Consider the following 57,671-nt stretch of genomic DNA (forward strand, 5'->3'; position numbering starts at 1 on the left):
ACAACTACTAATAATATAGCCTCTCAAAAAGTTTTAGAGAAAAATGGTTTTGAACGAGAAGATACCAGTGTGGAAGCGTTCGAAATGAATGGCCAAAAGGTACGTTTTGTCTATTATACTTTGACAATTCCGTCTTGTTAAATAGCAGGAGCATTTCACCCTTTAGCCCAAAAAAGAATCCATTCCATTTTAAGCAATTTACAAAATGCATTCTTTTGGCTTGTTGTAAACTTTAAATTCCTCCTCCCAAACCTTACTTCCGGTAAGTAAGATTTGGGAGGCTTTTTATGTTTTCTATTTAGACTTATTCAAGTATTCCTCACGCATCTCTAGCGGCACCATACTTCCACCTGTTGCCCAAATAAGATGTGTCGCCTGTTCCATTCTGTCCGCTAAGTTATGCTTTTCCAAATAACTTTGTCCGTTTTTCATTAACTGAATCGGTCCGAACATTCCTGCATGTGCAGAAGGCTCTAAAAATAGTCCTTCCGTTTCCATGGCTAAACCGAGTGACGTAAACAATTCTTCATCTTTCACTGTATAACAGCCGCTAATATACGTTTCCATCACTTTCCCTACGAATTTCGAAGCACGGCCAACCGCTAATCCGTCCGCTTCCGTGTTATTGTCAAGACCGATATCTTCCACGCTAATGGCATCATGTAAACCAGTCATCAATCCAATTGTCATACAAGGAGATGCGACTGGTTCAGCAAAGAAAATGTGGACGTGTTCCCCGTATATTTCCCGTAATCCATATGCTACCCCTCCTGGTCCACCACCGACACCACAAGGTAAATACACGAACAATGGATGGGCTTCATCGACTAGAATGTTCGTCTTTTCAAGTTGACCCTTCAGACGTTTGGCCGCGACTGCGTAACCTGCAAATAAGTCTTTAGAGTTCTCATCATCTATAAAATGGCACAGCGGATTTTGTGCAGCTTCTTTGCGACCTTGTTCAACAGCTACGCTATAATCAGCTTCATATTCAATCACGGTTGCACCTTTTTCTCGCAGCAACGTTTTTTTCCACTCTTTTGCGTCACTGGACATATGTACAACGACATTAAAACCGAGTTTTTTGCCCATAATGCCGATACTTAACCCTAAATTACCAGTAGAACCTACTGCAATCGTGTACTGTTGGAACAACGACCTTAGTTCATCCATTGCTAACACAGCATAATCATCCTCTTTTTTTAGTTTCCCATTCGCAATGGCTAGACGCTCCGCATGCTTTAATACTTCATAAATACCCCCACGAGCTTTAATAGAGCCTGATATAGGTAACGCATAATCGCATTTTAACAGGAATTGACCAGGGATTGATAGGTGGTATTGTTTTACAAGCGCTTCTTTCATAGCTGGTATCTCTTTAATAGTTGATTCAATAAGCCCCCTACTTTTCGCAAGCTCAGGGAATGCCACTATTAAATAAGAAGAAAAGCGAGTAAGCGTTTCTTCCGCATCATCCACTTCTTTCATCGAAAAGAGCTCCGTTTTGGCCATTTTTATCCATTTTGTGTTTTCCCAAAAGACAGTATCTTTATTAGCGATGTCTTTTAATAACGGATGTCGATTAAATAGTTCGTGTTCTCGTTCAATTTTCATTTGCTGATGCCTCCTTTTTCTTCGCTAAAATTGCTCGTTCACAAATTTGTCGAAATTTCAATTCGAACGAAATATTGTTTTCTTGCGTCCGTTTTTTAGGTCCCTTGGTTCGTCCACCTGCACGCCTAATTTTCTGTCCAACATGGCGCATATCGAGCAAACGTTCGATATTTTCATCTGACATTTCCCGTCCATTTTGGTCGATTGGATAGCCACCCCTCGCCAAAACCATGGCAGCTAAACCATAATCCTGTGTAATGACTATATCATGTCTTGAAAGCGCATTCACTAGCGTGAAATCAACCGAATCCGGACCCTTTGGCACCATAATTGTTATTACATTATCACGTTCAATACGGTGAGATGTATCGCAAAACAAGATAGTTTCAATCTCAAACTCAGATGATATAGATAGCGCTAAATCCACGACTGGACAGGCATCAGCGTCAATTAATAACTTCACAATAAGGCATCATTCCCTTCTCACAATTAGATGAATCCATCTTTTTATTATTATTTTAATATAATTAATTCCACACCTCACTTGCTCATTTTTTCACAAACTTAGCGTCCTTGCAAAAAGTATTTTATTGAATAGTGCGAAAAATAAATATACGATACATCTATCAAACATTTGGAGGTTTTCACTATGACAACAACATCTGTAAGCAACGACCAATTAGCGAAAGAATACGTAGATGGCGTATTCGAACAACTGAAACAACAAAATTGTCATCAAGCGGAGTTCTTACAAGCAGCTGAGGAGATTTTCATCTCATTAGTGCCTGTATTTGCACAACACCCTGAATATATTAAAGCAAATATCCTATCTCGTATCGTTGAGCCAGACCGTATCATCTCATTCCGTGTAGCATGGCAAGATGATAACAACCAAGTTCAAGTAAATCGTGGTTACCGTGTACAATATAGCAACGTAATGGGTCCATACAAAGGCGGTCTGCGCTTCCATCCTTCCGTTAATGAATCAATCATCAAATTTTTAGGTTTTGAACAAATCTTCAAAAATGCTTTAACTGGCCAACCAATCGGTGGTGGTAAAGGCGGTTCTAACTTCGATCCAAAAGGAAAATCAAACTCAGAAATCATGCGCTTCTGCCAAGCATTCATGACTGAATTATACCGTCATATCGGTCCAGATGTCGATGTTCCTGCTGGTGATATTGGTGTAGGTGCTCGTGAAGTGGGCTATTTATGGGGTCAATACAAACGTCTAACAAAAGCAAACGAATCTGGTGTATTAACTGGTAAAACACCTGGTTACGGCGGTTCTTTAGCTCGTAAAGAGGCTACTGGTTACGGTACAGTTTACTTTGTCAAAGAAATGCTACAAGATGCCAACGATTCATTCGAAGGCAAAACAGTTGTGGTTTCTGGTTCAGGTAACGTATCAACTTACGCAATCGAAAAAGCACAGCAATACGGTGCAAAGGTCGTAGCTTGCTCTGATTCTTCAGGTTATGTTTACGATCCAGACGGTTTAGACCTTGATGCAATTAAGGAAATCAAGGAAGTAAAAGGTGAGCGTATCTCAACCTACTTAAACTATCGTCCAAATGCTACATTTACAGAAGGATGCACAGGTATCTGGACAATTCCATGTGATATCGCATTACCTTGTGCAACACAAAACGAAATTGACGCTAACGCTGCTCGTACATTAATCTCAAATGGTGTAAAAGCTGTCGGTGAAGGTGCAAACATGCCATCTGACCTTGAAGCAATTAATGAATTCTTAAATGCTGGCGTATTATTCGGCCCTGCTAAAGCAGCAAATGCTGGCGGTGTTGCTGTTTCTGCGCTTGAAATGGCACAAGATTCAAGCCGTATTTTCTGGTCATTTGAAGAAGTAGATGCGAAACTACACCAAATTATGAAAGACATTTATGCGGATAGTAAAGCAGCTGCCGATAAATACGGCTACCCTGGCAACCTAGTTGTTGGCGCAAATATCGCTGGCTTCGTAAAAGTTGCAAACGGTATGCTAGCTGAAGGCGTATATTAATAATATTCTTGCACTAGTATACTTCTATTGAAAGAGTTTAAATTTTCTTAATTCCACATAAGGTGATGACGATTATTCGTTATCACCTTGTTTTTTTATAGATTCTAAGTAAAATAACGTAGAAATTTTTATTTAAAACGAACATTTTTTATATTAAATATTGAAAACATTCGTGTTATAATGATAATGTACTATGAAATATTGGAGGGTTTTTTGTGGAATTATTGTATACAGGTAAAACGAAAAATGTGTTCAAACTAGAAGATGGTCATTACTTATTAAAATTCAAAGATGATGTAACTGGTGAAAACGGCGTATTCGATCCAGGCGCAAACACTGTAGGTTTAACAATTGACGGTGCTGGCCTTGCAGGTCTTCGCTTAACTTCTTATTTCTACTCAAAACTAAACGAACAAGGTGTCCCTACTCACTACGTTGATGCAAACTTCGACGATGCAACAATGACTGTAAAACCTGCAACGGTTTTCGGTAAAGGGTTAGAAGTAATTTGCCGCTTCAAGGCTGTTGGTTCTTTCTTACGCCGCTATGGTGCTTACGTACAAGAAGGACAACAATTAGATTCCTTCGTAGAAGTAACAATCAAAGATGACGATCGCCTAGATCCTCCTATTTCTGAAGATGCTTTAGCTATGTTAAACCTGTTAACACACGAAGAATATGCCATCTTAAAGCAACGCACGATTGAAATTTCAAAATTCGTTGGCGCAGAGCTTGCAAAAAAAGGCTTAACACTTTACGATATTAAATTAGAATTTGGTCGCGACGCCAAAACAAATGAAATTTTATTAATTGATGAAATTTCTGGTGGCAATATGCGCGCATACAAAGGCGAACAATACATCGAGCCATTAGAACTTGAAAAAATTATGCTAGCTGAATAATAAGCTAAAGGGAGTCGCTTGTGTGCGGCTCTTTTTATTGTCTTCCGTTAGCTGTCGTGAAGACAAAGATGGATTAACGAGCTTTAAGTCCTCTTCTTTATTCTTTATGAAACTTTTCATGGCACTAGCCGTATATTAACTATACGCACGATGCAATTATTCTATTATTTTTGGAGGTAGTTTAATGGAAAACTATAACGAGACAACGCAAGAAAGGCAAAAAGTCAATCCGTTTTTGAATGCATGGATACATCCAAAGCAAACAGCTCGCTACATGATTGATGTAAAATCAGTTTGGTATGCGATTCTCATCATGTCCATTGGTTATATCGGCTTAACGCTGACAGAACTTATTGATAAGGATTCTATGTTAGATTTTTCACCTTGGCTTATCATACTATTTTGTATTATTTTATCACCTATTTCAGGAATCATCGGTACAGCTATTTCCGCTTTCATCACATGGTTAGTAGGTAAATTATTCAAAGGAACAGCTAGTTATTCAGATTTATTTAAAGGGCTAAGTTTAACAGCTATTCCATATACGGTACTGATTCCACTTTTTATAATTTGGCTATTTATATCACCTGAATCTTTAATGGATGCTAACTTTGCAGGATCGGTACCTTGGATTTTTTGGCTTTCAACATTCGCGACAGTGGTTGTGGCTATATGGTCCGTTGTCATCTCTGTAGGTGTTGTCGCAGAGGCACACCAATTTTCTAATTGGAAGGCTTTCTTCACCATTTTTATTCCATCTATTATAATATTTATCATCATCCTTGTCCTTTTCCTTGTCATTTTTATTGGGGCAATTGGTATCGGCATGATGTAAAAAAATCTCCCCTCTCTACAATGAGAGTGGGAGATTTTATTGTTTTTAGTAAATGCTTGTAAGCAATCTATAGTTTAAAATAGGCAATGAACTCTTTTAACTTCAGTGCTAATTCAGCTAGCTGTGCAGATTTCCCTGCCATCTCTTCCATCGACGTACTTGTTTGCTCGGTTGTAGCTGTCGTTTGTTCAATTGCCGCTGCTGAATGTTGTGTGACAGCGGCAATTTCCTGAATAGAGCTATTCATTTTACGTCCATCTTCAGCTACTATTGATAAATTCGTTGAAATCAGTTGAACGCTTTCGACAACATCCGTAATGGAATGACTGATGGTATTAAAAGTTTCACACGTTAGGTTAATTTGATCTGTTCCTTGTTTTACTTCTTTATAGCCATCTTCTAATGAGCTAGTTACGACCTCAAAGTCATGTTGGATATTCGTCACAATGTCTGTGATATCATTCACAGAAAAGGCCACTTGTTCAGCAAGTTTTTTTACTTCATCTGCAACAATCGCAAAGCCTTTGCCATGCTCACCTGCTCTTGCCGCCTCAATAGCTGCATTCAATGCCAATAAATTCGTTTGATCGGCTATATCTTTAATGACAATCACTAGTTGCGAAATTTCTTGAGATTGGGCGTCTAATTTTTTTACTTTTTCTACTGCATTTTGGACAATGTCATCGATTTTTGACATTTGTTTAGTTGAAGACATCATTAAATGACTACCATCATTAGTAAGATTCAATACCTCACTGGATGCCTGGTGAATATGCTCACCGTGTTTATTTGTTTCATGTAAATCAGCAGTGAAATCTTCCATTAAAGACGTTATTTCACTCGCATGATGGGCTTGGCCTTCTGCATTAGCCCCTAAATCCTGCATCGTCAATGCCACTTGTTCCGTACCCTTTTTTACTTCATGGGCAGCTTGTGTTAGCTCATCACTTGAACGGCTAATTAAATCTGAAGCTTGCAAAATTTCGTATATCATATCTGTTAATTTGTTGTGCATTTGATTCATCGCACTTGCTAATTTGCCAATTTCGTCCGCTGATTTGATTGCAATATTTTCTCCAGTTAAGTCACCTTCTGCCAAAAGAACCATCGCTTCAGCTACTTGGTTAATTGGCTTAGCCATACTATTTGCATATTTCCAAATAGCTAAAATCCCAAAAGCAATTGCCATTGCAATGACAATATATGTTAATTTTAATATCTGAGCTGCTGGCTGATCGAATTCTACAATATATGTACTTGCACCAATGACCCACCCCCAATTTGGATCGGTTTTTGCATATACACTCTTCTCTGCAGGTGTTTCGGTATTTGGTAAAGGCCATTCATAAGATACAAAACCGCCGCCCTCTTTCCCTACTTTAATGGCTTCTTGAATATACTTATCTCCCTTACTGTCAACTGCATCCCATACATTGTCCCCTTCATTAGTTGGATGGGCAAGTGTGTTCCCATCTTCATCGAGTATGAAAATATAACCGTTGTCACCTAGCTTAATATTTTCATTGAGTGGTCTTTTACCGTCAGCCGTTTTTTCACCAAGGATCGCTACTTTTACTCTCTCTTGTGCATCTGTTCTTGAAAACTTGCCTGTCGCAATATCTTTGTCTAATAATTCTATCATTCCGATAGTCATTTCTACGCTGTTTTTTAAATTTTCTTTGCCGACAGTCTCTAAACTTGCCTTACTTTGTTGATAGCTTAAATAGCCCAAAATCACTAATGGAATAATTAAAAGGAACAATGAGAAAATGATTAACTTTGTTTTGATGGAACGAAATTTTTTCAAATTTACTCACACCTTTTTAAAGTATATTTTTCCGGCTCATAAAACTTTTTATCCGTTTAACGAATAGTTAATTTTAAGTACTTTAAGACTATTAATATTCATCATTATTTTAAAAAATGAATATTAAGGCTATAAAATATAATAGATTATTATTACTTAATACTCATTTTAGTATACAATTAGACAAAAAACAACATTTTTCGAGCTTTTTCAAGACATGAACAACAAAGATGCACTTGCGATTTACTGCTGATCAAAAAAATAAGAGAGACCATCTGCTTTGATGGCCTCTCTTAGGTAACTCATTTTTTATACTGTAAGGACTGTCGTTTGCTGGAATAGCTCAGATACGCCCGATTCAACAGCTGCCCCACTAACAGCGCGTGAAACGATTGCTACAACTCTTTCATCTAATGATTTTGGCACGATATATTCTTCCTTCAATTCTTCATCGCTTACAAGTGAAGCAATGGCTTCCACTGCTGCAAGCTTCATCGCTTCATTAATATCTGTCGCCCGTACATCCAGTGCCCCACGGAAAATCCCTGGGAAAGCCAGCACATTATTGATTTGGTTTGGATAATCTGAACGTCCAGTCCCCATAATACGCACGCCCCACGCCTTTGCATTGTCATACGTAATTTCTGGATTTGGATTCGCTAGTGCAAAGACAACTGGATTATCATTCATAGAAGTAATGTGCGCTTCTGTCAGTAAATTTGCTACGGATACGCCGATAAAGACATCAGCACCAACTAGCGCATCCTCCAACGTACCGTGGGCTTTTTGTGGATTTGTTAAGTGGGCAACAGCTTCTTTTATCGGATTCATGCCTTCCGTACGCCCCTCATAAATAAGTCCCTTAGTATCGCACATATAAATATTTTTATAGCCCATCTGCACAAGAATTCTGAGGATCGCAATACCCGCTGCACCTGCACCGTTAATGACAACCTTCATTGTCTCCACATCTTTTTTCACGATCCGATTGGCGTTAATCATGCCTGCACCCACGACAATTGCTGTTCCATGTTGATCATCATGGAATACAGGAATATCACATTCCTGACGCAGACGGTCTTCAATTTCAAAGCATCGTGGTGCCGAAATATCTTCTAGATTCACAGCACCAAATGTTGGGGCAAGCGCCTTCACAATGCTGACGATTTCATCCGTACTTTTCGTATCTAAACAAATTGGAAAAGCATCAACATTGGCAAAACGCTTTAATAAAATAGCCTTTCCTTCCATTACAGGTAACGCCGCTTTCGGCCCAATATCCCCTAAGCCAAGTACTGCCGTACCATCTGACACAATCGCCACCATATTGCCCTTCATCGTATAGTCATATACTAACGATGGATTTTTTTCAATCTCCACACATGGAGCAGCTACACCTGGTGAGTAAGCTAGGCTGAGATCATATGAATCCTGCACCGGCACCTTTGAAATAACCTCTAATTTTCCACTATAATGCGCATGCATATCTAATGCCTTTTTCATAATATCCATTGGACCCCATCCTTTTCCCTTTGAGTTTTTATTATATTCCAGAATCATAATACTTTGTGAAAACATAGTCAACGAAAAATTCTGATAATTACAAAGTATTCTTTATTAATTCATATTAACTAGCGTAAAAAGCATTTTTTTGTTTTGTTATTATTTTCACAATCTATTATTTTTATATAACAACAACGCAACATAACCTTGTCGAAAATGTACTTGTAACGCTTTTTAACCTGTTCAACTTTTCACATAGTATTTTTCTTCAGTAAATGAGAAGAATTTCACAAACCAATGTAAGCGCATCCATTGTTACAACTGACTTCGTCACAATTTATCCATATTTTTTCACAATCATTTTTACTATTGTATAGAAACCTTTAGGAATGTAGCATTTCTGCAACAGCACCTGAGCGGTTTACCCGAGCGGTCCTTCACTACACTCGTGCGAACAACTGCTCCTCGCCCTCAAACCACGCAAAAAAAGAGCCCTTAGCGTAAGGACTCTTGCATAAAGTGTTTTGTGAAGGCTGTGATAATATGTTTTGAAGACCACTGTTCACCTGAAGCTTTGGTGATTGGGTAATTGCGGGGAAAGATCGCTTTTGTTATTTCATCGACTGAATGGCCTTGGTCATAATGCTTTCGTACCTCGCCCTCTAATTCCTCTAAGTACGCTATTTTTTCTTGTATTTTCGTGCGACCATCTACTAAAAAGCCGGCATGACAGCAATAAATCGTTTCAAAATCGTAGTGTAATAGTTTTTTTAACGATGCCAGGGTATGTACGATGTTTTCTTCATCTAGCACAACCTTCGTTTTCGTCTGGATATACAAATCCCCTGTAAACATGGCACCGGTTGCGCGATTGTAAAACGATAGATGGTCTGTTGTATGTCCAGGTGTCGAGATAATATCCCATGTAGTGGATTTCGTTTGCAGTGTGTCACCAAACGGCTGGGCCACAAAGGCTGGACGCTCCCCCCACAAAGCCTGTCGATACAATGGATAATCTCCATCCTCTGCACAAATGCCGACAGAATCACTATGAACATAAATCGGCACATCTTTTTGCTGCTGAATCCATGCGGCATTTCCTGAATGATCTTCATGTGCATGTGTCAGCGCTACCTGTTCCATTGTTAGCTCATTAAAAAATGATTGAAATTCCTGCGCCAGCGAGTTAGAACCCGTATCGATTAGTAAACCGTCCACAAAGAAACAATAAACACTCATACCGATTCCCTGAACGGCTACCTTGCCATGCGCACATTGCACACCCTGATTCTGTTCAATATCAATGCTTTTCTCTAGTTTATACACCTTTTCTCCCCCTTTTCCCTTTGTAAAAAGAGTGTAGCACAAAATGAATGACGAGTCATTTTCAGAAGTACGTAACTTTGTTGTAGGGGGTGGGGGGTGTTATCCGTCAGTTTCGCGGTTCTTTCCTTCACTTCCGCGATTCTATCCGCCACTTCCGCGGTTCTATCTGCCACTTCCGCGGTTCTATCTGCCACTTCCGCGGTTCTATCCGTCACTCCCGCGGTTCTATCTGCCACTTTCGCGATTCTTTCCTTCACTTCCACGATTCTATCCGCCACTTCCGCGGTTCTATCCGTCACTCCCGCGATTCTATCCGCCACTTCCGCGGTTCTATCCGTCACTCCCGCGGTTCTTTCCTTCACTTTCGCGATTCTTTCCGCCACTTCCGCGATTCTTTCCTTCACTTCTCTCAACCTCTGCCTACAGAAAAAAACGCCCACCGAGGTGAGCGTTTCGTTTAATCTGTTATTCGTTTGTGCCTTTTTCTACATCGTACGTTGTAATCCAGTCGCTAAAGCTGCCTGTATAGAGTTGAATATTTTCATAGCCTTCATCTGCCAACACGGCATACAATGGAGAGGCTGTGACACCACTGCCACAGTATACGACCACGTGCTCGTCACGTGCAACTTTCGCACGGAGCGCATCATTTGCTTGGAGTGTACCTTCTGATTTCAAGTGCTCCCAGTCAAAATTTTTGGCAGTGGGAATATGCCCTGCTACCAGATCCAGTGGCTCCACTTCCCCACGATAACGGGCTGCGGCACGTGCATCTAACAGTGTTGCTTGAACATCACCATCTACAATGGCTTTAACTGCTTCACGTGGCGCATATAGGTGATCTTGCCAATTAAATTCAATCGTAGTTGGTGGGTATTTTACAATATCCTTCGTGAACGTTATTTTCTTCTCAAGAGCAGCCACACCACCGTTGACAATCACAACGTTTGGGAAGCCCGCGTACGTTAGCATCCACCAAGCTCGCGGTGCGAAGGGGGATGCGCCCTGATCATAGACAACAATCTCATCCTCATAACGTAAACCTAGCCCTTGAAAAACAGACGCTAACTTTTCCTTACTTGGCATTGGATGACGGCCATTGCTACTCTCCATATCCGATAAATCATGCTCTAAGTCCACAAAAATAGCACCGGGTACATGCCCTTCTTCAAATAATAGTTTGCCCGCTTCTTTGTGCTGTAAATCAAAACGTGCATCCACAAAACGGACGCCATCAATCTGAATTTCCTCAACTGTTTTGAATACTTTTCCCATTTGAATCACCTCATGCGTATTGTAATTGTGCGTAAATTGATTTCCATGATGCTAGACGGCTTTCCTCTTGTAACGCAAGTCGCTCTGTCGCAATTTGCTCTAATGCCTGGTGGTAAATGTGCAGACGTAATCGCTCTGCTTCCTCACCGATAAAGGTAATGGCCCATGTCATCAGCGAGACCTTTTGACCATCTAAATAGTTTTGTGCATCTGGCTTTGTTAATGCTTCCAACGCTTCACTTAACTTCATTTTTTCATTCTTCTCAAAGAAAGCCTTTTGATTGCGGAAGTGAGACTTCACTCCTGTATATTTCGCTATTTCTGCAAAAGGTCCTTCAAAGTTAAGTAAATCGGGCTCAGATGTTTCAAAGGCTAAAAATGAGAAGCTACGATTCAATTCTTTCAGATCACGTACTTCATCTTTAAAGCGTAATTGCATCTTCTTGCTAATGAACTGCGCTAAACGGAAGTTCGTTACACGCATTTCCTGTGTAAAGTCAAAACGTAGACTTTGCAGTACTTCTTTTAATGCATGCTCTAATGCTTGCTGTGCTGGCATCGCCGCAAAGGTAGACGGATTGTAGCCTTCCTTAAAGAACTCTGGATAGCGATAGTAGACACGCTGTAAGACGTAATACAGTAATTCATCTAATTCCTGCTTGGTCTCACTTTCCATCATGCTTGTATTCAGCGCACTCAATTTCGATTTTATGTGCTGTTCAAGTGTTGTCAGCTCGGCTAATCGCTCATCCTTACGCTTTAAGTTATCTTCTGTTTGCGCAATTAAATCACCTAAACGTTGTTCTGTTTTGTCTACTTCCTCCGCCAGTGCTTGCACTGCCAATGCACTCAGCTCGTCATTTAAGAAGGTATGGAAGTTCTCCTCAAATGGCGGCATGCCTGATGCAAAATCAGCGCCCTCTACTTTTTCCTTCAAGGCCATTAAGCTGGATACGCCATAAAGACGTGGGAAACGAATGCCAAAACGTTGTAGTTCTGAACGTACATAGCCTTTTACATCTTCCTGCTCTTCATCTGTTGTCGCCAGATCAATGGCATTGACGATAAAGAACATCTTATCGAGCTCAAAGGCATCCTTCACACGCCCTAGCTGGATTAAAAACTCACGGTCTGCCTTGGCAAACGCATGATTATAGTACGTAATAAATAAAATAGCATCTGCATTACGAATATATTCAAACGCAACGCCTGTATGACGTGCATTAATGGAATCTGCTCCTGGTGTATCGACTAATGTCACGCCCATACGTGTCAGCGGGCTATCATAATAGAAATCGATATTATCAACAAAGCAAGATTTGTTTTCTTGCGCAACAAATTTTTCAAATTCTTCGCGCTCGACACGTAACACTTTGCCAAGCTCCGTTTTAAATGTTGGGTAGCCTTCCTTGTAGGCACGAATAAATGATTTATGAACGTTAAGTCGTTCATCTGATAGCTGCACTGCAAGGCCTTCATCTGCACGATTTAGGGCTTCATCTAGTGAAGAAACCGATAAGCCGATTGCAGCATAAGAGCTCTGAATATCCTCTAACATTTGTGCAGCTGTCTTTAACTGGACATCTGCCGTTTCATGGGGATGTTCTGGAGTGACAGGGCGAATTTTATTGATGGCTGCTGTTGTTGGATTTGGTGATACAGGTAATACCTTCGCTCCCATTAATGCATTCGAGAAGGACGATTTCCCTGCACTAAACGCACCGAATAATGCAATGGTAAAATCTTTTTTCTGTAATCGTTCCACTTTATTTTCTAAATAACTCGCCACTTCGGCAAAGCCCTGTACCTCTTTGACTGCATTTGCAGTATGCAGTGCACGTTTAATCACACCATCGATTGGTAAGCTAGTGGCACTAGTAGCTTGCTGTATTTCTTCCTCCTGAAGTGCTACTTCTTTTGGTTTTAACATCGATTCATCAAATAATCGAATTTCGGCTAATGCCTGTTCAAAAGCTTTGTCCCAGAAAGCCAGCTGGTTATTCGCTTCCTTACGAATTTCATTGCTTGCCTGATGCATGACACCCGCACTATATTGTTGGTAACTTTCGATTTCTAATACCGCATTGATAGCGTCTACTTTATCTTGCATGCCAGCCATTTTTAATTTCGCTGGTGCGGCTGTTTCTGTAGCGACCGCTTCTAACGTAGTAGCTTGCGTATCTTTCCACTTATCCGTTTCCTGAATATAATAGCGTTTTGTCGCCTCTGCTACGCGGTTAGCAAAGTTCAACACAGCATCCCCTGTCAAGATCGCACCGATTTGCACTTGCTGTTCAATGAGTGAAAATGGCAAATCAAACACATAAGCATCTATAGCCGCCGCACGCTCTTCACCTAAGGCGCCTACATCCTTTAACGCCTTTTTCATCAGTCCTTTTAAATGCCCAGTTATTTGTGCATGGACCACTTTTTGATAGCTACTAAATGCATCACCTTTACGACGGTTACGCTCTTCCTCAGTTTTTTTCTTGGCCGTAAATAAGCCACCTACCTTAAAACCTTCCTGCTTACTTTCTAGATAAAGACGTAATTTGTCACGTAAATCTGCCGGCATAATGGCTGCATTCGCAAGTAGCTCCTTGCGTTCTTCTTCAAACGTTTCGTTCCATGCCTCGATTGAGAATAATTCTACCTGGCGATTCAACTTATTATATTGCTCTAAAATATCCTGATGGCTTGCCCAATCATCTGCGCTTAAAATGTCTTCATCTAAATCTAATCGATCTTGTCTTTCTTCTATTAAATAATTGTCATGCTCGCTTTGCAATAAACGCAGCGTATTGGTTGCTGTTTGCACAAGCTGATCCTGCCAATCATTCATGCTATCCATCACGATTTTTTTGACAGCTTCAAAATCATTATTTGGATGTTCAGGCTCTCTCAAAGACGTGAAAAATACGCCCCTTGGCTCTACACCCCATGCAGAAAAGGAGTGATGGACCGTGGCCTTAAACTCCTCGAAGCTCAATTCATTTTCCTTATGCTTATCAATCATATTGACGATTAAATAGACATTCGGATTGTATTTCATTAATTGCTTGGTAAATTGAAAGTTCAACTCGGATTGAACGTGATTGTAGTCCATTGTATAAAATACAATATCAGCAATATGAAGAGCTGATTCTGTAGACATACGGTGTGCATCATCTGTCGAGTCAACACCAGGTGTATCCATAACGGTTACGCCAACTGGTAATGTCGAAGTGCTGTGGCCAATCTCAATTTGTGATACCAAATCACCATTCTTACTTAGCTCTTTTACCGTTTTAAAATCATACCCTGCCTCAAATTTTACAGGCTTTTCATTGTGCATATAAACAATTGCAAAATCCTCATCCGATTTATGGACTTTTACGATATTGGCACTCGTCGGAATCGGACTGGAAGCCAATAAATCTTCGCCAGATAATGCATTAATCATGCTCGATTTACCTGCTGAGAAATGGCCTGCAAAGCCAATGACATATTCTTTCTGTTGCAATTTCCGTGCAAAAAGCGATGTTTTCTCCATGCGCTCTGTATCACCATTATGCTGATATATTATGTATTGTAACGAAGCTTGCTTTAAAAGCCCCTCAAGTTGTTGTTCAAATTCTTTCATAAAAACTGTAACTCCTTTACCCTTTAGTTATTCATATTTAGTATTCTACCTTATTCGACATTCAAAGTATAACACTAATTTACTTTAAAAAGCATATATATCAAGGTTTCAGGCGCAATATTCGTATTTCCTTCCATACAAGATACTGCATAAAAAAGTAGGATTTGGTAGGAAAATCTTTAAAGTTTGGATGTACAACCAATCATACAAGAGATTCCATCATAGTGTAAGTTAATGAATATTTTTGTCCGATAGATTTGTTAGCGCACTCAAGACAGATGTTCCTCACCCTTACAGGAAAACGCTTCAAGAAAACCATACATTGTTGTGCTTATAAAGAAGAGGAAGGAAGTGATTAACCTATGGAAAAACAAAAAAGGCACATGAAAATATGGAGGGAAATAGAAGAACATCCATGTGAAGATAGAATGCCTTGCATGCAGCGGATAAAGGCGGCGAACTCTGCATGCATAAGCACCCCTCCCCCAGTGAATAACGCTGAAGGAAATATCATCCCCACAGTAAATCGATATTTTTATCTTCCAGTGGCAGATATTGATTTAACGAATGGCGTAACCATTCCTGCGAATTTATTTTACGGTGATGATGGCAACCAAGTGACTGAATTTATGATTTTCCGCCCAAATGGCTACGTTAATCTTTACATCAACGCTGTCATGCAAGAAGGTGGAATTTACACAGTAACGGCAAATTCCTTAACATTAAATCCTTATGCTACAACCATTTATGCAGGAACTCCGATTATCGTGGAGTCACTCGGATTCACAACTACATGACGTGCAACCACTATGAAAGGAGGTGAAAAAATGCCACTTTCCATTATTAATATTAATGTCAATGTGACTGGGTCTTCGACAAGGTTTTTTAATATATTAGCAACAACTTTAACAGTCGCTGACGGTACCACTATCCCTGCTACTGCCTTCCTAAATGATAGTGGAGTTGCTGCAACTACCTTTCCTATCGTAACGAATGGTTACTATAATTTTTATGTAAATGGTGTCTTACAAGAGGGGGATTCGTATACAATTTCTGCAAGCGAGTTAACCTTTAACACGGTTACAGGCCTTATTTCTGCTGGAACGCCATTAGTTGTAGAGGCTGTAGAGTTCGTGACGACAACTTAACATGCAAGAACATTAGGGTTTAGTTATGCGGATTGATAACAATCATATAAAGAAACCACTAAGCTTCTTGCACATTGTGAGCAGAATGAACGATTCACACAAATCAAACATGAGGAACTTTAACGTCCAGAAGGTAACCTTGGTTTCCTACAAATGGATAGATAACGGAAATTAATTGCTGCCTCTAGAATTATATTCGCAACAAAAGTGTGAGTGGAACGTAGCGATTGAAGTAGGAAAAGTTGGTCAGTGACCAAAGGACTGTCCCGATATAAAAGACAAAAGGTAAAGCATTCATCCAACCAGTTGTCGGTATTGTACCGGCGACCGGTTGTTTAGTTTCGCTTATATTCAAATATAGTTATAATACTTTTAATAAACTTTGATAGTTTGTTCTACGATTGCCGTTGTAGTATTTCTTTTGCTGAACGATACGATTAAATGGGGATATTATCAGCATGCGTACCTTTACGGGATATGCTCATGATTATGCCCTTTTTTTCGATATCTTTTGATTTCGATAAGATATGTACACTGAACCTTGATTACTGTGCAGTGTGCATCCCTCAGATAAACAAACACTGAGTGTATCTGCTTCGAGCTTTTGTAAAGGTACGCTTGTTTTAAAATTACGTTTTATAAATTTGCAACGGCATAGAAAGGTTTTCCGGTTTTTATTTTCGTTTATTTACTTTCACTCGACACAGCCATGCTGTGTTACTGTTATTTATAGAATAATATCTGTAACTAAAATCATAACCAACGATACTAGCCAAGCTAAAGTTGTTGGTACAGACCATACCATAATTTGCTCTTTCGTGTCTGTAATTCCAAGCGAACGATTTACAACCCAGAATAATGTATCGCTAAAGTATGAGAACACCATAGCACCTAATGCAGCAGCTTGTGCAGCTAATACCATGTTAACATCTGGAATAGCCATTAAAATTGGTGCTGAAATTGAAGCGGCTGTAATCATAGCAACAGTACCACTTCCTTGAATTAAGCGAACAAGTGAAGCGATAATGAATGGAATTAAGACAGCTGGCAGTGGAAGAGAGGCTACTGAAGTACCGATATAATCGCCTGCACCACTTTCACGTAATACGAAACCAAACGCTCCTCCCGCACCAGTAATTAATAATATAACCCCAGCACTATTCATACCTTCTTCTAAACGACCTAATACTTCTTTACGATTCCAGTGACTAGCTAATGTATAAATCGAAGCAATTACCGCTAAACCAACTGCAATAATTGGTTGACCTAAGAAGATTAAATAGTCAAAAATGCCACCAGTGATTTTAAAAGCTGATAACGTTGTATTTAAGAAAATTAAAACGATTGGTAATAGGATTGGAAAAATCGAACGGAACAATGATGGTAATTCTTTATTACGTTCATCGGATAATTTAACAAAATCTTGATACGTATATTCTTCGTCTTGTCGAATCCAATCCGTACCATCTTCGTTTGGAATTTGATTGATGCGCTTACCAAGCCATTTCCCATAGAAAATCCCGACAAGCATAATCGGTACAGCAAAAATTAATCCATAAATAATCATTTGTCCAACATCGACATTGAAAATCCCTGCAACCCCTAATGGACCAGGTGTAGGGGGAACCGCATGGTGCGTTGCCGCTGCACCAATTGCTAATGGAATGCCGATAGCTACTACAGATTTACCAGTGTTTCGTGCGACAGATTTAATTAATGGTGTTAAAATAATAAATGTAGAATCTACGAAGATTGGGATTGCCACGATGTAGCCCGCCAAAGCCATCGCCCATTCTTCTTTTTTTCTACCAACAAAACGAATCAATTCATAAGCTAATCGTTCTGCTGCTCCTGATACTTCTAATATACGTCCCATCATTACGCCAAAACCAATAACGATACCTATTGAACCTAGCGTACTACCAAATCCACTAACTATCGCATCTGAAACAGCTTTTGGTGCCATGCCGCCAATAATTCCAGTAATTGCTGCAGAAATAATTAATGCTAAAAAGACATGAATCTTTGTCTTCACAACAAGAAATACTAATAAGATTACTCCAATAATAAGCCCTAGTAAAATCGTTGTTTCTGTTGTCATTTTGTAACCCCTTTCATTTTTGTGTAAGAAAAAAGAGGAAAAGTATATTCCCTCATTTATCTCTAATCAAAGTGATTCTCTTGTAAATTTCGGTGCATATTCAGCAGCAAGTTTGATACATTCATACATACTTACTTCCGAAGCTATATTTTTCCAAGCAATATCAAATGCTGTTCCGTGATCTACAGATGTACGTAAAAACGGTAAGCCATTTGTAATTGAAATTGTACGGTGGAAGTCCGTCATTTTTGCAGCGATATGTCCTTGGTCGTGATATAAAGACAGAACAGCATCATAGCGACCATTTAGTGCTTGATAAAAAACAGAGTCTGCCGGAACAGGTCCAACGGCATCGATACCAGCAGCGACTGCTAATTCAATGCCTGGTTTGATTTCTTCTACTTCCTCCATCCCGAATAACCCCCCTTCACCAGCATGTGGGTTTAAGCCCGCTACTGCAAATTTACGACTTTCAACACCTAAACGTGCTAATGCTTTGTCACAACGCACTAAGTAATCGTATACACGTTCTTTTGTCATTTGTTTAATCGCATCCGCAACAGATAAATGGCGTGTTAAGAAGAAAATACGCATCCCCTTTACTTGAAACATTGTTAATGGATCTTTGGATTGTGCTAAGTCTTCAAGCATTTCTGTATGCCCGATATACTGCACTTTTCCAGCTTTTAATGATTCTTTATTAATCGGTGTCGTTGCTAAAGCTTTCACCTCACCATTCATTGCTAGTTCTACTGATTTTTTAATAAATTCAAAGGATGCCCTACCATTTTGAGCAGATACTTGACCTGGTTCAAATGCATCCAAATCGACGTTTGCTAAATCGATGATATCAATTGTACCGAATTTATATTTACCATCTAATGGTGTGACTACAACATTGACTGACAATTGTACGCCCGTTACGTCGATGGCTTTTTGAATAATTCCTGCATCACCGACTACTAACGGCTTGCACATTGTATAAATTTCCTCCTTCGCTAAAGATTTCACAGTAATTTCTGGCCCAATCCCGGCTGCATCGCCCATTGGAATAGCGATAATTTCTCTAATAGTGGTTGTCATATTGCTACTCGACCTTCTTCCTTTTTATTTATTAAATATTTAATGCACTCATCAATCGAATGCTTGTCACCAACTGTTCCGCCTTTTGTTACGACAGGGATCCCATCGAATGTACCCCCGATAAATCGCCCAAATGCTGCCCGTGGTAGCACTTCGTCATATAGTTGAATTGCTTCGGCACCACTAATTGCACAAATCGCAGCTGTAACGTCACCTCCGCTTGAAAACGAACCGCTAATACTAGATTTAGCATGTTGTACAACTTGATTTGTCACCATAGCTAAGCCCTCTGTTATACGTTTTGCTAATATTTCTTCTGGGACATTTTGTTCTTTTGCAAGCGTATATAAATCTAGCTTTTCTGTACGTGGTGAATATGTTGTAATCATTAATACATCTTCACTTAGTAACTTTTCAAACGCTTCCGCTGTAGCACGTGCAATTTCCTCGTCCCAGCTAGATGAAACGGAGGCCAGTTGTCGAGGATTTACGTAAACTGGTTTGGCATTGCGTTTATCAATTACGTATTGTAACTGGCAACCTGTTAATGAGGTAATACTCCCTACTGTTACGATAATTTTATTATTTTTAACAGATTGTGCCGTCTTGGCATAGCCATATGCCGCTGTTAGAGGACCAGGGTCGACTGGCATTAACTCGAAATTTTTAATAGACGCCATTGCCTCAGCAATTACATCAATATCTTCATTCGATATGGCATCTATAACGATAATTCGACTGCCTCCTTCGATATGTTGTGCTAGTTGTTCACGTAATGCTAGTTGTCCTTGTAACACACATGATAATGTTATATGGGTAACTCTATGATGGCTTTGCTTTTGTAAAATAGACGGTACATGTGAATCCGTAATTGGATTCATCGGATCTTTTGCGACATCCGTTTTTTCAACAGGAATCCCATCTACTAATAAATAACCACCTGTTACGGAACGACCAGAGTCGGGGTACGTCACAATAACAATAGCAATTCGATTTGCTTTAATATCTAATAATGCATCAATCTCACTACCCAAATTCCCACGCATAGTACTATCAATACGTTTAGCAATAACATCTGCTCCCCACATATCTAGCTGCTTTTGAACATGTAGTACGCGCTGCGCAGCCATTTGTGGTTGCACATAACGACTATCCGTATCGAAACATAATGCATTAAGCGAGCTGTTTTTAGGAATCTCCCCACCGAATACTACAGTTGCACTACGAAAAGCCTTTTTTGTTAAACACACACCTGTTGCATTTGCCCCTGTTAGATCATCTGCAATTACGCCGATTTTCATTAACTCACATCCTCTATGAATATTGAATATTCCTTGTAAAGCTCTTTGATATCATCTGGCAAAAGATGATCCGTAATAATTCCTGTTACGCTGTCTACTTTAGCAATTTTTGCAAACGCTTTCTTTTCGAACTTACTAGAATCGACTACCAGATAAACTGATTCAGAAGCGTCAATAACACGCTTTTTCAAAGAAGCCTTTTCAAAGGTTGTCGACATGATTCCTAAATTTACATGTACTGCATGCGCACCTATAAAAGCGATATCTAAATGAATATTGCGCAACATTTCATCAGCTGCTACACCGAACACAGCGCCTACATTTTTTTGAACAATGCCACCGAGTAATACTAATTCGTGCTCACTATCCATCAATTCAGCAGCAATTATAATATCGTTTGTTACAATCGTTAGGGGTTGCCTTGATTTTAACTGGCGTGCAATTTCTAAATTGGTTGTGCCAGAATCTAAAAAAACTTTCATGTCTTCTTTAACAAGTGATACTGCTTTTTCTGCAATTTCTATTTTTTGTGAACGTGCTTCAGATAGTTTTTGATTGTAACTTACTTCTGTCATAATAGTTTGACCATGTGTTGCACCGCCGTGTGTTCGTATAAGCTTTTTATGTTTTTCAAGTTCATCTAAATCCCGACGAATTGTCATGGCAGACACACCAAGCATCTCTACTAATTCTAAAATTTCTACCCTGCCTTTTTTCTGAATTTCATCTATAATTTTTTTCTTTCTTTTTAAAGGTGTCATATTATTTTCCCTTTCTGTACCCAAAAATCATTTGTTCACTTTGAACAAATTATGCACTTTTCTGATAATTAAGTCAATAACTTTTTGTTTACTTTGAACATCAAAATGTTAGATTTTATCATTCATTGACTTCATGATTGCTTTTAATTCCCTCTATGGGTGGGTTGTGTGACTATTTTTTTATTTACATTTCTTTTAACTAGAGTAAAAATTAATGCAGAGCTAGACGAAATTATCGATAATGCATTATTAGTTTGTAAAGCGAATAAGTAAAGACAGGTTAATGGCTGGAATCCACCACATTCAGATGTTTGATTTTTTTCGCTTTGCTAAACAAAAGGAGGAATGGAATTGGTAGAATTTACGATTTGTTTTCTTAAGAAGGGCGAACAAATATTATTGCTAAATAGGGATTTTCCTGAATGGATGGGGGCTTGGAATGGTGTGGGTGGAAAGATTGAAAAAAACGAAACGCCACTAGCTGGTGCTTTGCGAGAAATTAAGGAAGAAACGGGCATCGTACTGAAGGATATTACATGCAAAGGAAAAATAACATGGACTGATGGACTCACCAATTTTGGCTGTATGTATGCCTTTATTGCAGAGTTGCCAGAGTCCTATCATTATGTGACACCGATTAAAGTCGCAGAAGGCATTCTCGATTGGAAAGAACTATCATGGATTTTTCATCCTCAAAATGTAGGAATAGCGGATTTAAAATATTACTTACCGAAAATGCTGGATGAAACAAGCAACTATGAATACATATTTACATATAAAGAAAGTATATTGATTGACGTTACAACTACTCCATTAGAACAACTATTTACTGTATAGATATAACAATGCATCGGCCCATAAATCAGGAAAGGCGCTAAACAAGTGGTACGTGATTTAGCAGGCATTCCGATTGATATATCCAATCTCTCTGAGTGGGTTTGTGCCCGCCAAATTTTGAATGATATCACTTGCGTTGGTAAATTAAGTTGAATATTAAATTTCATTTGGGAAGAGAAGGAAATAGAAATTAGTGAGATGGTCGGCATCCGGAGTAGCGCTACAGAGATTTTACGAGCTAAGCATAAAAAGAGAAGGCATTTAAAGACTTAGTCCAAGATCACAAGTGACTGTCAGCCTTTAAATACCTTCAATTTACCTAAATATATCCAAATATAACCATATTGTAAATCTAAAGTTGACAGCTATGAACGCATAAGTCTACGCAGGCTTTAACTGTGTACCAATAAATAACAAAATAGAAGACCCTTAGCGTAGGTCCCGCCCATAATCAACGGATTAAATGACATGGTGCGTGCAGTAAAAGTCGACTGTTCTTTAACTTTTTCCTCACAAGGTCTTTTTAGCGCTCCAACCAGTTTGGATTACTTGCTACATGTATAAGTATAGCTGTCATTTCCTTTAATAATTTTTTAAGCCTACCGTTTTCTAATTTCCTGTTTGACCATTCAGCCCATGTATTTTTTTTGCATAGGCGAGTGCATGTGGGCCATCTCCGTGTATACACAGTGTTTGGGCGGAGATTTTGATTTTTTTTTGCTGCACAGACATTACCTCATTTGCCGTGAAAATACCTTTGACGTGTACAAGCATTTCCTCCTCTGTCTGAATGAGCGCATTTGGTTCAAGTCTACTCACTAATGTACCGTCATCATTATAATTGCGATCTGCAAAAGCCTCCTCGTAAACAAGTAATCCTTGTTCTTTTGCAATAGTGGCCATTTTACTGCCGGACAAGCAATATAAAATATATGCAGGGTTTACGTCAAATACCGCCTTCACAATTGCTTTTGCCTTTTCGATATCATTGGCACTTTGATTGTAGAGCGCCCCGTGCGGCTTGACATGATGTAGTGTTCCATTTTCTACAGTGACAAAAGCTTGTAATGCTCCTATTTGATAAACAACCATATTGTAAATTTCCTCTGCACTAAACTCCCTATTACGGCGACCAAATCCCTCGAGATCCGGATAGCCGGGGTGTGCGCCAATATGGACATTTTTTCGTATGGCATTTCTTACCGTACGATGCATAATTGTATGATTACCAGCATGATAGCCGCATGCGATATTAATGGACGTCACATAATCTAAAATCGCTTCATCATTGCCCCTTATAAAAGAATCGTTGCTTTCACCCATATCACAATTTATATCAAATGGCATACCTATCCCTCCATTAGTGCAAATTTCACGGTGTTAAACACACGCATTTGGGCAATTTTATGTAAATCATCTTCATGAACTGTTGCAATTATTGGATAGCCACCAACCGTTTGTGCATCTGCCATTAATACAATTGGTTCCCCATTTTGTGGCACTTGTATTGTCCCAAATTGTGTCGCCTCTGACAGGATATCTTTCTTTTCCTTCAGCTGCAGTACAGAACCTTTCAAATAATAGCCCATCCGATTTCCACCTGTAAATTGGAATGAACCCTGCAATAATTGTTGTTGACTCTCTTCTGTAAATAAATCAAAATGAGGTCCTTTAAAAACGCTTACTGTAATGGCGTTTTTAAAGGTTGGGCGAAATGGTGCATATAGGCCCCTTGTAAATGGCATTGACTCAGATGACTCAGTTCCTTGCCCATACAAAATGCTACCTCTCCTTACTATTTCGCCTATACTTCCTAAGGGAAAACACGAACTACTGGCAAGTATTTGCGCTGTTTGAAATCCGCCTTTAGGCGTTAGATAAACGATCGAGCCAGCACTGACATTTTTTATCGTTAATTTATCTCCCTGTGCTAATTGAAAAGACTTCCACATTTCAACAGGAGTATCATTCACGCAACATTCACTTTTTGCACCTGTTAATACATAAGTGCCCACATTTAAAGCCTCAAATTCAAACCCACCAATAAACAATTCACATGAAGTTTGGTTTTTGTCGTTATTTAAAATATACTGTGCTGCTTGGAATGACACTTTATCCATAGGTCCAGATAGAGGAATACCGTATGCCCGATAGCCGTATCTCCCTTGGTCTTGCAAGCTCCCATATACCCCTTGCTTTTTCACCATAAGAAGTGGCTTCAATTGCTACACTCCTTTGCTTTTTATTTCTATAAACTCCTGCTTTGTTATTTCATAAAACCGTACTTGATCCCCAAGAGAAAATAAAAAGCTCTTTTGCTCATGTACATCAAATAAAGTAAATGGCGTTTTGCCAATAATATTCCAACCACCAGGTGAATCGAGCGGATAAATCCCTGTCTGTGAACCACCTATGCCGACTGAGCTTGCAGATACTGATTTTCTTGGTTTCTTCAAACGTGGTACAAACAATTGTTCATGTAGATCACCCAAATAAGGAAATCCCGGTAAGAATCCAATTAAATACACAAGGTATGCCTTAGACATGTGCAGTGCTTTTACCTCTTCATACGATAAGCACGTAGAATCCATAACACGTTGCATATCTAAGGCAAATTCTTCATCATAGCAAATTGGAATTTGTAAATGACGACTTGCTACGTCTTCGTCTGTTGTGGACATTTGCATAACAAGCCATTGCTTTTGTAAAACTTTCATATCAATTTTCTGATTTATATACGCCGTAACTGTGTGATAGCTAGCAACCGTTTCAACTAGCTTGTGCTGTAGATTTTTTTTCAGAAACCGATCAAATTTTTGAACTATTTGAAAATTCTCTTGGGATATGTCCTCATTAAATGCAAAACGAACTGTGTATTGGCTAATCCACATTGTATGAGGAAAATCAATCATTTGCAGCACAAATTGTCTCCTTGATACAGATCTCGATACTAGTGATTAAATCTTGAATATTCCATCCTGGTATTTTGCCATGCTGAATGGCCAAATCAAATGAAGCAGGAATATGAATAAATCCAGCAAGAACGCCTTCATTTTGCTTTGCGTAACGAAGCCCTTCATACATAATATTATTACATAAATAGGTACCTGCTGTATTTGAAATTTCGGCAGGATATCCTTCATTGTGTAAACGGTTCACCATATTACGGATAGGCAAATTCGTTAGATAGGCATCGACTCCACCGTCATGAATGCTTTCGTCCACTGGTGTATAACCATTATTATCAGCCTCACCATCTTTAACATTAATCGCAATTCGTTCTGGTGTAATCTTAAAACGCCCTCCAGCTAATCCTAATGAAATGATGATTTGGGGCTCAATATCAGCTATATATTGTTTCAACTGCTGGGCAGATTGCTGAAAATCTACAGACAATATGCCTCCAGTAATCTCATAATCATCCATTACCGTTCCATCCAACGCTTCTACAATTTGCATTGTTGGATTCATTGTATAGTCAAGAAATGGCACAAACCCTGTTAATAATATTTTTGTCATTTTATTCACCTAGATTTCTATTGGACGTTGTTTGATCATCCGCCCATTTTGATTTTGTTTATTGACTGGTGTCGAGACAGCCGCCTCGATAATTGCCTGATTGAATAACATATGAGCCTGAATACATGAATTTAATTTCTCATCATACACAATTTCGTCTGTCACTTCTGATATTATATCAAGTGCCACCCATTGGGGGTAACGTAAAATACTTACAGATGAGTAAGTTAGTGTCGCTTCCATCTCTCGGTACTTATACATTGCCAAGTGCAAAAATATACGGGATTGGTCGTTATACCGATAGTGTTACGAAGGAGATTCAGGCCAAAAACCACAAAAAAAGAGTATGACTCAAAAGAAACTTTGTGTCATACTCACCTTTATTAAAATAATTATCTTATATCGCAATAGCTAAAATGTAAACTTTACTATTTTAAATGTGCAGTCGCCTGTTTCATGACGTATTTCCCCACACCAATATAAATAGCCACTGCTGCACCAATGAATACGAATGTCATTGTTGACCGCTCCTTTTCACCTGAAATCAGGACTAAAGAATTACTCCGAAGTAAGTTGTAATTTTAATTGATTGACTATGAAAATCATTCTCACTAATATAATATAAATTTCATCCAATTTCGTCAAGACATACTTTCATCTTACCCTTTCAACATGGTAAGATGTAGAAAAGTCGGAAAAAGGATGCGGTAATGATGAGTAATTCGAAGTACTTTCAAACTATTTTAAACGGGACAATCCATGCGTTAAAATCGATACTACCTATGGACATCCAGGTGAAATCGCCAAGTATTATTTCTGAACCCTTTCAACAGCAACAAATGGGCGTATTAATTGGGCTCATTGGAGATTTAAAGGGCCGTGTTATCATTGATTCCTCACCTGAAATATTTAGTGGCATTGGCAACACCATGTTTGGTATGCCGCTTGAAGGAGAAATGTTAGAATCCTTTACAGGTGAGTTTGGAAACATGATTGCAGGTAATTTATGTACGACTGTCGGACAACAAAATATTGAAATTGATATTACACCACCGACTGTCATGGTTGGGAACACGAAATTATATGGCTTTGAAAAAGCCTTTGTACTCCCTGTTACGATTCCAGACATTGGTGCACTAACAGTTCTATTAACAATTGAAGAAGATGAAGAATAAACTAGACTCTTGTGTCGCAAATGATATATCTTATGCCTTAGCATCAAGCGTTTATGAATAAGTTTCGGTATTCGCATAATTAAGAGGGCTGTCCTAAAGTGATAAATTCATCACTTAGGGACAGTCCTCTTTCTTTGTTTAAGGTTTTTGCTGAACGAACATTTCGTATGTATCGCCACAAAGCAATCGTTTAAGTGATGTACTAGGTCTCAATGCTCACTGCGTTGGTCGATCGTCTATAAAAGAAACTTTGATAGGAAATCTACTAAAATGCCTTTCTACCTATTCAGAAAATGACTACTTTTATTCCCCTTCTTCATACATTTCACATTTTTTTCACACTTTGCCCTCGAATGTGTGATTTTTTTCACATCAAAACGACACGAATTTCTATATGATGACATTAAGAAAGTCCACTATGAAAGCGTAGGAGGGAGCAACAATGGCCAATAAAAAGAAATCAGAAGATAATCTAAAAGGTTCACTCTATGCAGTGTTCGGAGTCGGCATCATTATTATTTTACTATGGGTGTACTGCTTCAATTTATTTATCGATCGTTTTTAATTTAACGCAGTAACCTACTTTTATCATTCTTGTTAAGTATGACAAAAGTAGTTGACGTGCGTTAATTCGGTGAAGATTTACCAATGTGTTTTTGCCCATAAGCATAGCTGCAGCGGGTTAAGCATTTTCAGCAAGTTGTAATTGATTTAAGAAAGAAGGGACAGAGATATATGCACTTACATAAGTATGAGAAATATTGGCTAGTGTTTGGAGTCACTACTTTAGTGGCATTCCTCGTTATTCTCGGCATTGGTGCATTCCATCAAGGCTCACATCCGAACAACGGTAAAAAAACACTGGATTACGAGAAAGCAAAAGAAATTGCGCCATTCGATAACCCTGGCGTCCATAAAGTGGAGGGGAAGGATTGGGATTATGAAGTTGTTGTTTTAGCTTCTGCATTCTATTACAATCCCCCTGAAATCGAAGTGCCGCTTGGAGCAAAAGTGAAATTCATCGGTACAAGTGAAGATGTCATACACGGCTTTGAGATTGCCGGCACAAATATTAACATGATGCTTGAGCCTGGTTATATTTCTGAATATGTTACAGAAGTAAATAAAGTAGGCGAGTTTTTAATCGTATGTAATGAGTACTGTGGTACAGGACATACGATGATGCACTCTATGCTAAAGGTGGTGGATCCAAATGAGTCTCACGAATAATTTGACAAAGGTGGATCGTCGTGATGCGAAGCTCGCGATGGCGCATATTTATGTCGCATTTATCGCATTATTATTAGGTGGTCTTGCAGGTTTATTACAAGTGTTTGTCCGTTCTGGTCAATTCACGTTACCAGCAGGTATTGGTTATTATCAAGTTTTAACAGTACATGGTATCTTACTCGGTCTTATTTTAACAACGTACTTTATTTTCGGTTTCCAAATTGCCAGTGTAAGCCGTACTTCTGGTACATTCTCAGCTTTTCAACGTCGTCTTGGTTGGATTGGTTTCTGGCTAATGACGATTGGTACAGCAGCTGCAGCAACAATGGTTTTACTAAATAAAGCAACCGTTCTATATACTTTCTATGCCCCACTCCAAGCACACTGGATTTTCTATTTAGGCTTAACTTTAGTCGTTGTAGGTTCTTGGGTTGGCGGTGCAGGTCAAATTTTACGCTATACGCAATGGCGTAAAGAAAACAAAGGAAGCGGTCAACCGAGCCCATTACTATCATTTATGGTTGTCATTAACAACCTTATGTGGTTCGTTGCAACGCTAGGTGTAGCGGTTTCTGTCCTATTCCAGTTACTGCCTTGGTCATTAGGTTTCATCGAACGGGTTGATGTTGCCTTATCTCGAACATTATTCTGGTATTTCGGGCATGCCCTCGTATACTTCTGGTTATTACCAGCTTATATGGTGTGGTATACGATGATTCCAAAAATAATTGGCGGGAAAATTTTCTCGGATTCTCTAGCTAGACTAGCATTTATTCTTTTCTTACTATTCTCTGTACCAGTTGGGATTCATCACCAATTAACAGAACCTGGTATTGATGCTACATGGAAATTCATTCAAGTTATTTTAACATTTGCCGTCATCGTACCGTCCCTCATGACAGCCTTCTCTATGTTCGCAATGTTTGAATTACGCGGTCGTGAATTAGGTGGTAAAGGTCTATTCGGTTGGTTCAAAAAGTTACCGTGGACTGATGTACGTTTCTTTGTACCATTTATCGGTATGGTATCGTTTATTCCTGGTGGTGCTGGCGGGATCGTCAATGCATCCTATCAAATGAACCAATTAATCCATAACACCATTTGGGTAACTGGACATTTCCATTTAACAATTGCTACGGCTGTCGTATTAACTTACTTCGGTGCTGCGTTCTGGTTAATTCCGCATTTAACAGGTCGTACGCTAACAAAATCTTTAAACAATCTTGGTAATTTCGCTGGGATTTTATGGGCAGTTGGTATGACCATTATGTCTTCTGCTATGCATATCGCAGGTCTTATCGGTGCACCCCGTCGCTCAGATTACTCTGAGTATGGTGGCGCTCAACAAGCATATGATTGGATTCCTTATCAAATTGCGCAAGCAGTTGGTGGTACCATTCTATTCATTGCCATTCTAGTAATCATGTATATCGTTGTAAAACTAGCTTGGTTCGCTCCAAAAGGTGAAGAAGAATTCCCAGTGAGTGAAGTACATGAACACAGTGGCCATACACCTGCCATTTTAGAAAACTTCAAACTATGGATCGTTATTTTAGTGGCATTAATTTTATTTGCATACACCGTTCCAATAATTGATATTATTTCGAATGCACCTCCTGGTTCAAAAGGCTATAAGCTTTGGTAACACATGCATCTTCATTTAAAAAAGCGATTTCTCTGTAATAGAGAAATCGCTTTTTCGTTTATAGCTGATACAGTTTCGTATACTTGTCTTGTAAATAGTTTGCTAGATAGTTGCCATTCAAGCCTTCCCCTGTCGCCGCTTGTAGTAGCTCGAAAGGCTTTTTCAGTGCGCCATATTGATGCACTTTAGCCGTTAGCCATTCACGAATTGGCAGGAGCTCGCCTCTTGCTAGCAGGTCATCAAAGTTTGGAATATCCTTGTCCATCGCATGCTTCCACTGTGCTGCATAAATCAGACCTAAGGCATAGGATGGGAAATAACCAAACATGCCACCTGACCAGTGCATATCTTGCAGTACCCCTTCAGCATCTGTCTGCGGTCGAATGCCTAAGTATTCCTCATACTTAGCATTCCAAACTTGTGGTAAATCTTTAGCTTGCAAGTCGCCATTGAACAAGTCACGCTCAATCTCATAACGGATCATAATATGCAGTGCATACGTTAACTCATCTGCTTCAATACGTATTAGTGACGGTTCCACCATATTAATAGCACGCAGGAAATCGTCTAATGCAACATGACCAAATTGTGCCGGTGAATACTTTTGCAGGCGCTCATAATTATGCTCCCAAAACTTTTCATTTCTACCGACAAAGTTTTCATAAAACAATGATTGGGATTCGTGTATGCCCATCGATGTGCCTTGCGCTAAAGGTAAACCATCAAGCTGCTCATCAATATTTTGTTCATACATGGCATGTCCACACTCATGAATTGTACCAAATATTGCCGAACGGAAATCAGCTTCATCATATTTCGTTGTAATACGGTTATCCCCATGATTTAAACCAATCATAAACGGATGGACACTTTCGTCTAAACGACCAGCATCAAAGTCATAGCCAAGTTGCGCTAAAATTTCTAGTGACAGTGCTCGTTGTTCCTCTTGAGGGAAATGCTTAAATAATACGCTGGTATCTGGTTTATTTGATGATGCAGTAATTTTTTGTACGAGCGATACAATCGTTGCGCGTAACTCCCCAAAAACACGGTCTAAAATTTCCGTTGTCATCTCTGGCTCATATTGGTCCAGTAATGTATTGTATGGAGAGCCATTTTTCATGCCCCAATAACCGATGAATTTCTTTTGCCAAGTAATGATTTCTTCTAGATATGGTAAAAATAGCGCAAAATTATTTTGTGCTTTCGCCTCTTCCCAAATCGCTTCCGCTTTCGATTGCAAAATCACGAATTCCTTGTACTCATGTGCAGGAATTTTTTTATTATTGTCGTAGTTTTTGCGCACTTCCTCGACTAAGCGCAGTGTGACATGATCGAGCTCTTCCTTTTGCGCTTCAAGATCCGTAAGCAGCTCCCCTAATTCTTCACTCGTTTGCATGTCAAATAGTGAGGCTGATAGCGTCCCAATCACTTCAGAGCGCTGGGTTAGTCCCTTCTTAGGTGCCCCCGTGCGCATATCCCAATAAATCACACCAAGCGCTTCTTCATAATGTTCCATTTTCTTCACATAGTCTATAAATCGTTGTACGGCCATGCCATCATCCTCCTTTTTCTCGCTACTATTTTATCATATTTTCGAAAATTTTGGATATTATGGACTTTTTAAGTATTTAGCCTCCGGTAAATATACTTGTTGTTGATTCCATGCCTGTATATATTCGCTTTTCCGGAATGTTTCCTCGGTTGATGGGGGGTTTTGCTTGAGGGGTGGGAGGCTCTTGATTGAGTGGGGCTTTCTGCTGATCCGGGCGATGGTGAAGCCTACCTGAGCGCTTCTTCACCTGACCCGGGCGTTTCTGAGGCCAACCTGAGCGCTTCTTCACCTGACCCGAGCGTTTCTGAGGCCAACCTGAGCGCTTCTTCACCTGACCCGAGCGTTTCTGAGACCTACCTGAGCGCTTCTTCACCTGACCCGAGCGTTTCTGAGACCAACCTGAGCGCTTCTTCACCTGACCCGAGCGTTTCTGAAGCCTACCTGAGCGCTTCTTCACCTGACCCGAGCGTTTCTGAGGCCAACCTGAGCGCTTCTTCCACACACCCAACTTCACCCCTACCAAGATGTTTCCCCCCACTCTAAACGTACTAAGACCTTGACCCATGGCGAATATATATTTACTCTAGTATTGCTGGCATAATCTGTTCCTTAATGAGCGTCCATCTATCAAGGGGATTCATGATGAATGTAGAGACAATGGCTATCACTAAGTCTTTTTCTGGAATGCAACAAATGACATTGCCGCCATCGCCTAGTGCTAAGTAAGCAGACACACCGTCCTCTTGTTTTAACCACCATAGGTAGCCGTAGTTATTGGGATTCATCGCAGTAGATTCGCTGATCCATGATGTCGGAATAATTTGCTGATTATCCCACTGACCGCCGTTCAAATAGAGCAATCCAAAACGGGCCATATCACGGGCCGTTAGTGTTAGTCCCCATCCACCAGTGGCATTGCCCTTTGGATCTTCCACCCAACCTTTCACATTTTGCCCAAATAAATCTTCAAAGCCAAATGATTTCATGTCATAATCAGGGATTGTTCTCATGCCAATAGGACTGTATAAATGCTCGTTGGCAAATGCTCTGGCATTTTTGCCTGTACTACGAGTAATGATGGTTGAAAGCAGATGCGCTCCTGAAGTGGAATATTTAAAAGTACCGATTTCACCCTGTTCACCCAACATGTCTAGGGTGTATTTTACCCAGTCTGCTTGTTGACACAATTTGTCTAATGGCTCATGCCAATCTGCAAATGGATAGGGAGCTGTCATCGTAAGAAGATGGCGTATGGTGATTTCTTGTTTCTGTTTGTCAGTAGCATCAGGAACATATTCGGGGAAAAAAGCTAGCACCTTCTGATTTACATCACTAATATAACCTGCATGGATGGCAATACCAATGAGCGCAGATAGGATACTTTTTGTTACAGAAGCCACATGATACGTGTCATCCGGACCATATCCATGAAAGTATCTTTCATAAGCAATACTGCCATTTCTCACCACAACAATCCCATTGATATTGCTGTACTCAGATTTTATCTTCGGTTCAAGCTCTGAAAGCTTGTTCGCGTCCATTTTCACATTTTCAGGATCTACGGCTTGCCAAGTTGCAGTTGGCCAGTAATTTTTTTGCATGAGACAGTCCTCCTAAAATTTTTGATAGATTCTTTATCTTGTTGCTTTTTTCTTTACAGGAAAGTACACTTCGGTAATCATATCCTCAGGAATAGCAGCGGCTTCACTAGGGTCGGTAATATATACTTCATATGGTGATTTCACCAACTCATAACCTTCATTTTCTATCCATGCCATTAGGTTTGCGTATACAGATGTCAATTCTGGATATCCCCCCTTTAAAACGGACTTCGCACAAAGGCATCCCGGCAAATCTCTCGTTGCTTTGACAGCCTCTTTTACTGGAATAGCAAACTCTGTATCATTGCCAGTAGGATTAAACTCCGTGCTGTGATAAAAAGTCATTGGCATACCTAACATAGTAAGGTTTTCGATTGCAATCTTTTCATATAGCGTGCTGAAATATTTTCCATAGCCCAAATCAAAGTCATCACTACTCAGGATTTGACGCATGTAAAGGATCGTCATTGGCTGCGTTTCAACTAGCTGTACGTCAAACTTGTCAAGGTAAGACATTATGGGTATGCCCTTCTCTATATGTTCAATATCCGTGCTCATTTGTTTGAGGGTATATGCTAACGTATTTAGTTCTCTCTCCATTTCTCTTTTTTTGCGATTAAAAGCACTACAAATTTTCTCTTCTGCTAGATCGGCTTCCAATTCCACCAGGACTTTAATTTCTTCCAGAGAAAAATGATAGGATTTCAAACGATTGATAAAGAGCATCTTTTTTAGTTGCTTGATAGAATAATACCGATAACCGTTTTCAGTATTTATGTCATCAGACGTAATCAAACCTATTTCGGCATAATATCGCAGCGTTTTAGTAGATACGCCGCATATCTTTGAAAATTCTCCAATTGATAGCAAAAAGCCACCTCCATTCCTTTTTTTATACACATCTTGTTCCATTCAGTTATACACCTTTCCCTAAGGGCAAAGTCAACTTCAAAATTTTGTTTAAAGTAGGACTGTATATAATTACCAAATATTGTATACACCATCATATTAAACGGCATTACATGGAGTGCAGTAGTCTTCACTTTCTATTAAAGGGTTTCAAGCATCATGAGACTCCCGTGGTTTTATGTAAAGTAGGCCTGTATATAATCCCCAAATACTGTGTCCTACATCCTAGTAAGCGGAATTACATGATGGATGTTTGCAGTAACGACAGGTGAAACCTTGAACGAAACGTAAGCAATATAGGCTAGTGTTCGACAGCGCACAACGATATATAGTTTTTACTGACCTCTACGGGGATTCGAAGTTTTTGCGTAAATGCAAAAAGCAGTTCCCTCTAACGTTTTCACGCTTGAAGAGAACTGCTGATTCTATATTAATTTTTTTGGGGTTTTCAAGCAAGATATTAAAATGGCTTTCAAGCGTAATTTCTATGGGTTTCGCAATTCAAAATTACAGCAAAGTCTTATATCAGGATATATATTTGGGGATAAATATATATCCAAGTGGCTGAGCAAGCGTGCTATTTATAGTGCTTTGCTCTGCGATTATATATTTTGGCAAATTTTCAATACTTGTTGGACCGCCTCTGCTGAATGATGCAGGGCTGCTTTTTCTTCATTTGTCAGCTGTAATTCGATGACCGATTCGATACCATTTCCGCCTAGAATTGTCGGTACACCTAAAAATAATTGGTGATAGCCGTACTCGCCTTCTAACAGGGCTATGGAAGGAATAATTTTTCGTTGGTCTTTCATGATGATTTCCACCATTTGGGCACAGGCCGCAGCTGGTGCATAGTAGGCACTTCCATTGCCTAACAAACCAACAATTTCGCCGCCACCTTTACGCGTGCGTTCCACTATTTGCTGTAATCTTTCTTGGGGAATCAGTTTTTCTAGTGGAATGCCACCTGCATAAGAATAGCGAATGAGCGGCACCATTTCATCTCCATGGCCGCCTAATACGAAACCTGAGACATCCTCTGGTGCAATGTGTAACTCTTGTGCTACGAATGTGTTAAATCGTGCTGTATCCAATACACCTGATTGTCCGATTACACGATTTTTCGCAAAACCAGTCTCCTTATAGCAAACATAAGTCATGGCGTCTACTGGGTTACTTAGTACGAGCACAATACTTTGTGGTGCATATCTTTTGATTTGAGCGGATACTTGTTTAATAATTTTCGCATTCGTTGTCACTAAATCATCTCGACTCATGCCAGGTTTACGTGGAATGCCTGCTGTAATAACGACGATTTTTGCATCCGCTATATCCTCATAATTACTTGTTCCTGCTATCGAGACATTGAACTTTTCAATCGGTCCTGTTTGTAGTAAATCAAGTGCCTTTCCCTTGGTAGGATTTTCTGCCTCCGGAATGTCTAACAGTACAACGTCACCTAACTCTTTTTGAGCTAAAAATAAGCTTAACGTTGCTCCTGTATGACCAGCACCAATCACTGCAATTTTACTTTTTTGAAAAGCCATTACGACTCACCTCGACCTTCACTAGCCGCTGTTTCTGTTGTTTTTTTGGCACGTGCAGGTAACGGCTTTTTCTTCGGGGTTTGTGGTCCATTAATCATGTGATAGACATCATCATCCGGTCTAGGAATCACATGTGCGCCTAGTAATTCACCGACACGCATCGCTGCCGCCTTACCAGCATCGACTGCAGCTTGTACTGAGCCAACATCTCCTTTGACAACGATTGTCACAATCCCACCATCGACAAATTCCTGTTTCACAATGGTCACATCGGAGGACTTAATCATTGCGTCGGCTGCTTCTAACGAGCCGATTAATCCCTTTGTTTCAATCATTCCAATTGCGCTACTCATTTCCCTCACCTCGCATAACTTCTGTAGAATCAATAATGCCGATAACGACTGCATCAATGGGCAACGGATTCTCTTTCATAATGTAACGTGATGACCCACCACTTGTTATGAGTACATCATCTCCAACACCAGCCCCTATTCGGTCTGCTGCCACAATTTCAGTGCGAATCGGCTGTTGATTTGAGTCGATAGGTTGAATGATTAATAATTTTAAACCATTTAACCCTTCTTCCTTCCTTGTCGCCCATACACTGCCAATGACTCTTCCCATTTGCATGCATTCACCCTCTTTACCCTAGGCTAGATTACTCGCTTTGCCCAGTGCTAATCGTTAATGTTTTGTTTAACTCGCGTATCTTGTCATAGGCTAATGCTGTGACGATTGTCTTCTTTGAGACAATAATTTCTTGCGCTTCTATTTCAAGTACTTCTCCTTGGGAAAGCAACTTCTTGTCAAAATGGTAGATGGATTTTTCCTCAGCTTGCTTCACCGCTGGCTGTACTTCCATAGGGATTATACGTGCTGTAGACGGTGCATTGACGATTTCAGCCTTGGCACCTTGTTGAATTAAACCCGCATTTGCTTCATCAGTATCAATATGCATTTCTAAGCGATAGCGCTCTGAAACACGAATGATAACATTCGATAAAATGATCGGTCTTATCCCCTCTACCTTGACCTGCACAGACTGCCCATCCACAACTTGAAGTCGACTACTATCCACTGGTGACATATGAATATGTGCTTGGGCAATAATCAGTCCCTCCGATAGCACCACGCTACCCTGTGGTCCAATCAGTGTAATCGGGCTTGAACCTTTAATATCTCCTGAGATTCGCAATGGTGGTTTAACGCCAATTTTCATGGCATCTGTCCAACTAATCTCCACTTGCGATAATGCACGAGCTGGGCCTAAAATGCGTACCCTTTCAAGAGAGCCTTTCGGACCTGCAATCACGACCGTTTCCTCTGCGGCAAACTGACCGGGTTGAGAAAGCTCAAATTTCGGCGTCAATTGATAGTTTTCACCAAATAACAGTTCCACTTCTGCTTGTGCTAGATGGACATGACGTGCTGACACACCAATAGGGATTTTTCCATCATATTGAAGGGAAGGTTGACTTTTTAACACTTGCTGTAATACTTCCTCAACAATTTTTTGCACTAAATTTTCTTGCATCCGACCTCCTCCTTACGTCCATGATTTAATAATTTTCCCTTGCGCCTGTTGCTCTATAAAACCGGCATTGGCTTCATCTGTATCAATATGCATCTCTAAACTAAAATCCTCTGACACACGGACAACGACGCCACGAAAAGTAACAGGTCGTTCACTAGCCACTTCAACAGCTACCAATTCATTGTTTTCTACTTGTAAAGCTAAAGCATCTGCTGGTGTCATATGAATATGAGCCTGTGCAATAATGGCACCTTGCTTTAACGTTACTTCCTTGTCTGCAAAAATGATGTTAATGCTAGCCGAGTTTTCAATGTCACCCGATTGTCGCAACGGGGCTGATAACCCTAATTTCACGGCATCTGTTCGACTTACTTCTACCTGTGTTGCTGCTCTGACTGGTCCTAATACACGTACGTTATGAATAACACCTTTTGGTCCCACAATGGACACGCGTTCTTTTGCCGCAAATTGGCCCGGCTGCGAAAGATCAAAATCCCATGTTAACGTGGCATCGGGACCAAAAAGTGCCTGTAAATCTTCTTCACTTACATGTATATGACGAGCTGAAACGGCCACAGGGAATGTCTTTACCTCTGTTATCAAGCTGGTCACCTCTATATCTAGTAAACTTTTACATTGTTGTTAAGCTTCTGATTTTGGCAAGATTAACTCTAATTCGTTGTGTGGACGTGGAATTACATGGACAGATAATAATTCTCCAACTCGTCCTGCTGCTGCAGCACCTGCATCAGTTGCTGCTTTCACTGCCCCAACATCACCGCGTACTAATACTGTGACAATACCGCCACCAACATGTACTTTTCCTACTAAGTTAACGCTTGCTGCCTTCACCATTGCATCTGCCGCTTCAATTGCCCCTACTAATCCTTTTGTTTCTACCATTCCTAATGCTGTACTCATTTGTCATTCCTCCAAGTAAATTATTTTTTTTGTAAGACAATTTGTTTTAATACTTCGTCCACGATTTGCTGAACCACTGTGGTATCCAAAGTTGGTTCTTGTGACTTGATTGTTTCTACTATTGGTGGTACTTCGAACTCTGGTTTTGGTACTTCTACATCCTTAATGCCGTATGCCATGCGCTTGATATTCATTAAATGTCTCGCTGTAATGTTATCGGACGTTATATTGCCTCCGAACGTCCCACATCCTAATGTGAAGGATGGTGCAAGTCCCGTAGTCCCTCCAACAGCACCGATGGACGATAGCGTATTGATGACAATTCGTGAAACAGGCAAATCAATGGCAAACTGCTCAGCTAAGGCTTCGTTTTCCGTATGGATTGCGCAAGAATGTCCACGTCCACCAATATTCAATAAATCAATCATGACCTGTTTCGCTTCTGTACTGCCCTCTACTGTGTACAAGGCAAATATCGGTGAGAGTTTTTCAAGTGAAAATGGAATATTCTTACCAATCATCGTTTCCAGACCGACAAGTACTTTTGTGTCATCTGGCACAGTAATGCCAACCGAATCTGCCAAGCATGCCGCAGATTTACCCACGATTTGTGGGTTCACTTTACCGGGAATCGGCGAAATCAATTTCTCCATTTTCAATTTTTCTGTATCACTCAAAATATAAGCATGGTTTTTCTTTAACTCCGCCAATACTTGCTGTGCAATCACTTTATCTACAATAATGGCCTGCTCTGTAGCACAAATCGTGCCATTATCAAATGACTTACTTTGAACAAGCTGACGTACGGCTTTTGCAATATTGGCAGATTTTTCGATATAGGCTGGCACATTACCTGGTCCTACCCCATAAGCTGGCTTGCCCGAGCTATAGGCTGCTTTCACCAATGCTCCGCCACCCGTCGCTAATATTAAATGAATATTAGGATGCTTTAACAATTGCTGTGTTGCTTCCATTGAAGACATCGTTAAGCATTGCAGTAATCCTTCTGGAGCACCTGCTTTTTCAGCAGCTACTCTACAAACATCCAAAGCTTCCTTCGTACAATTAACAGCATATGGGTGGGGACTTAACACAAGGCTATTTCTTGTTTTCAACGAAATAATCGTTTTAAAGATGGCTGTTGATGTCGGATTTGTTGTTGGAACAATGCCTGCAATGACGCCAAAAGGGCTAGCAATTTCCGTTACTTTTTTCAGGCGATCAACACCAATAACGCCTACCGTCTTTAAATCTTTAATATCTTCATAAACATCTCTTGAAGCAACTTCATTTTTCATTTTTTTATGATTGGGGATACCCATCCCGGTTTCTTGCACTGCCATTTTCGCCAATCGATCTGCCTCTTTAAAAGCTGCGTCCGCAACAGCCTTGACGATCGTATCTACTTGTTGCTGTGAAAATTGTAGATAAGCAGCCTGTGCACTATTGGCACGGGTCACGGCATCTCTCATTTCTTGAATTGCTAGTAAATCTTTATCTAATGTGGCCATTACGCCACCTCCTTTCTAAATCACCGGGTTTCTCGCCAAATTGTCAATTGCTTCCCTAAAAGCATCTGCTGCCGCTTGGCACGACGATTGACTACCACTTAATAAGCCGCCACCAAAATTAGTTTCAGAAGGGGGGCCAAAGAATACCTTGAGCTCCACATCTGCTGCCTTTAATGCTGCATCTAAACCAACAACAGCTTCCAGTGGTGGTGCGATTAAGTAAGCAATAGCTGTTCCTTCTTTTACATTGGCCTGTTCGGCAAGATACGTACCGCAGCTCGCTACAGTATGCGCAAAAAGTGCATGATTTTCATTGTGGAGAATCGCTTCAAAATACGTATCAAACTGTATTTTCTGCTGAATCGCTTCTAAACCACTACGTATTTCATCTGGTGAGCTTCCTGCGATGATGCCAATTACTTCGCCAGATAGCGGGCCCGATGCATGCGCGGCACCTGCATAAAAACTTTTTGCATAGACTACTTCGACATCTGCTTTTTTTGTTGCTTCGTCAAAGGCAACATAGCCAACATCATCAATTGTCAGTGTTACGATGCCAATGCTAGTGTGATTTGGTTTTAAGGCTAATTGCTGTGCTAACTCGTTATTCACTCTAGGAATAATTTGCATAGCTAATATTTCGGCCAATATTTTTTGAGGATTCATGTCGCTTTCCTCCTAACTTTCTTTTGCCACAAGGCCAACACCACTTGCCTTGTACTGCAATATTTTTTCAACAACCGTTCCTAAATAAGCACCTGCCTCTAATGGGGGAATACCACCTTTATGGATGTTCGAAATAACCATCCGATCAGCTTCTACTGTGCCAAATCTTGGTTTATAGCATAGATAGGCACTCATCGACTCAGCAGAGACAAGACCAGGACGCTCGCCAATTAAATAAACAACCACCTCTGCTTGTAAAAGCTCCCCAATTTCATCCATTAGTGCCACGCGCCCTTTATCGATATAAAAAGTAGTCCCTATGTCAATATTTAAATTGCTTAAGCTTTGCTGTAATGCTAAATAGACATCTTGAACATTTGCTTCAATTGCACTTGCACTTAATCCATTCGACATAATAATCTGGACTTGCGGGTTTTTTTGGCACTTACTTTGAATAAGGTCCTTTGATTCGTCCGATAAACGGCGACCTAAATCGGGTCTTGTAATGTATTCCTCTTTGTCAGTTACTCTTGTTGTCACTTGGAAGACATTTAACTGTTTCAATAAATCCTCTGTCACTTCTCCATAGACCGCATCCACAGCAGCTGCATGATCGAGTCGAAACTTAAGCCATGTTTTCGTTTTAGGTCTTGTCCCCGCTCGTCCGACACCTATCCTAGCTGGTGTATGTTTTCTTGCTGCCTGTACACTTTCTGAGACGTTCTCCTCTTCAAATTGAAAGGTTGTCAGAGGGTCCGTTGAGTAAGTCGGCTCATCAAAACTTGGCTCATACGACTGTTGTTGCTTATGTGATGCATTGTTATAAAGCTTAATCAATGTATCTTTAGGTGCTGCTGGTGCGATTGACGCTTCAGCAGGACGCGTGACAGCCGTCTCGTAAAATGGCATACCTGTTTCTTGTGCTTCTTCTATTGGAGTAGCGATGTCTTTAGGTGAATCAGCTGCCGTATTTTGTCCCATCTTTTCCATTACGAGTTGTGTAATCATTGATACTAACTGTTCATTCACATTAATCACCTACCTTTCAAACAAAGATAAATCGCCAGCCCTCGCTGAAAGACGGCCATTTTCATAGACCCCCATTTTTTCTAGCCATGCTAAATAGGCAGGGGTTGGCTTTTTGCCAAACGTTTGCAGCAATGTGGCTACATCGTGGAAGCTCATCGACTGGTAGTTCAGCATGACATCATCTCCCATTGCCGCGGCAATGATAAAGTTCACACCAGCCGCCGTTAGTAAAACGCTTAAATCCTCAATATCATTTTGGTCTGCTTTTATATGATTCGTATAACAAATATCGACACCCATAGGGATGCCATGCATTTTGCCCATGAAATGATCTTCCAGACCAGCACGGATGACTTGCTTATTATTGTATAAATATTCAGGGCCGATAAAGCCAACAACTGTGTTGACAATATACGGATTAAAATGACGGGCAAAGCCATAATTGCGGGATTCTAACGTGACTTGGTCAATGCCCATATGTGCTTCTGCTGAAAGTTCAGAACCCTGTCCCGTTTCAAAGTAAAATAAATTTGGCCCCGTTCCCGTTCCTTGCTTTTTCACAAGGTCCTCTGCTTCTCTTATCATGTCAGCAGAAATACCGAACGAGCGATTGGCTATTTCTGTCCCAGCAATACTTTGAAAAATCATATCTGCTGGTGCCCCCTGCTTAATGGCTTTCATCTGTGTTGTAATATGTGCCAATACACAGTTTTGGGTAGGAATCGACCAGTCTTCGATAAACTCTTTTGTCGCGTGCAATACTTTTTTCACACTTTCTACTGAATCATCTACGGGGTTAATACCGATGACAGCATCGCCAATACCATAGGACAAGCCTTCTTTTAATGAGGCAATGATGCCGTCGATATTATCTGTCGGATGGTTTGGCTGTAATCTGGAGGCCAGTGTTCCCTTTTGCCCGATGGTAGTATTACAGGTCGATAAAATCTCTACTTTATTAGCGGCATGCACAAGGTCTAAGTTAGACATGAGCTTCGTAACAGCTGCAATAATTTCCGAATTCATGCCCTTACTTAAACGCTTTAACTCCCGATCCCCTGTCTCATTTGACAAGATGTATTCTCGAAGTTGCTCAATGCTCCAGTTTTTAATTTCTCCATAGATTTGCTCATTGACGTCTTGTTCGATGATGCGCGTTACCTCATCATTTTCTGGAGGAATTAATGGATTTTCTCTTATGTCTTTTACTAATAGTTCACTTATTACGGCTTTCGCTGCAATTCGTTGTTGTACAGATTCGGCAGCTATTCCAGCTAAGCGGTCACCCGATTTTTCTTCATTGGCCTTGGCCATGACATCTTTTAATGAATCAAAATTATATTTTTCTCCACCAAACATCATCGATAGTTTCACATTCATCCTCCTTTACTTTGAGTGGAATGCAAGTGTTTTGACAACAACAGGGACAACACCAGATGGTAGTACCTCCCCTATGTCGATATAATCACCTGTTTCTACTTTGATTTGATCGATGCAAATAATTGGTACAGTTCGATGAAGAGCTTGTATTGTTTGCCCTATGACCTTTGCATAATCTGATTGCATAACGATAATAATTGGTATTTCTTTGGAACTTCTTGTTGCTAATTGCTGCAAGATGGCCTCGCATAATTGATGGACATCTTGAAAACTTAAATAAGGTAACTGACTAAAATATAAGGCAAAGGGTGCACGGTTCTCTTGAATTGAAAACAGTGTGTCTGCTCTTGCTACGGCTGCTTCTACCACTTGGTCAAACTTTTTCAACGGGGTATCCATATGGCAAGTAATAACAGGCACGTTTTTTAATGGCAAAATATCAGCATTCACTTGTATTGTTGCACCACTAATTTCAGTTGTTTGTGTCCCTGCTCCGGTCACCGTTGCCCGTGATGTTTCTTCTGGTTTTAGCCATAAAAATGATTGCAGCTGCTCATGTTGTAACAGCATTTTCGCTAGTTTTTCACCAATATCATCATACTGGCGTTCTGAACAATCATTTTCGTAGATACAAGCGGCGACCCCACCGGAAAACATAATGGCATCTATCGGTTTATCCCAGCTTGGCAAATGCCCTAACAGTAATGGATGCCGTTCATCTTGTAATTGCCCACGTAACGTCATTGCTAAAGTTTCCACCATCTCTTCAATACACTGTGTAACACGAACATCCCCTGCAACATCCCCAACGCTTAACGGATTTGCCCATTTTTCCATCAGTCTGTTAATCGGTGATGAAATCGACTGAACAACGCCGTGATGAAATTCAATTAGTCGTCCACCGATATGTAGCGTACATGTGCCAATCACTTCTCCAAATTGCATAACAGCTATATTTGCCGTACCTCCACCGATATCAATGTTGGCAATGACTTTGGCAGAATTCTTTGATTGCTGTACAGTACCCGCACCTTTTGCGGCAATTATCCCTTCTAAATCAGGACCAGCTGTAGCGACCAAAAAATTCCCTGCAGTATCTGCTATGGCATGTACAACCTCGCTGGCATTTTGCTTTGTTGCTGATTCACCAGTGATGATAATAGCTCCGGTTGCAATATCGGCTGGTGCAATATTTGCTTGTTTATATTGCTGAAAAATAAACTGCTCAATCTTTGCCATATCAATTACTTCTTTGTTGATAAAGGGTGTTTTAATAATGGGACTTTGATGTAAGATTGTTTTTTCAATAATTTCTATCCGTGGCACTTGCGTCAGCCCAGCAACATTTTTTAACAAAAAACTGCTAACAACCATCTTGGTTGTACTTGTTCCAATGTCAATGCCTGCACTATAAATTTTCTCTGTCTTCAACTCACTCCACCTTCCATCTACTACTGGCTATATATGAGATAAGGACTTTCACTATTGTTCACAAATTGGCGAATTTCTTCGTCGCAATTGAGCTGAATCAGCGGTGCAATATACTCAATACCTTGCTTTTGCCATGCGGAAGTTTTTACGATAGGTCCATGTGTCATGACTTTTTTTAATAATGCGGTGGCGCGTTCTACATCTGCAAGGGGGTCGTCAATTTTCGTAATCACGCCGATTTGTATTTTCGGAATGCCTAAGCTAAATTGCGGTGGGAAAACACTCCTTGATGATGTGGCATCTTGTAAATAGATGACATGTGTCACTTCAAGTGATGTCGCCATTATATTTCTGTAATACATTGGATTTTCAATATATTCTCCTGGTGTATCGACAATCCAATCATCATACACAAGTGCCTGTGTTTTATGGGCCAGTCGATCTTTCCCTAATAATGCATTCATGAGCGTGGATTTCCCTGCCTGAACGCCGCCTATGATCATTACTCGATTTTTCATATGGCACATCCTATGACTTTGTTATTTTTGCTGGCGTATACCCTAAGCTTTCCGATAAAAATCTGTTAATCTCTAGCATCGCCATCTCAACCTCGGACACGCTGCCCACAATAACCAGACTGCCAGTAAAACGATCTAAAAATCCGAGTCGTACATTTGCCGCCTTTGTCGCTAAATCACCAGCAATAATCACCGTTTCACTCGGTGTACAAGTCATAATGCCCAGCGCTCCCGCTTCTTGAATGCCCAACTTTTGAAACATATCGGGATCAGGATTGGCAATGAGATGACTCAAAGTTAGCTGTTTACCTGGCACGAACTCTTGAATAAAACGTTTCTTTTCCTCACTCATACATCATCACCTCTTCATCATTTCTTCTTCCTATTCGGACTTTCGATCTGTTAAGTATTCATCTTCTTTAATAATGCCCGCTTGTCGATCCTCTTGTTCTAGCCTTAGGGCTGTTGGAACCGATAGTTTATAAGCTAGATAAATGGCAATGATACCCGCTAATAGTTTCCCAGTAATGACGGGCAAAATAATCGTTGGCTGGAAATTCGCCGTAAACGATAAATGATCCCCTAGCAGGAAAGCCGCACAGACACCAAATGCAATATTAATCACCTTATCTTTCGGTGGCATATGTCGGATGAGTGTGAACATCGCCAAAATATTGGCAATGGTCGCTAAAATACCAGCACTTCCTACTGAAGATAAACCTAATTTTTTACCTGCAGCCTCTAGCGGAACAGAAGCATATTTTCGAATTAAGTACACCATCGGGAAGGCACCAGCTAACATAATGCCGATATACCCCGCTGTTTCTAATGCACGGAATTGATCGATTTCATCTGCCATGATTGGATCAAAGCCCCACGCCCCGAAAACCTTGGTAAAAATACCTGTAAAAATTTCTACAATGGAGAACACTAACACTAATTTAATGGCCGCATCCATCACACGTCCAAATACCATGAAACCAGTAATCATGCCATTTGGAATAAGCTTTAGACCAAGCGCAATTAACACAACAAAAATAAACAATGGCAATAAATTAATTAATATTTGTAAAACAGAAATGGCAAAAACATAGGTTGGCGCCTCTGTTGTACTAATCACTTCACGGACTTCTGTATTAAAGAGCACAATCATAATCGAAGAAATAAATGCACCTATCGGAATCGTTAAAACACCAGCCATAATGCCTAGAGCCATATATTTATGATCACGCTTGTCCAACATGGCAAGCCCCATTGGAATAGAGAACACAATGGTTGCACCTGACATAAATCCAACAACTAAGGCCATAACCCAACCTTCATAGGACTCTTTCAAGGCACTGGCTAACTGATACCCCCCCATATCGGAAGCTAAAATAGTTGTTGCCGCAATGGCAGGATCTGCCCCAATCAATTCAAAAATTGGGCTTATAAAATGACTAATAAACCAAGTTAAATAAGGAATTGCAGCCATGATTCCTGCAGCTGGCACGAAAATGTGACCAACCGTATGGATGCCATTCATAAACTCTTTACCGATTCCATACTCCGCATCCCGAATTGCGCCAATTGCACCTAAAACCGCACAAATCATGATAATATATACAATTACCGTTCCTATCATCGCCATCCAACTAACCACCCCTTTTGTTTTTTATCTATATAAAAAAGACGCATTAAAGAAGAAATCTCTTTAAGCGTCTTTGCTTTAACTATTTACTTGTAGGGTATTTATAATTCTCTCGGCAATGCGTACCATTTCCTGTTGCGTTTGCATACTCTCATTACGAATTTTCTTATAGGCCTCGTCCTCACTGATATTTTCTGCCTCCATCAGCAAGCCCTTTGCCCGTTCGATAATTTTTCGTTTTTCAATTTCGGTTTGAATATGCAGCAATTCGCCGTTTAAACGGTTGAATTTCTCAATTTGGTGAAAAGCAACCTCCAGCGCCGGAAGTACATTCTTCTCAGAAAATGGTTTCATGACATAGCCAAGGATATTGTCTTGTTTCATGTAGAGTAATAATTCTTTTTCACTGTAGGCTGATATAAAAAGTACCGGTATACCAAGTTGCTGTTCAATGATTTTACTGGCCTTTAATCCATCCAGCTTCGGCATTTTAATATCCATTAAGATTAGATGAGGCTTGTAGGTAAAGGCCAACTCTATCGCAGACTCGCCATTATTTGCCTGAGCCACCACCTCATAGCCATTATCTTCTAGCATAAATTTCAAGTCAATCGCAATAAGTGATTCATCTTCGACAATCATAACTTTCCTAGTCATTTAGGATAAATACCTCCTCACTTACAGGAAACTGAATTTGAGTATGTGTACCTCTTTCACTAGGGATAATTGAAAATGAGCCTGCTAAATCATATTCAACGAGCCTTGTGATAATCTCCATTCCAAACGATGCTTTCACTTCATGCATTCCAACGCCGTTGTCAGAAATATGAAGCGATATAGTGGATTCGTTGTGTGAAAATTGAATGTCGATCATCCCTTCTTCACGACCAATAAACGCATATTTTAGTGCATTCTGTAGTAACTCACAAATAATGAGCGCAAGCGATACTGCTTTTTTGGAATGGCAAAATAATGGAATATTTTCGTGATGAAAAGCTAATTGAATGGATGGTGTACTCGATGTGCCAACCATTTTATACCCAATCTTTTTAGACAATGCAATAACGTCAACTTTTTCTTCGGCATTATCTTCGTTCTCTAAAATTAGTTCATAGACAGATGAAATGCTATAGATTCGATTTAATGCCTCTTGAAAAGCTGTAACATTTGAAGCTGACAGTTCATTGCGCATTTGCAAACGCAATAAGCTCGTCACTGTTTGCAAATTATTTTTCACACGGTGGTGAATTTCTCGAATCGCAAATGTTTTCATCATCAATTCATTTTCTTTCAGTTTAAGCTCAGTAAGGTCTTGAATGATGAGTAGTGTGACTTTGTCGTTTTGATTGCGGATTGGAATTTTTTTGACGATAAAAGATTTACGATCAAAGGTAATTTCTAAAAAGAATACATCATCACCTTCAGCATAGACCTCTTGTAAAAAAGGTAAGATCTTATCTAACGCAATATGTTCAAAGGATTCTAATCCTGAAAGCTCGGATATAAATCGATAGCCTGCAGGATTTGTATAGATCACTTTGTTGTCATGATTTGTTAAAATAATCGATTCCACTAACAAATCGGAAACAACAGGAATAGGCTGCAAATTTGGTGCTACGATATGCTCTATTAATGCAAATGGCATATTTTGAAAATCGTCTGTTGGTTTTGTTAGCGTTTCCACCTGTTTTTCTTGAATCAACACGGCAATCACTTGCTGTTGCTCATTGAAGATGGGGACCACGTTTTGCTCAACTGTTAAACCTTCCTGCGTAATAGCGCGAGGAATAGATGACTTTTCTCTACTTTTAAAAGCAGAAAATACAGCAGGTTCAAAGCTTTCAAAAACAAACTTACCAATAACCGTTTTTTCATATAAACCATGTTGTTTCTTGGGGTAGGCCTCTGCCACGACAATTGCACTTGGTAAATTTTCCATCATGCAATCTATGAACATATAACAATCTGTCAATTCAGCATAATACGTTAGCGTAGCTTCAATCTCTATTAACTTCTCTATATCTGTTGCCGATAAGTTTGTATATTTTCTACACAATGATTGAATGTTCGACAGGTTTAGAACCCCCTATCACCAAAATAACCAACATTTAATTTGATTATTGTAAATTTTCTTGTCATTATTATAAACCTTTTGCAAAAATATTTTCAATAGAAAAATAATTTCTTTTACTAAAATAGATGCATTACTAAGGACTATATAGCTTAAAAGAGAAATATTCAACACTTTTTTAAATTTATCATATATTTTCGATACATTTTATTATTCTAATATAAAAAAAGTGATTCTGTGAACTTCACAAAATCACTTTTTTCGTTATTTTATTTCTGGCACTACAGCTAAAATATTTTCAAATGTTTCACGTTGTTTTGCTTCTTCTTCATTCAGCAAAATATGAATATCTCCATGGTCATTGGACGTACGAATTAAACGCCCCATTCCCTGCTGTAGTCGTAGTTGCATAAATGGTAATTCGACCTCTTCAAAGGCATTTTCTGCAAAGGTACGCTTGGCATCAAATAATGGGTCGTGTGGCGGGAATGGCAAGTCATAAATAATGACGCGTGTTAGTGCTTCCTCAGGTAGATCTAACCCTTCCCATAAATGATATGAGCATAATATTCTGACCGCACCTTCTTGGAAATCGCGGACAATCGCAGACAACTCACGATCCCCTTCAAAAGCTACATACATACGCTCCATAATCGGTAATTGCGCTTTAAAATCTAACATTGCTTGCTTAGACTTAAAGAGAATCAACGTTTTTTCGCCATCTTTTAAGAGCTTTTGCACGCGTGCTGTTTTCTCCTTTTGGGATAACTCATGCAGGTAAATTTTCATCACTTCTTCATAGTCAAAAGGTGAAGGAACTGAGAATGATTGGTAATTACGAATACCTAAACTATAGGCAATATATGAAAAATCTTTATTCACCGATAATGTTGCAGATGAAAATACGATTGGTAACTTCTTCGAGAATAGCTTTTCTTCTAAAACTTCAGTAATAAGACGTGGCATAATAACAAGTGTTTCTTCCCCGTCTGTTTCCTCAAGCCAGTCAACTGCATCCCCCTGCGCAGTAAAAATGCGTAGTGACGCTTCGTATTGCTCTAGATATTCTTCCGCCATATTTAGCTCATACTCTGGAATCATATACATTTCTGATTCAAAGACTAATTCCTCGAGTAAGACTTCTACATCGGCAATAAGCTGCTTGCCGTATGTTAACAGTGTCGCAGATTTATTGATACGTTTACGCTCTTCTTCAGATGCCACGATATCGTCACGAAGCTGGTCGAAAAATAGTTCGTGATCGTCTTGTAATTTCTCCATAGCATACAATGTACGCTCACGCACACCATCAACCATTAAACGTTCCAATAGCTGAACAATTGTCGTCGCCTGCACTTTGTATGTCATTGCTTTTTGGGCAGCATACTCCAATAAATGGCCTTCATCCAGCACCATCATGGAGACTTCAGGCAGTAATGCTAGCTGTCCTTCACGTTCACGCGATTCCTTTGTTGCCAAGTGCTCCATTAGGAAATCCTGTGAGCAAATGATGAGATCCGTTGATTTACGATAGTGCGCACGGTGAAGCGTTTGACCGCAACGATTTCGTTGGTCACAAACCGAGCATTGCATAATGGAATTATAATTTACCTTTTGCCAATCCTCGTCACTGACCGTTGAATAATTACTGCGATCCCCATATGGCTGTATAGCGATCATGGAGCCTTGCGCGTACACACCATCTGGAATAGAAAACGCAATATCGTCAATCCACTCGTCCGTTTCCACTTTTTCTGCTTCTTCAAAACGTTTTAAGCACAAATATTGGTCACGGGATTTTGCTAAGCGTACATCGATTTCTAATCCGAGTGTTTTTTGTAATTTATAAATATCGCCGCCCTCTTTAACAAGCTGGTCGATTAATGTTTCATCTGCACAGGCAATTAGTGCGGGTTTTCCTGTATAGCGTGCATAGGATACGGCTGGCAGTAAATAAGCAATTGTTTTTCCTGTCCCTACTCCTGCTTCTGCAAACAGCACGTTTTTCTCTTTTAGGGCCTGCTCAATTTGATAGGCCATGAAAATTTGCTCATCACGGCATTCAAAGCCCTTTTCTGGTAGTTCATCGTAAAGGACGTCTCCCATCCAGTCACCTAATGACTCGAAAAATGAGCGATCCTTCGTTAATACAAATGGTAAAGATTTACGCAATTGACGTTCCCCCTCTTACAATCTGCTCCTATTATACGCGACGAAACGGAAGATAAGAAAAAATCTCACCTTCCGTTACCTACATAGTCACTCTTTTTTTGACTTTTGTCCCCAGAATTGATATAAATTCGTTTCGATAAAGCCATTGAATAATTTACGTTTCTTCGTCGTTTGGCGACCATATAATTCTTCAAAGTTTTTCATTGAGGACAACATGTACACAGACCAAGTTGGGTAATTTTTCATGACCTGACCTAAATCGCGAATCACCTGTTCCACAACTTCAACATCACCAATACGCTCTCCATATGGTGGATTACCAATCATAACACCGTCTGTTAGCTGTGTCGTAAAATCACGTGCTTGCATTTGCTTGAACGTAATAATGTCGCCAAAGCCTGCTTCTAGTGCATTTTCTTGGGCAATGCTCACCATGCGATGGTCAATGTCCGAACCGATAATTTCAAGTGGTTGGTCATAATTCGCTAAGCTATCCGCCTCATCACGTGCCACATCCCAAATTTTTGCCTTCATCCATGACCACTCTTCTGAAATGAATTCACGGTTATAGCCTGGTGCAATATTTTGTCCAAACATTGCAGCTTCTAAAGTAATTGTCCCAGAGCCGCAGAATGGATCGACAAATGGACGATTTGGGTTCCATTTCGAAATTTGTACGAGAGCAGCTGCTAATGTTTCTTTCAGCGGTGCTTCCCCTTGTACTTGACGGTAGCCACGTTTATGTAAGCCAGCGCCAGATGTATCAAGTGTCAGTGTAGCCACATCTTTCAAAATTGAAACTTCAATTTTATAAGTCGCACCGGATTCATCTAAAAATCCAAGACGTTTATAGTGCTGTTTCATGCGTTCAACAATTGCTTTTTTTGTAATGGCTTGACAATCTGGCACACTAAATAATTTTGATTTTACAGATTTCCCTGAAACCGGAAAAGCCGCATCCACTGGTAAATATTTTTCCCAAGGTAAAGCCTTAACACTTTCAAACAATTGCTCAAAAGAGGTTGCGGGAAACTGACCGACAACGATTTTCACACGATCTGCTACGCGCAACCATAAGTTTGTTCGTGCAATGGCCGTTTCGTCGCCTTCGAAATAAACTTTGCCATTTTCTACTGTCGTTTCATATCCTAATGCCTGTACCTCTTGGGCAACAATGGCCTCTAAGCCCATTGCTGAAGTTGCTACTAATTTATAATTTGCCATACATTATTTCCTTCCCTGATGCTCAATTTCCCAAAACTCAATAAATTCAAGTAACTCATGGAATGGTAATGGTTTACTGTAATAATAGCCTTGAATTATATCACAGTTCATCTTACGTAGTATATCCACTTGTTGTGCTTGTTCTACACCTTCAGCGACAACTTTCATTTTTAAGCGATGCGACATTTGAATAATCGCATCCACGACTGCTTGTTTTTCATCGAGTGTGGATATGTGCTGAATAAAGCTACGATCAATTTTTAAACAATCGAGTGGGAATCGAACTAAATAACTTAAAGATGAATAGCCTGTACCAAAATCGTCAATTGAGATTTTAAAGCCTAGCTGTTTGAGACGAACTAACTTGCTGACCGTTTCAGTCGCACTGTTCATAACAGTACGCTCCGTCACCTCAATCTCAAAATTTGTGGCAGGCGTGTTATAACGTTCTAGAATTGCTTGCACGGACTCTAAAAAGTTCCGCTGTTTGAAATGGATGCTTGAAATATTAATCGCAATCGGAATTTTAAGACCAAATTGCTGCAATTTTACGACTGCCTCACAAGCTTTTTCTAAGATGATTTCACTGAGTGGAATGATTAAGCCCGTTTCCTCTGCATATGGAATAAATTCTGCCGGCGATACAAACCCGAGGCTTTCACTATTCCAACGCACGAGTGCTTCTAAGCCTTGGATTTGTTCATTTTCCATATCTATTTTCGGTTGGAAATATAGCTCGAATTCACGCTCGTCTATCGCTCTACGTAACTCTGAATCTAACAATAATACACGCTGTGAGTCTGTTTGCAACTCATCAAAATAAAAGGAATAGCCATTATGCCCATTCTTTTTTGAATACGTCATCGCTTTATCTGAGCAGTGCGTAAGCTGTTCGGTTGTTTCGCCATCAGCCGGATACATGCTAATACCAATGCTCGTTGAGATAAAAACATTTTGGCCGTTGATGTCCATCGGCTGTTCAATAATCTGAATAATTTGCTCAGCAAACTTTGCTGCTTCTCGAACATTTTTCACATTTGTTAATGTAATGATGAATTCATCGCCACCGTACCTTGCAATGATGTCTTTATTTTTCAGCAATGTTTGCAGACGTGTTGCCACTTCTACAAGGATTGTATCTCCTACTCCATGCCCTAATGTATCATTAATTTGTTTAAATCGATCCAGGTCAAGAAAGTAGACTGCATGCTGTACTGAATGAGAAATAGTAGAAGTCGATTCTAGCAGACTATCCATTCTCTCAATATAAGCAAAGCGATTTGATACATCCGTTAATGAGTCTGTTAACAACCGTTTTTCAAGCTCATTTTCTACTATTTTTCTTTCTGACAAATCTGTGAAAATGCCACAGTAATTTGAAATCTCTCCCTCATTATTAGTGACGCCTAAAATGGTTAACCATTCAGGATAGACATCTCCAGTTTTACGGCGATTCCATATTTCACCCTGCCAAATTCCTTCTTGTCGTATCTTTTCCCACATATTTAAATAAAAAGGCAATTCATGTACACCTGACTGTAATACTGCCGGTGTTTTCCCTATAACTTCATCTCGCTTATATCCTGTAACGAATTCAAATGCGGGATTTACCATCTCTATTTTTTTATGTTTATCCGTGATCATGATGCCTTCAGATACATTTTCGAAGATTTTCGTAATTAAGGCAGTAGGATATTTGGAAATCGAATTAAGCTTCTCCAGACTATTCCAATTGTTCACTTCGTTCATGTTTCCGCTCCATCCTATCTCTCTATACTACCCTCATTTTCATAAGTAAAGCGCAGTCACACCCACACACGCATTGTCAAAAAGTCATTTCCAAGCAACAATTTATCTACAGAGAACGTAGCAAGAGCTACGACGACTTCAGAGATTTTTTGTGCGATAGTGGAGCGACAAAGGCATAGCCAACATCTTGTTAGCTTGTCCTTGAACAGGTGGTGGAAATAACTAAACAGTGATTCATAAGTTTATACTTTCTTAATAAGTTCAAAAGAAAAGCTCTCCACCAAATTGGAGAGCGCTTGTTATTCGAGATAAACATCAAAAAATTCAGTAAGCCATGTTTTGTTCCCGAGTACTCAAACAGCTTGCGCCTCGTACAGCCGGGCAGTAATCATCTATCTACAGAGATAAACTCTGTCCCTCTATCCGTTCAATTCCTTCAAGAGAGTGCCCCTACCATAATTTGGGTTTCTCACTCGTGGGGTTTACCTCGTTCCACCTTGCATGTTTCCAAGCAAGCTTCGTCACTGTGGCACTTTCAGGAAGTTTCAACCATATCATAAAGACTTAGGTCTTCCTTCCGCCGTCAGCCTTAAGCTGCCTTACCTTATTTTTTCAGTAAGCACGAACACTACGGTCATCTCAGAACCGTGTGAGCATGGACTTTCCTCTACGACGTCTAGCGCCGCAGCGATTACTCGAATTTCATGATGATACGAAAGATTATACTAGAGTTTTATGATAAATACAATGTAATTGGCAAAATTTATTCGTATAACTTACTACCAAATACATGTTTTTCTAAATTCGAAAGACGTTTTAAAATATCAAAGTTTGTCGTACCTGCTGCTGATACTGCAGGTTGCGGTTGTCTCTTTGGTGTATTTTCGATTTCTTCTTTAAGCTGTCTATTCTCTTCTCTCAGTTGGGCCACTACTTTTTCAAACGTTTCATAATCTTGAATAATTTCATCAAGAAATGAATCGACTTCTTCTACATTGTAGCCTTTAAAGTTTTTCTTAAATTCTTTTTCAAGAATCATTTTTGAAGTTAATTTAATGTCCATTCACATCGCCCTTCCTCACACTACATACACGAATTCATTATAGCATATTTCATAACATTATAACGTCTGAATACCTCAATTGTAAGGCTAAACTTGTCGTTTCTTGCGCTTACCCGGGAAATTATTTCTTATTTCCTAATCTATGCAATCGTTTTTCCCAAGAAATTTCCCATTTTTGCTTTTGTTCAACTCGCCATTCCTCTGTCTTATTAATCAGTTGTATGCCTTCTAGTGTATAAATAAGGGCCTGTTTGTAATCTTTGAATTGATGCTCATAGATCATTGCTAGTTGCTCTAACGCCTGTAATTTTTTCCTCGGCTCAATAAAATGAAGTGCAGCCACAAAGGCAGCAATTGCTTCATTATAATGTTTATTTTTTTTATGCTGCATGGCTAAGTAAAATTGAGCATTTCCCGCTTCAAGTGCATCGAATTGTGTGGTTACTTTTTCTAAAACTTTCACGCTTTGCGAGCTCTCCTTTAAATCCGCATACCATTTCCCAATATTCGTGTAGGTCTTTGCAGATTCCTCGTTCGCCTCTTCAAATAATAAATTAGTAGAATGAACATAAAGGGTAATGAGCGAAAGTAAGTCCCATTCGTTATGCAGCAGTACCTTCATAAGGGCATCTGGCGCGCCACTTTTCACAGCATCTAAGTAAATAATCGGCGCTAAAAAGCCCGGGATGTCTCCGACGCGTAAAAATCCAAGCTTCTCTTCTTCTACAGATTTCAATTTCATACGTTCCATATCATTTTTCCATAAACGCTTCGAGCTATGCAGCAAATCAATTTGACGTTGCGTACGTAATTTAGGTAATTGTTTTTGATTGAGCGTCCAACGCGTTTCAAGCTGTGGCCAATCAAAGCTCTTGCCATTATAAGTAATCATGGTCGCCGTTTTTTGCCATAGCTTGGACTCAAATAGCAAGGCGACTTCATGTGCTGGGTCAGCAAGAACATATTGCGTTAAGACAAAATCTTCGTCGGTAACTTCTAGAAAGCCAAGCAGGAAAATTTGTGTGCCCACGCCTTTTAAGCCCGTCGTTTCTGTATCAAAAAATAACACCTTTTCGTCCATTGCTAATGCATAGGGATGATCGAATTCAGCTGTCTGCCATTTTGTTAATGCGTCAAAAAATGCCTGCAATTGATAATGGCCATGCTGGTAGGTAAATGGATAATGTACCTGGCGTTTAAATACAATGCCATAGTCATTATTTACACGTGTCAATCCAGCATTCTCCCACTGTTGCGTATAATTTGGAATGACCGGCTTTTGAAAAACTGGTTTTTCTTCTACTTTAACTGGTCTGTGCGCTTTTTTACCGAGCATTTTTTTCATTTGTAAGATTTTATTTTCGTAAGACATCGACTTCACTCATTTTCTGCCTATTAAATTATTGTAGTACGCTTCCCTTTGCCTGCTGCAAGCTATCCTTGCTCTGCCTCACAAGCGCAGTTCTCTATATGATACGTTCCGGTGCTGACAACGATAACCAAGAACAGCTTGTATATATTATCTGGAGGGTATTGATTTCAATGTTAGCGTGCGTGCCCGAACAATTGTTATTGAAGCTTATATAAAATACGTGTAACATGCATATCTTCAATTTCAAATAGGCTGTTTTCTTACCACCAGTATAACTCATCCTCGCTACGTATTTCGGACAAATATGATAAAAAATAAAATTTAGCAATTAAAGTAGTCATTTAATAAAAAGACAATTCACTACATGAAACAGCGATTAGATTAATAAAAGAAAAATTCGCGTTTCAAAAAAACGATCAAAATGCTAGTTCTTTTTATGCAATATATTAGATATTCAGAATTATGAATCATTGAATATTCACCCAGAATCATATCTAAGAAAAATAATAGAAAAACTTTCTATCACTTCTTAATAAATACTACTCAACTTATCTAGTTCATTTAAAAACCTCTGAAGAAATGATACAAGCTGTGGAAGAATATATTTATTTTTACAATTATCAACGTTTTCAAAAACGAATCAGCCATCTGACACCGATTGAACATCGACGCCAGATGGCTGCATAATCCTATTTTAAATTGACTACTTGACAGAGGTAAGACCATTTTTTATCTTAAGACTTATAATCATACATAGTTAAATTATTTATTTGGAAATGTGATGTCCAATTTGACTGTTTGTGTTCCAGTCATCCCAGTTACTTGATCTTTAACACTAGACCAGGCTCTTGGACTACCATCTTCCCACCAAACATATTCCACTTCAGATTATCATTGACTATTGGTTCTAAATACGTAGTTTTACCTGATTCATCATTTGTAATACTAACTTTAACTTGAGATCCATCTGTTATTTTAGAGTTTGATAAATTACCACTTGCATGACTTGTGCCCATTGACAAAAATCTGAATCGTCTAATTTCAAAAAGTTTTAAAATTATGAAAATTTATAAGTTTTTAACTAAAAAACAATTTGTATATAATATAACTAATTAATAATATTGAAATTAATGCTACTCCATCTTTCCAACCCATACCACTTAAATTTCCACCAATTCCTCTATTCATTCCATCGTTTAAAGAACCGGTGGGGTTATTTTTTAATTCACTTTGCCTTAAGCGTTCTCTTTTTTCTTCTGGTGTTTCCTTTGGATTCATGTGACAAACACCTCCAAAAAAATTGATATTTACTTATTCACATCATCGATTGATGATATATGCATTATTGGGCTGAATTCGGTATTCCATATGCAAATGGCACCTTTTTGCTTTTAATTCTCGTATTTTATTTATTCGCTTTAAACCATCGTACTATGCATTAGACATGATCGAACGCATCTCATTTTTAGTAAAAATAATAATCCATTATGGATATTGAATTTCTATTTTTTAGAACTCACTTTAAAAAACTTGTAGCTTTTTGTGCTATTCACTTTATTCGTTCTATTGTTAAACCTTATTGCCAGACGGGTTGCCATGTCACTCCGAATTGATCCGTGACCCATGCCACTTTTCGGAATTGCATCACAGCCTCCGGTCCCATCATTACAGAGCCTTCCTTTGAAAGCCCGCTAAAAACTGCATCAAATTCTGCTTCGCTTTGACAATGAATAAAAAACGACGTTGCCCAACTAAAGTCCGGTGCAGGGTGGGCAGATGACATATCCATAAACATAATTTGCTGACCCATCAAGGAAAGAGTAGCATTCAATACCTTGCCCTCATCGCCATGGGGCTGTCCCTTCTCATACCGCACAAGTGACGTGATTTTTGCACCGGGCACAACAGAGACATAGAAATTCATTGCATCCTCCGCATTGCCTGTGAAGGAGAGAAATGGGATTATTTTTTGATCATTCATTTAAAAAGCCTCCTTATTCTATAATGGATAACCATCCAATTAATACCAAATTTATCTAGTAAGGAATCAAGTAACTTTGCAAAAAAGAGGGTGCCTATTC

General features: G+C 39.6%; 55 protein-coding genes, 1 other RNA gene and 1 pseudogene (1 of these 57 only partly in view). 12 read left to right on the top strand and 45 right to left on the bottom strand.

Annotated elements, in window-relative coordinates; all coding sequences use genetic code 11:
• Positions 1 to 141: the final stretch of a GNAT family N-acetyltransferase gene (locus tag ACOMCU_RS13465; protein WP_421050479.1), read on the top strand. The gene continues 381 nt to the left of window position 1, outside the view; only the last 141 of its 522 coding nucleotides appear in the window; the start codon falls outside the window, past its left edge; the stop codon is at positions 139 to 141.
• 153 nt (positions 142 to 294) lie between these two features.
• On the opposite strand, the gene ACOMCU_RS13470 is transcribed toward ACOMCU_RS13465, so the two are convergent.
• Both ACOMCU_RS13470 and ACOMCU_RS13475 read right to left on the bottom strand, forming a co-directional pair.
• Positions 295 to 1,614: a D-serine ammonia-lyase gene (locus ACOMCU_RS13470; protein ID WP_421050480.1), complete on the bottom strand. Its 1,320-nt coding sequence runs from the start codon at positions 1,612 to 1,614 to the stop codon at positions 295 to 297.
• Positions 1,604 to 2,077, bottom strand: a complete 474-nt coding sequence (locus ACOMCU_RS13475) for a YaiI/YqxD family protein (protein WP_421050481.1) — start codon at positions 2,075 to 2,077, stop codon at positions 1,604 to 1,606. Before ACOMCU_RS13475 ends, ACOMCU_RS13470 begins: the two co-directional genes overlap by 11 nt.
• Before the next feature lie 186 nt (positions 2,078 to 2,263).
• Here ACOMCU_RS13475 and gdhA point away from each other — a divergent pair, with 186 nt between their 5' ends.
• The 3 genes from gdhA to ACOMCU_RS13490 all read left to right on the top strand — a co-directional run bounded on the left by gdhA (position 2,264) and on the right by ACOMCU_RS13490 (position 5,374).
• Positions 2,264 to 3,637: an NADP-specific glutamate dehydrogenase gene (gene gdhA, locus ACOMCU_RS13480; RefSeq protein WP_421050482.1), complete on the top strand. Its 1,374-nt coding sequence runs from the start codon at positions 2,264 to 2,266 to the stop codon at positions 3,635 to 3,637.
• Between the two features lie 215 nt (positions 3,638 to 3,852).
• Positions 3,853 to 4,539, top strand: a complete 687-nt coding sequence (locus ACOMCU_RS13485) for a phosphoribosylaminoimidazolesuccinocarboxamide synthase (RefSeq protein WP_010858977.1) — start codon at positions 3,853 to 3,855, stop codon at positions 4,537 to 4,539.
• A gap of 184 nt (positions 4,540 to 4,723) precedes the next feature.
• Positions 4,724 to 5,374, top strand: coding sequence for a Yip1 family protein (locus ACOMCU_RS13490; RefSeq protein WP_010858976.1), 651 nt, complete (start codon positions 4,724 to 4,726; stop codon positions 5,372 to 5,374).
• A gap of 67 nt (positions 5,375 to 5,441) precedes the next feature.
• Here ACOMCU_RS13490 and ACOMCU_RS13495 read toward each other — a convergent pair whose 3' ends face one another.
• The 6 genes from ACOMCU_RS13495 to ACOMCU_RS13520 all read right to left on the bottom strand — a co-directional run bounded on the left by ACOMCU_RS13495 (position 5,442) and on the right by ACOMCU_RS13520 (position 14,907).
• On the bottom strand, positions 5,442 to 7,181 hold the full coding sequence (locus ACOMCU_RS13495; protein ID WP_421050483.1) for a methyl-accepting chemotaxis protein: 1,740 nt from the start codon (positions 7,179 to 7,181) through the stop codon (positions 5,442 to 5,444).
• Positions 7,182 to 7,490: 309 nt separating this feature from the next.
• Complete coding sequence (locus ACOMCU_RS13500) at positions 7,491 to 8,693, bottom strand: NAD(P)-dependent malic enzyme (protein WP_421050484.1); 1,203 nt, start codon at positions 8,691 to 8,693, stop codon at positions 7,491 to 7,493.
• A 486-nt stretch (positions 8,694 to 9,179) separates the two neighbouring features.
• The gene (locus ACOMCU_RS13505; protein WP_421050485.1) at positions 9,180 to 10,010 is read right to left on the bottom strand and encodes an MBL fold metallo-hydrolase; all 831 of its coding nucleotides are present in this window, start codon (positions 10,008 to 10,010) and stop codon (positions 9,180 to 9,182) included.
• Positions 9,998 to 10,309, bottom strand: coding sequence for a hypothetical protein (locus ACOMCU_RS13510; RefSeq protein WP_421050486.1), 312 nt, complete (start codon positions 10,307 to 10,309; stop codon positions 9,998 to 10,000). The genes ACOMCU_RS13505 and ACOMCU_RS13510 overlap by 13 nt, the downstream gene beginning before the upstream one ends.
• A 166-nt stretch (positions 10,310 to 10,475) precedes the next feature.
• Complete coding sequence (locus ACOMCU_RS13515; protein WP_010858971.1) at positions 10,476 to 11,285, bottom strand: sulfurtransferase; 810 nt, start codon at positions 11,283 to 11,285, stop codon at positions 10,476 to 10,478.
• A 10-nt stretch (positions 11,286 to 11,295) separates the two neighbouring features.
• Positions 11,296 to 14,907 carry a dynamin family protein gene (locus tag ACOMCU_RS13520; RefSeq protein ID WP_421050487.1) on the bottom strand — a complete coding sequence of 1,204 codons (3,612 nt, stop codon included), beginning with the start codon at positions 14,905 to 14,907 and terminating at the stop codon, positions 11,296 to 11,298.
• Between the two features lie 488 nt (positions 14,908 to 15,395).
• On the opposite strand from ACOMCU_RS13520, the gene ACOMCU_RS13525 reads away from it, so the two are divergent.
• Both ACOMCU_RS13525 and ACOMCU_RS13530 read left to right on the top strand, forming a co-directional pair.
• Positions 15,396 to 15,704: a DUF4183 domain-containing protein gene (locus ACOMCU_RS13525; protein ID WP_230491835.1), complete on the top strand. Its 309-nt coding sequence runs from the start codon at positions 15,396 to 15,398 to the stop codon at positions 15,702 to 15,704.
• A 30-nt stretch (positions 15,705 to 15,734) separates the two neighbouring features.
• Positions 15,735 to 16,055 carry a DUF4183 domain-containing protein gene (locus tag ACOMCU_RS13530; RefSeq protein ID WP_010858967.1) on the top strand — a complete coding sequence of 107 codons (321 nt, stop codon included), beginning with the start codon at positions 15,735 to 15,737 and terminating at the stop codon, positions 16,053 to 16,055.
• Between the two features lie 727 nt (positions 16,056 to 16,782).
• On the opposite strand, the gene ACOMCU_RS13535 is transcribed toward ACOMCU_RS13530, so the two are convergent.
• The 4 genes from ACOMCU_RS13535 to ACOMCU_RS13550 all read right to left on the bottom strand — a co-directional run bounded on the left by ACOMCU_RS13535 (position 16,783) and on the right by ACOMCU_RS13550 (position 21,301).
• The gene (locus tag ACOMCU_RS13535) at positions 16,783 to 18,156 is read right to left on the bottom strand and encodes a GntP family permease (RefSeq protein WP_421050488.1); all 1,374 of its coding nucleotides are present in this window, start codon (positions 18,154 to 18,156) and stop codon (positions 16,783 to 16,785) included.
• A gap of 66 nt (positions 18,157 to 18,222) precedes the next feature.
• Complete coding sequence (gene pdxA / locus ACOMCU_RS13540; RefSeq protein WP_421050489.1) at positions 18,223 to 19,239, bottom strand: 4-hydroxythreonine-4-phosphate dehydrogenase PdxA; 1,017 nt, start codon at positions 19,237 to 19,239, stop codon at positions 18,223 to 18,225.
• A complete protein-coding gene (locus tag ACOMCU_RS13545; RefSeq protein ID WP_421050490.1) occupies positions 19,236 to 20,540 on the bottom strand; it encodes a four-carbon acid sugar kinase family protein in 1,305 nt (434 codons plus the stop codon). Before ACOMCU_RS13545 ends, pdxA begins: the two co-directional genes overlap by 4 nt.
• On the bottom strand, positions 20,540 to 21,301 hold the full coding sequence (locus tag ACOMCU_RS13550; protein WP_421050491.1) for a DeoR/GlpR family DNA-binding transcription regulator: 762 nt from the start codon (positions 21,299 to 21,301) through the stop codon (positions 20,540 to 20,542). The genes ACOMCU_RS13545 and ACOMCU_RS13550 overlap by 1 nt, the downstream gene beginning before the upstream one ends.
• Positions 21,302 to 21,652: 351 nt before the next feature.
• Between ACOMCU_RS13550 and ACOMCU_RS13555 the strand changes: the two genes are divergently transcribed.
• Positions 21,653 to 22,138, top strand: a complete 486-nt coding sequence (locus tag ACOMCU_RS13555) for an NUDIX hydrolase (RefSeq protein WP_421050492.1) — start codon at positions 21,653 to 21,655, stop codon at positions 22,136 to 22,138.
• Positions 22,139 to 22,747: 609 nt separating this feature from the next.
• Here ACOMCU_RS13555 and ACOMCU_RS13560 read toward each other — a convergent pair.
• From ACOMCU_RS13560 to ACOMCU_RS13580, 5 genes are read right to left on the bottom strand one after another with little or no spacing between them, the layout of a single operon-like run.
• The gene (locus tag ACOMCU_RS13560; RefSeq protein ID WP_421050493.1) at positions 22,748 to 23,485 is read right to left on the bottom strand and encodes a 5-oxoprolinase subunit PxpA; all 738 of its coding nucleotides are present in this window, start codon (positions 23,483 to 23,485) and stop codon (positions 22,748 to 22,750) included.
• A gap of 2 nt (positions 23,486 to 23,487) precedes the next feature.
• Positions 23,488 to 24,360, bottom strand: coding sequence for a biotin-dependent carboxyltransferase family protein (locus tag ACOMCU_RS13565; RefSeq protein ID WP_421050494.1), 873 nt, complete (start codon positions 24,358 to 24,360; stop codon positions 23,488 to 23,490).
• 3 nt (positions 24,361 to 24,363) lie between these two features.
• On the bottom strand, positions 24,364 to 25,050 hold the full coding sequence (pxpB, locus tag ACOMCU_RS13570) for a 5-oxoprolinase subunit PxpB (protein ID WP_421050518.1): 687 nt from the start codon (positions 25,048 to 25,050) through the stop codon (positions 24,364 to 24,366).
• Complete coding sequence (locus tag ACOMCU_RS13575; protein WP_010858963.1) at positions 25,043 to 25,657, bottom strand: pyroglutamyl-peptidase I; 615 nt, start codon at positions 25,655 to 25,657, stop codon at positions 25,043 to 25,045. The genes pxpB and ACOMCU_RS13575 overlap by 8 nt, the downstream gene beginning before the upstream one ends.
• A 9-nt stretch (positions 25,658 to 25,666) precedes the next feature.
• On the bottom strand, positions 25,667 to 25,900 hold the full coding sequence (locus ACOMCU_RS13580; protein WP_010858962.1) for a hypothetical protein: 234 nt from the start codon (positions 25,898 to 25,900) through the stop codon (positions 25,667 to 25,669).
• A gap of 470 nt (positions 25,901 to 26,370) precedes the next feature.
• Between ACOMCU_RS13580 and ACOMCU_RS13585 the strand changes: the two genes are divergently transcribed.
• The 4 genes from ACOMCU_RS13585 to ACOMCU_RS13600 all read left to right on the top strand — a co-directional run bounded on the left by ACOMCU_RS13585 (position 26,371) and on the right by ACOMCU_RS13600 (position 29,707).
• Complete coding sequence (locus tag ACOMCU_RS13585; protein ID WP_010858960.1) at positions 26,371 to 26,832, top strand: chemotaxis protein CheX; 462 nt, start codon at positions 26,371 to 26,373, stop codon at positions 26,830 to 26,832.
• A gap of 442 nt (positions 26,833 to 27,274) precedes the next feature.
• The gene (locus ACOMCU_RS13590) at positions 27,275 to 27,397 is read left to right on the top strand and encodes a hypothetical protein (protein WP_010858959.1); all 123 of its coding nucleotides are present in this window, start codon (positions 27,275 to 27,277) and stop codon (positions 27,395 to 27,397) included.
• Between the two features lie 170 nt (positions 27,398 to 27,567).
• On the top strand, positions 27,568 to 28,062 hold the full coding sequence (locus ACOMCU_RS13595) for a cytochrome c oxidase (b(o/a)3-type) chain II (protein WP_010858958.1): 495 nt from the start codon (positions 27,568 to 27,570) through the stop codon (positions 28,060 to 28,062).
• Positions 28,046 to 29,707: a b(o/a)3-type cytochrome-c oxidase subunit 1 gene (locus ACOMCU_RS13600; protein ID WP_010858957.1), complete on the top strand. Its 1,662-nt coding sequence runs from the start codon at positions 28,046 to 28,048 to the stop codon at positions 29,705 to 29,707. The genes ACOMCU_RS13595 and ACOMCU_RS13600 overlap by 17 nt, the downstream gene beginning before the upstream one ends.
• Positions 29,708 to 29,765: 58 nt before the next feature.
• Here the strand turns inward: ACOMCU_RS13600 and ACOMCU_RS13605 are convergent, their stop codons facing one another.
• From ACOMCU_RS13605 to ACOMCU_RS13725, 25 genes are all read right to left on the bottom strand, one after another.
• The gene (locus ACOMCU_RS13605) at positions 29,766 to 31,262 is read right to left on the bottom strand and encodes a carboxypeptidase M32 (RefSeq protein WP_010858956.1); all 1,497 of its coding nucleotides are present in this window, start codon (positions 31,260 to 31,262) and stop codon (positions 29,766 to 29,768) included.
• A gap of 578 nt (positions 31,263 to 31,840) precedes the next feature.
• Entirely contained in the window at positions 31,841 to 32,863 is a 1,023-nt protein-coding gene (locus ACOMCU_RS13610) for a serine hydrolase domain-containing protein (protein WP_421050495.1), read from the bottom strand.
• A gap of 33 nt (positions 32,864 to 32,896) precedes the next feature.
• Complete coding sequence (locus ACOMCU_RS13615; RefSeq protein ID WP_421050519.1) at positions 32,897 to 33,733, bottom strand: MerR family transcriptional regulator; 837 nt, start codon at positions 33,731 to 33,733, stop codon at positions 32,897 to 32,899.
• Positions 33,734 to 34,374: 641 nt separating this feature from the next.
• Positions 34,375 to 35,319, bottom strand: a complete 945-nt coding sequence (gene mdh / locus ACOMCU_RS13620; RefSeq protein WP_421050496.1) for a malate dehydrogenase — start codon at positions 35,317 to 35,319, stop codon at positions 34,375 to 34,377.
• Positions 35,319 to 35,672: a BMC domain-containing protein gene (locus ACOMCU_RS13625; protein WP_010858951.1), complete on the bottom strand. Its 354-nt coding sequence runs from the start codon at positions 35,670 to 35,672 to the stop codon at positions 35,319 to 35,321. Before ACOMCU_RS13625 ends, mdh begins: the two co-directional genes overlap by 1 nt.
• A complete protein-coding gene (locus ACOMCU_RS13630) occupies positions 35,665 to 35,949 on the bottom strand; it encodes a EutN/CcmL family microcompartment protein (protein ID WP_010858950.1) in 285 nt (94 codons plus the stop codon). Before ACOMCU_RS13630 ends, ACOMCU_RS13625 begins: the two co-directional genes overlap by 8 nt.
• A gap of 28 nt (positions 35,950 to 35,977) precedes the next feature.
• Positions 35,978 to 36,853 carry a phosphate propanoyltransferase gene (locus tag ACOMCU_RS13635; protein WP_421050497.1) on the bottom strand — a complete coding sequence of 292 codons (876 nt, stop codon included), beginning with the start codon at positions 36,851 to 36,853 and terminating at the stop codon, positions 35,978 to 35,980.
• A gap of 12 nt (positions 36,854 to 36,865) precedes the next feature.
• Positions 36,866 to 37,456, bottom strand: a complete 591-nt coding sequence (gene pduL / locus ACOMCU_RS13640; protein WP_010858948.1) for a phosphate propanoyltransferase — start codon at positions 37,454 to 37,456, stop codon at positions 36,866 to 36,868.
• A 39-nt stretch (positions 37,457 to 37,495) separates the two neighbouring features.
• Complete coding sequence (locus ACOMCU_RS13645) at positions 37,496 to 37,774, bottom strand: BMC domain-containing protein (RefSeq protein WP_010858947.1); 279 nt, start codon at positions 37,772 to 37,774, stop codon at positions 37,496 to 37,498.
• A 20-nt stretch (positions 37,775 to 37,794) separates the two neighbouring features.
• Entirely contained in the window at positions 37,795 to 39,285 is a 1,491-nt protein-coding gene (locus ACOMCU_RS13650; RefSeq protein ID WP_421050498.1) for an aldehyde dehydrogenase family protein, read from the bottom strand.
• A 15-nt stretch (positions 39,286 to 39,300) separates the two neighbouring features.
• Positions 39,301 to 39,951, bottom strand: a complete 651-nt coding sequence (gene eutL, locus ACOMCU_RS13655) for an ethanolamine utilization microcompartment protein EutL (protein ID WP_010858945.1) — start codon at positions 39,949 to 39,951, stop codon at positions 39,301 to 39,303.
• A 12-nt stretch (positions 39,952 to 39,963) separates the two neighbouring features.
• The gene (eutC, locus tag ACOMCU_RS13660; RefSeq protein WP_421050499.1) at positions 39,964 to 40,980 is read right to left on the bottom strand and encodes an ethanolamine ammonia-lyase subunit EutC; all 1,017 of its coding nucleotides are present in this window, start codon (positions 40,978 to 40,980) and stop codon (positions 39,964 to 39,966) included.
• A 9-nt stretch (positions 40,981 to 40,989) separates the two neighbouring features.
• Positions 40,990 to 42,360: an ethanolamine ammonia-lyase subunit EutB gene (locus ACOMCU_RS13665; protein ID WP_051112144.1), complete on the bottom strand. Its 1,371-nt coding sequence runs from the start codon at positions 42,358 to 42,360 to the stop codon at positions 40,990 to 40,992.
• A 6-nt stretch (positions 42,361 to 42,366) separates the two neighbouring features.
• The gene (locus ACOMCU_RS13670; RefSeq protein WP_421050500.1) at positions 42,367 to 43,791 is read right to left on the bottom strand and encodes an ethanolamine ammonia-lyase reactivating factor EutA; all 1,425 of its coding nucleotides are present in this window, start codon (positions 43,789 to 43,791) and stop codon (positions 42,367 to 42,369) included.
• A gap of 20 nt (positions 43,792 to 43,811) precedes the next feature.
• Positions 43,812 to 44,309, bottom strand: a complete 498-nt coding sequence (locus tag ACOMCU_RS13675) for a EutP/PduV family microcompartment system protein (RefSeq protein ID WP_421050501.1) — start codon at positions 44,307 to 44,309, stop codon at positions 43,812 to 43,814.
• A gap of 10 nt (positions 44,310 to 44,319) precedes the next feature.
• Positions 44,320 to 44,661, bottom strand: a complete 342-nt coding sequence (gene eutS, locus ACOMCU_RS13680; RefSeq protein WP_010858940.1) for an ethanolamine utilization microcompartment protein EutS — start codon at positions 44,659 to 44,661, stop codon at positions 44,320 to 44,322.
• A 30-nt stretch (positions 44,662 to 44,691) separates the two neighbouring features.
• Entirely contained in the window at positions 44,692 to 45,939 is a 1,248-nt protein-coding gene (gene eutH / locus ACOMCU_RS13685) for an ethanolamine utilization protein EutH (RefSeq protein ID WP_010858939.1), read from the bottom strand.
• 78 nt (positions 45,940 to 46,017) lie between these two features.
• Positions 46,018 to 46,596 (bottom strand): ANTAR domain-containing response regulator, encoded by a 579-nt coding sequence (locus ACOMCU_RS13690; RefSeq protein WP_010858938.1) that lies wholly within the window; start codon positions 46,594 to 46,596, stop codon positions 46,018 to 46,020.
• Positions 46,589 to 47,995 carry a sensor histidine kinase gene (locus tag ACOMCU_RS13695; protein ID WP_421050502.1) on the bottom strand — a complete coding sequence of 469 codons (1,407 nt, stop codon included), beginning with the start codon at positions 47,993 to 47,995 and terminating at the stop codon, positions 46,589 to 46,591. Before ACOMCU_RS13695 ends, ACOMCU_RS13690 begins: the two co-directional genes overlap by 8 nt.
• A 279-nt stretch (positions 47,996 to 48,274) precedes the next feature.
• Positions 48,275 to 50,182: an ATP-dependent DNA helicase gene (locus ACOMCU_RS13700; protein WP_010858936.1), complete on the bottom strand. Its 1,908-nt coding sequence runs from the start codon at positions 50,180 to 50,182 to the stop codon at positions 48,275 to 48,277.
• Positions 50,183 to 50,269: 87 nt separating this feature from the next.
• Positions 50,270 to 51,406, bottom strand: coding sequence for a THUMP domain-containing class I SAM-dependent RNA methyltransferase (locus tag ACOMCU_RS13705; protein ID WP_421050503.1), 1,137 nt, complete (start codon positions 51,404 to 51,406; stop codon positions 50,270 to 50,272).
• Between the two features lie 3 nt (positions 51,407 to 51,409).
• The gene (locus ACOMCU_RS13710) at positions 51,410 to 53,155 is read right to left on the bottom strand and encodes an EAL domain-containing protein (RefSeq protein WP_421050504.1); all 1,746 of its coding nucleotides are present in this window, start codon (positions 53,153 to 53,155) and stop codon (positions 51,410 to 51,412) included.
• Between the two features lie 323 nt (positions 53,156 to 53,478).
• An RNA gene (gene rnpB, locus ACOMCU_RS13715) (RNase P RNA component class B) lies at positions 53,479 to 53,858 on the bottom strand.
• 60 nt (positions 53,859 to 53,918) lie between these two features.
• Positions 53,919 to 54,218, bottom strand: coding sequence for a cell division regulator GpsB (gpsB, locus tag ACOMCU_RS13720; protein ID WP_010858933.1), 300 nt, complete (start codon positions 54,216 to 54,218; stop codon positions 53,919 to 53,921).
• Between the two features lie 121 nt (positions 54,219 to 54,339).
• Positions 54,340 to 55,590: a ribonuclease H-like domain-containing protein gene (locus ACOMCU_RS13725; RefSeq protein ID WP_421050505.1), complete on the bottom strand. Its 1,251-nt coding sequence runs from the start codon at positions 55,588 to 55,590 to the stop codon at positions 54,340 to 54,342.
• 549 nt (positions 55,591 to 56,139) lie between these two features.
• On the opposite strand from ACOMCU_RS13725, the pseudogene ACOMCU_RS13730 reads away from it, so the two are divergent.
• Positions 56,140 to 56,277, top strand: a pseudogene (locus ACOMCU_RS13730) (IS3 family transposase); the annotation flags it as partial.
• 131 nt (positions 56,278 to 56,408) lie between these two features.
• On the opposite strand, the gene ACOMCU_RS13735 reads toward ACOMCU_RS13730, so the two are convergent.
• From ACOMCU_RS13735 to ACOMCU_RS13745, 3 genes are all read right to left on the bottom strand, one after another.
• Positions 56,409 to 56,606, bottom strand: coding sequence for a hypothetical protein (locus tag ACOMCU_RS13735; RefSeq protein WP_421050506.1), 198 nt, complete (start codon positions 56,604 to 56,606; stop codon positions 56,409 to 56,411).
• A 61-nt stretch (positions 56,607 to 56,667) separates the two neighbouring features.
• A complete protein-coding gene (locus ACOMCU_RS13740) occupies positions 56,668 to 56,868 on the bottom strand; it encodes a DUF6366 family protein (protein WP_421050507.1) in 201 nt (66 codons plus the stop codon).
• A gap of 298 nt (positions 56,869 to 57,166) precedes the next feature.
• On the bottom strand, positions 57,167 to 57,571 hold the full coding sequence (locus tag ACOMCU_RS13745; RefSeq protein WP_421050508.1) for a VOC family protein: 405 nt from the start codon (positions 57,569 to 57,571) through the stop codon (positions 57,167 to 57,169).
• Between the last annotated feature and the right edge of the window lie 100 nt (positions 57,572 to 57,671).

Origin of the sequence: Lysinibacillus sp. UGB7, from assembly GCF_049058285.1 — a bacterium.
Lineage (GTDB): Bacteria > Bacillota > Bacilli > Bacillales_A > Planococcaceae > Lysinibacillus > Lysinibacillus sphaericus_B.

What these genes read in the sequence shown, in the direction of transcription:
- ACOMCU_RS13650 (WP_421050498.1), bottom strand. Translation starts at nt 39,285, where the DNA reads ATGGCCACATTAGATAAAGATTTACTAGCAATTCAAGAAATGAGAGAT.
- ACOMCU_RS13605 (WP_010858956.1), bottom strand. Translation starts at nt 31,262, where the DNA reads ATGGCCGTACAACGATTTATAGACTATGTGAAGAAAATGGAACATTAT.
- ACOMCU_RS13690 (WP_010858938.1), bottom strand. Translation starts at nt 46,596, where the DNA reads ATGACTAGGAAAGTTATGATTGTCGAAGATGAATCACTTATTGCGATT.
- ACOMCU_RS13735 (WP_421050506.1), bottom strand. Translation starts at nt 56,606, where the DNA reads ATGGGCACAAGTCATGCAAGTGGTAATTTATCAAACTCTAAAATAACA.
- gdhA (WP_421050482.1), top strand. Translation starts at nt 2,264, where the DNA reads ATGACAACAACATCTGTAAGCAACGACCAATTAGCGAAAGAATACGTA.
- ACOMCU_RS13585 (WP_010858960.1), top strand. Translation starts at nt 26,371, where the DNA reads ATGAGTAATTCGAAGTACTTTCAAACTATTTTAAACGGGACAATCCAT.
- ACOMCU_RS13470 (WP_421050480.1), bottom strand. Translation starts at nt 1,614, where the DNA reads ATGAAAATTGAACGAGAACACGAACTATTTAATCGACATCCGTTATTA.
- ACOMCU_RS13710 (WP_421050504.1), bottom strand. Translation starts at nt 53,155, where the DNA reads ATGAACGAAGTGAACAATTGGAATAGTCTGGAGAAGCTTAATTCGATT.
- ACOMCU_RS13665 (WP_051112144.1), bottom strand. Translation starts at nt 42,360, where the DNA reads ATGAATGTGAAACTATCGATGATGTTTGGTGGAGAAAAATATAATTTT.
- ACOMCU_RS13545 (WP_421050490.1), bottom strand. Translation starts at nt 20,540, where the DNA reads ATGAAAATCGGCGTAATTGCAGATGATCTAACAGGGGCAAATGCAACA.
- ACOMCU_RS13740 (WP_421050507.1), bottom strand. Translation starts at nt 56,868, where the DNA reads ATGAATCCAAAGGAAACACCAGAAGAAAAAAGAGAACGCTTAAGGCAA.
- gpsB (WP_010858933.1), bottom strand. Translation starts at nt 54,218, where the DNA reads ATGGACATTAAATTAACTTCAAAAATGATTCTTGAAAAAGAATTTAAG.
- ACOMCU_RS13610 (WP_421050495.1), bottom strand. Translation starts at nt 32,863, where the DNA reads ATGCAAAAAAATTACTGGCCAACTGCAACTTGGCAAGCCGTAGATCCT.
- mdh (WP_421050496.1), bottom strand. Translation starts at nt 35,319, where the DNA reads ATGGCTTTTCAAAAAAGTAAAATTGCAGTGATTGGTGCTGGTCATACA.
- ACOMCU_RS13600 (WP_010858957.1), top strand. Translation starts at nt 28,046, where the DNA reads ATGAGTCTCACGAATAATTTGACAAAGGTGGATCGTCGTGATGCGAAG.
- ACOMCU_RS13560 (WP_421050493.1), bottom strand. Translation starts at nt 23,485, where the DNA reads ATGCCATTTGATATAAATTGTGATATGGGTGAAAGCAACGATTCTTTT.
- ACOMCU_RS13590 (WP_010858959.1), top strand. Translation starts at nt 27,275, where the DNA reads ATGGCCAATAAAAAGAAATCAGAAGATAATCTAAAAGGTTCACTCTAT.
- ACOMCU_RS13645 (WP_010858947.1), bottom strand. Translation starts at nt 37,774, where the DNA reads ATGAGTACAGCATTAGGAATGGTAGAAACAAAAGGATTAGTAGGGGCA.
- ACOMCU_RS13705 (WP_421050503.1), bottom strand. Translation starts at nt 51,406, where the DNA reads ATGGCAAATTATAAATTAGTAGCAACTTCAGCAATGGGCTTAGAGGCC.
- ACOMCU_RS13520 (WP_421050487.1), bottom strand. Translation starts at nt 14,907, where the DNA reads ATGAAAGAATTTGAACAACAACTTGAGGGGCTTTTAAAGCAAGCTTCG.
- ACOMCU_RS13745 (WP_421050508.1), bottom strand. Translation starts at nt 57,571, where the DNA reads ATGAATGATCAAAAAATAATCCCATTTCTCTCCTTCACAGGCAATGCG.
- ACOMCU_RS13535 (WP_421050488.1), bottom strand. Translation starts at nt 18,156, where the DNA reads ATGACAACAGAAACAACGATTTTACTAGGGCTTATTATTGGAGTAATC.
- pxpB (WP_421050518.1), bottom strand. Translation starts at nt 25,050, where the DNA reads ATGATTGATTTTCCTCATACAATGTGGATTAGCCAATACACAGTTCGT.
- ACOMCU_RS13630 (WP_010858950.1), bottom strand. Translation starts at nt 35,949, where the DNA reads ATGCAAATGGGAAGAGTCATTGGCAGTGTATGGGCGACAAGGAAGGAA.
- ACOMCU_RS13575 (WP_010858963.1), bottom strand. Translation starts at nt 25,657, where the DNA reads ATGACAAAAATATTATTAACAGGGTTTGTGCCATTTCTTGACTATACA.
- pdxA (WP_421050489.1), bottom strand. Translation starts at nt 19,239, where the DNA reads ATGACAACCACTATTAGAGAAATTATCGCTATTCCAATGGGCGATGCA.
- eutH (WP_010858939.1), bottom strand. Translation starts at nt 45,939, where the DNA reads ATGGCGATGATAGGAACGGTAATTGTATATATTATCATGATTTGTGCG.
- ACOMCU_RS13515 (WP_010858971.1), bottom strand. Translation starts at nt 11,285, where the DNA reads ATGGGAAAAGTATTCAAAACAGTTGAGGAAATTCAGATTGATGGCGTC.
- ACOMCU_RS13725 (WP_421050505.1), bottom strand. Translation starts at nt 55,590, where the DNA reads ATGTCTTACGAAAATAAAATCTTACAAATGAAAAAAATGCTCGGTAAA.
- ACOMCU_RS13490 (WP_010858976.1), top strand. Translation starts at nt 4,724, where the DNA reads ATGGAAAACTATAACGAGACAACGCAAGAAAGGCAAAAAGTCAATCCG.
- ACOMCU_RS13635 (WP_421050497.1), bottom strand. Translation starts at nt 36,853, where the DNA reads ATGCAAGAAAATTTAGTGCAAAAAATTGTTGAGGAAGTATTACAGCAA.
- eutL (WP_010858945.1), bottom strand. Translation starts at nt 39,951, where the DNA reads ATGAATCCTCAAAAAATATTGGCCGAAATATTAGCTATGCAAATTATT.
- eutS (WP_010858940.1), bottom strand. Translation starts at nt 44,661, where the DNA reads ATGAGTGAGGAAAAGAAACGTTTTATTCAAGAGTTCGTGCCAGGTAAA.
- ACOMCU_RS13625 (WP_010858951.1), bottom strand. Translation starts at nt 35,672, where the DNA reads ATGAGTAGCGCAATTGGAATGATTGAAACAAAGGGATTAATCGGCTCG.
- ACOMCU_RS13550 (WP_421050491.1), bottom strand. Translation starts at nt 21,301, where the DNA reads ATGACACCTTTAAAAAGAAAGAAAAAAATTATAGATGAAATTCAGAAA.
- ACOMCU_RS13580 (WP_010858962.1), bottom strand. Translation starts at nt 25,900, where the DNA reads ATGGAAGCGACACTAACTTACTCATCTGTAAGTATTTTACGTTACCCC.
- ACOMCU_RS13500 (WP_421050484.1), bottom strand. Translation starts at nt 8,693, where the DNA reads ATGGATATTATGAAAAAGGCATTAGATATGCATGCGCATTATAGTGGA.
- ACOMCU_RS13675 (WP_421050501.1), bottom strand. Translation starts at nt 44,309, where the DNA reads ATGAAAAATCGAGTAATGATCATAGGCGGCGTTCAGGCAGGGAAATCC.
- ACOMCU_RS13530 (WP_010858967.1), top strand. Translation starts at nt 15,735, where the DNA reads ATGCCACTTTCCATTATTAATATTAATGTCAATGTGACTGGGTCTTCG.
- ACOMCU_RS13595 (WP_010858958.1), top strand. Translation starts at nt 27,568, where the DNA reads ATGCACTTACATAAGTATGAGAAATATTGGCTAGTGTTTGGAGTCACT.